The organism is Streptomyces sp. NPDC030245 (assembly GCF_055572995.1).
Window position 1 is genome coordinate 57672 of record NZ_JBVICF010000016.1, and the last position, 57671, is coordinate 115342.

Here is a 57671-nt window from a genome sequence, read left to right on the forward strand (position 1 = left end):
GCGGAAGCCCACCCTGCGGTAGGCCGACCTGGCCGCGGTGTTGAAGTCGTTGACGTAGAGGCTGGCGACGGGGGCGACGTCCGCGAGGGCGTAGCGCAGGACGGCCGCCATGCCGGGGGCGGCGAGGCCGCGGCCGCGGTACTCCGGGGCCACCCACACGCCCTGGATCTGGCAGGCCTTCGCCGTGGCGGCGCCGATCTCCGCCTTGAAGACGACCTTGCCGTCCCGGTCGAGGCGGGCGAAGGAGCGGCCCGAGCCGACCAGTTCGGCGACCCGCGCCTGATAGAGGAGCCCGCCGTCGCCCGCCATCGGCGACACCCCGACCTCCTCGGTGAACATGGCGATGCACGCCGGCATGATCGTGTCCATCTCGTCCTTGCGGACACGGCGGACGTACGGATCGGGGACGACGTCGTCGGGGAGCCGGTCGGTGACCATCAGGGGCTGCCGGGCGCGGACCTCGCGGGCGGGGCCCCAGGACGGTTCGAGGAGCCGCCACAGCTGGGCCGTGGAGGCGGCGGGGCCGACGATGGACGAGCAGCGGCGGCCCGCCCGCCGGGCCCGGTCGGCGAAGCCCCGTACGGCTCGGGGGGTCGCGCAGATGGGGACGAGGTTGGCGCCCGCGTAGCACAGGGACTCCAGCATGCCGTGCTCGTACCAGCCCCACATCTCGCCGCCGAGACGCCAGGGGTCGAGGCCGGCGACCTGGACGCGAGCGGTCACGAAGGCGTTCGCGACCGGCTCGCGGTCGAGCACGGCGAGCGCGGCGTCGAGGTCACTCGGTTCGAGGACCCGGGTAGTGGTCTGAGTCAACACGTGCGGGGGCCTCACCATACGGTCTGCTGATCTCCGCACTGTACCTGGCGGGGGCGCCTTGTGCGGGGGGTGCCTTTTGTCCGCCGGGCTCTCCTGGTCCTCGGGCGGGTGCCCCCCGGCGGGGGCGGAGGCCTTTTCGCCGCTTTGCGGCGGGGGGGGGGCGTTGCTTGGCTGGCCCCGGGTGGGGGCGGGCGTCTTACCGCCGCTTCGCGGCGGAGTTTCCCACCCGCCCACCCGTTTGCCCCGCGCCGTCCCGTTGCTGTAGGGGCCGGGGAAGAGGGCGGGCGGGTGGGGAAACCGCCGCGCAGCGGCGGGCCGGGGCCGGGCGGTGCCGGGCACTGGGCATACCGGCGCGCAGCGGCGGGCCAGAGGCGGGCGGTGCCGGGTGGTCTGCATAGCGGCGCGCAGCGGCGGGCCGGGGGCGGGCGGTGCCGGGTGGCCCTCGTGTCGGCGCACAGCGGCGGGGACCGAGGGGGCCTGGTAGTGGAGGTGCCGATGCGGGACGCGAGGGAGCTTACGTCGGTGCCCGGCGCTCGGGGAGCGGCAGGGTGCCGGGGAAGAGAGGCTCGGGGCAGGGTGCCGCGGAGGAAGGCGGCGGGTGGGGCGCCCTGTGCCCTGGCGCTCGGGCCAAGCGGTGGGGCGCCCCCGGAGAGGGAGAGGCGTCAGCCGGCGATGGAGACCTTCGGTTCGCCGGAGGCCACCCCGTCCTTCTCCATCTGCTCCGCGATCTTCATCGCCTCATCGATCAGTGTCTCCACGATCTTCGACTCGGGGACGGTCTTGATGACCTCGCCCTTGACGAAGATCTGGCCCTTGCCGTTGCCGGAGGCGACGCCGAGGTCGGCCTCGCGGGCCTCGCCCGGGCCGTTCACGACGCAGCCCATCACCGCGACGCGCAGCGGGACCTCCATGCCCTCCAGGCCCGCGGTGACCTCTTCGGCGAGCTTGTAGACGTCGACCTGGGCGCGGCCGCAGGACGGGCAGGAGACGATCTCCAGGCGGCGCTGGCGGAGGTTGAGGGATTCGAGGATCTGGATGCCGACCTTGATCTCCTCGGCCGGCGGCGCCGACAGGGAGACGCGGATCGTGTCGCCGATGCCCTCCGAAAGGAGCGCGCCGAAGGCCACCGCGGACTTGATCGTGCCCTGGAAGGCGGGGCCCGCCTCGGTCACACCGAGGTGGAGGGGGTAGTCGCACTGGGCGGCGAGCTGGCGGTAGGCGTTGACCATGACCACCGGGTCGTTGTGCTTGACCGAGATCTTGATGTCGCGGAAGTCGTGCTCCTCGAAGAGCGACGCCTCCCACAGCGCCGACTCGACGAGGGCCTCGGGGGTCGCCTTGCCGTACTTCTTCAGCAGCCGCGCGTCGAGCGAGCCCGCGTTGACGCCGATGCGGATCGGCGTGCCCGCGTCCTTGGCGGCCCGCGCGATCTCCTTGACCTTGTCGTCGAACTGCTTGATGTTGCCCGGGTTGACGCGGACCGCGGCACAGCCGGCGTCGATCGCGGCGAAGACGTACTTCGGCTGGAAGTGGATGTCGGCGATCACCGGGATCTGCGACTTGCGCGCGATCGTGGCGAGCGCGTCCGCGTCGTCCTGCGTGGGGCAGGCGACGCGCACGATCTGGCAGCCGGAGGCCGTCAGCTCGGCGATCTGCTGGAGCGTGGCGCCGATGTCGGAGGTACGCGTCGTCGTCATGGACTGCACCGAGACCGGGGCGTCGCCGCCCACGGCCACCGTGCCGACCTGGATCTTCCGGCTGACCCTCCGGTCGGCGAGCTTGGTCGGAACGGACGGGATTCCGAGCGATACGGCAGTCATCTGGCGAGCATCCCCAAGAGTGTGGATCACAAGGCGTGGATCACAAGGTGTGAGTCCGGGTCACAAGGTGTGAGTCCGGGTCCCGGCATCGACGGGCTCCGGGCTTCGAGATTACGGCACCCTGCCGGGCCCGGGCACATCCCCTCCGTAAGTCCACTCAATGGTGGGCGGCCCGACACATTTGGTGCCGGGCCGCCGCAAACTTCTCTTAATCCGGAAATTCGTCAGGAGATCCTGACGGGGTTCACCACGTCCGCGATGAGGACCAGGATCGTGAAGCAGATGAAGATCCCCGCCACCACGTAGGCGACCGGCATCAGCTTCGCGACGTCGAACGGGCCCGGGTCGGGGCGGCGCAGGACCCGCGCGGCCTTGCGGCGCACGGACTCCCACAGGGCGCCCGCGATGTGCCCGCCGTCGAGCGGGAGCAGCGGCAGCATGTTGAACAGGAAGAGGGAGAGGTTGAAGCCCGCGATGAGGAACAGCATCATCGCGATCTGGTTCTCCGGCGGGATGTCCAGGGTGAACACGTCGCCGCCCACCCGGGCCGCGCCGACCACGCCCATCGGGGAGTCCTGCTTGCGCTCGGCGTCACCGAACGCCGCGTTCCACAGGTCGGGGACCTTGGACGGCAGGGCGATGATCGACTCGACGCCGCTCTCCATCATGTCGCCCATGCGGTCGACGGAGTCGCCGAAGGACTGCTGCACGATGCCGGTGGCGGGGGTGAAGCCGAGGAAGCCCGCGTAGACGTACTTGCCCTCCACGTAGGCGCCGTCACCGTCGGTCTTGGTGACCTGGTTCTTGATCAGGTTCGCGTGCAGGTCGATCCGCTTGCCGTCGCGCTCGACCGTGATGGTGGCCGGGCCGATGGTCTCGCGGATCTTCGACTGGAGCGTGGACCAGTCGTCGACGGGCTGGTTCTGGAACGCGACGATCTTGTCGCCCGGCTTGAGGCCGGCCGCCTTGGCGGGCGCGGCCTTGTCGCCCTTCTCGCACTTGGCGCGGTTCTCGCTCTGCTGGATGACGCAGTCGGAGACCTTGCCGACCTGGGTCGTCTGGCTGCTTATGCCGAACGTCATCATCACGCCGAGGAAGATCGCCACGGCGAGGATCAGGTTCATGAACGGTCCGGCGAACATCACGATCACGCGCTTCCAGGGCTTGCGCGTGTAGAAGAGGCGGGTCTCGTCGCCGGGCCTCAGCTCCTCGAAGGCCGCCGAGCGGGCGTCCTCGATCATGCCGCGCCAGGGAGACGTCGACCGTGCCTCTATGCGGCCGTCGGCGCCCGGCGGGAACATGCCGATCATGCGGATGTAGCCGCCGAGGGGGATGGCCTTGATGCCGTACTCGGTGTCGCCCTTCTTGCGCGAGAAGAGGGTCGGGCCGAAGCCGACCATGTACTGCGGCACGCGGATGCCGAACATCTTGGCGGTCGACAGGTGCCCCAGCTCGTGCCAGGCGATCGAGAAGAGCAGCCCGATCACGAAGACGACTATCCCGAGGATCATCATCAAGGTCGTCATGCACGAGCCTCCGCGGTCGTCTTTGCTGCCAGTTCGCGTGCCCGAGCACGCGCCCAGGTCTCCGCCTCGAGGACGTCGGCGACGGTCAGGGAGGTTCCCGACGCACCGTTGGCGGGGACGCCGTGTTCCTGAACGGTCCGCGTCACGGTCTCCATGATGCCGTTGAAGGGCAGCGCGCCCTTCAGGAACGCGTCGACGCACTCCTCGTTGGCGGCATTGAACACCGCCGGGGCCGTGCCCGCGAGCTCCCCGACGTGCCGGGCGAGGCCGACCGACGGGAAGGCGTCGTTGTCGAGGGGGAAGAACTCCCAGCTCGACGCCTTGGTCCAGTCGAAGGCGGGCGCCGCGTCGGGCACTCGTTCGGGCCAGCCGATGCCGATGGCGATCGGACCGCGCATGTCGGGCGGCGTGGCCTGGGCGAGGGTCGAGCCGTCGGTGAACTCCACCATGGAGTGCACGTACGACTGCGGGTGGACGACGACCTCGATGCGGTCGAAGGGGATGTCGTAGAGGAGGTGCGCCTCGATGACCTCCAGGCCCTTGTTGACCAGCGTGGCGGAGTTGACCGTGATGACCGGGCCCATGGCCCAGGTGGGGTGCGCCAGCGCGTCCTCGGGGGTGACGTGTGCGAGATCGGCCTTCGTACGTCCCCGGAAGGGACCTCCGGAGGCGGTGACGACGAGTTTGCGTACGTCCGCGCGCGTGCCCGCGGCCAGCGCCTGGAAGAGCGCCGCGTGCTCGGAGTCGACCGGGATGATCTGGCCGGGCTTGGCGATCGCCTTCACCAGGGGGCCGCCGACGATGAGGGATTCCTTGTTGGCGAGCGCCAGGGTGCGGCCCGCTTCGAGGGCGGCGAGCGTCGGGGCGAGGCCGATGGAGCCGGTGATGCCGTTGAGGACCGTGTGGCAGTCGGAGGCGGCGAGCTGGGTGGCCGCGTCGGGTCCGGCCAGGATCTCGGGGAGCGGTTCCCCCCCGGCGTACTGCCCCCGCAGGGCTTCGCGCAGCGCCGGTACGGCGTCCTCGCGGGCGACCGCGACGGTCCGCACCCGCAGCTGCCTGGCCTGCTCGGCGAGGAGGCCGACACGGCCGCCGGCGGCGGAGAGCGCCGTGACGCGGAAGCGGTCGGGGTTGCGCAGGACGAGGTCGATGGCCTGGGTGCCGATCGAGCCCGTGGAGCCGAGGATGACGATGTCCCGCGGTCCGGCCCCGTCCGCGCTGGAGACGGGGTCGAAGACGAGATGCGGGTCGGCGAGGGGGGATGGGCTGTCGCTCATCCCCCTATTGTGTCCGCAACCCGCTCCCCGCCCGACAGGGCGTGCCCGGTTGGCGCGGATCCGGCGCGGCCGTGCACCGCTCGGCGGGCCGCCGAGCGGTGCGCGTGCGGGCTCAGTTCTCCTTGATCACCCGTCGTACGTCCGGGCGTGGGGTGTCCGGCAGTTTGGTGTCCGCGATCCACGGCCCGTCGCCGGACGGGTCGACGACGCCGGACTCCAGCCAGGTGTACGTCCCCGAGAGGACGCCCTTGACCACCTTGCGGTCCAGGTCGTCGGTGTTGGTCCACAGCCGGTCGAAGAGCTCGTCGGCCCGGATGCGGGCCTGGCGGCAGAAGACGTCGGCCAGTTGGTACGCCTCGCGGCCGTGGTCCTCGGTGGTGCGCAGGAGCTCGGCGCGCACGCACGCCGCGCTCATCGCGAAGAGTTCGGCCCCGATGTCGACGACGCGGCCGAGGAAGCCCTGTTTGGTCTCCATCTTCCCCTGCCACCGTGACATGGCGTAGAAGGTGGAGCGGGCCAGCTTGCGGGCGCCGCGCTCGACGTAGCGCAGGTGGCCGGAGAGGTCGGCGTGGCCCGCCGGGTGGAACTCGGCGTACGAGCGCGGGAGCTGCCCCGGTCCCGTGACCAGCTTCGGCAGCCAGCGGGCGTAGAAGCCGCCCGCCCGCGCGCCCGCCCTTGCCTTGTCGGACAGCGTCTTGTCGGGGTCGATGAGGTCGCCCGCGACCTTCAGGTGGGCGTCGACGGCCTCGCGGGCGATGAGCAGGTGCATGATCTCGGTGGAGCCCTCGAAGATGCGGTTGATGCGCAGGTCGCGCAGGACCTGCTCGGCGGGGACGGCGCGTTCACCGCGGGCCGCGAGGGACTCGGCGGTCTCGAAGCCGCGGCCGCCGCGGATCTGGACGAGCTCGTCGGCCATCAGCCAGGCCATCTCCGAGCCGTACAGCTTGGCGAGGGCGGCCTCGATGCGGATGTCGTTGCGGTCCTCGTCGGCCATCTGCGAGGAGAGGTCGAGTACGGCTTCGAGGGCGAACGTCGTCGCGGCGATGAAGGAGATCTTCGAGCCGACCGCCTCGTGGAACGCCACGGGCTTGCCCCACTGCTCCCGCGCCGCCGACCACTCGCGGGCGATCTTCAGGCACCACTTCCCCGCCCCGACGCACATCGCGGGCAGGGAGAGCCGGCCGGTGTTGAGGGTGGTGAGGGCGATCTTCAGGCCCGCGCCCTCCTGGCCGATGCGGTTGGCGGCCGGTACGCGGACCCGGTGGAAGCGGGTCACGCCGTTCTCCAGGCCGCGCAGGCCCATGAACGCGTTGCGGTTCTCGACGGTGACGCCCTCGGACGCGGCCTCGACGACGAACGCCGTGATGCCGCCCTTGTGGCCCTCCGACTTCGGCACCCGCGCCATGACGACGAGCAGGTCGGCGACGACGCCGTTGGTGGTCCACAGCTTCACGCCGTCCAGCACGTACTCGTCGCCGTCCGGCACGGCCGCCATCGCCATCCGCGCCGGGTCGGAGCCGACGTCCGGCTCGGTGAGCAGGAACGCGGTGATGTCGGTGCGGGCGCACCGCGGCAGGAAGGTGTCCTTCTGCTCCTGCGTGCCGAAGATCTTCAGGGGCTGCGGCACGCCGATCGACTGGTGGGCGGAGAGCAGCGCGCCGATCGCCGGGTTCGCGGAGCCGGCGAGGGCCAGGGCCTTGTTGTAGTAGACCTGCGTGAGGCCGAGCCCGCCGTACTTCGTGTCGATCTTCATGCCGAGCGCGCCGAGCTCCTTGAGGCCGTTGAGCACCTCGTCGGGGATCTTCGCCTCGCGCTCGATGCGGGCCGAGTCGATCTTCGTCTCGCAGAAGTCGCGGAGTTTGGCCAGGAACTCCTCGCCGCGCTGCGCGTCCTCGTCGGGCGGCATCGGGTGCGGGTGGATCAGGTCGAGCCGGAAGCGGCCGAGGAAGAGTTCCTTGGCGAAACTGGGCTTGCGCCAGTCCTGCTCGCGCGCGGCCTCGGCGACCTGCCGGGCCTCGCGTTCACTCACGGACGGTTTGGGGGTTGGTGCGGACATGAGGAGCTCACCTCGCCGCGAAGTGGGGCCGCCGCGCCGTTCGGCCCGGCCGTGCCCGGTCGGTTACTGACTGGTGCTACTGGATCGTTGGTACCCGATTCGTCCCGGCCCCACCAGTCCTCGCGCGTCGTTCGGCGCATACCGTCGCGTACGAGAACGGCCGGAGCCCCCGCACAGTGGGCTCCGGCCGTCGTCCTTTGCGGGACGTGGTCCTACAGGGCGAGGCCCGTCAGGACCATGACGCGCTCGTAGGTGTAGTCGTCCATCGCGAAGCGGACGCCCTCGCGGCCCACGCCGGACTGCTTGACGCCGCCGTACGGCATCTGGTCGGCGCGGTAGGAGGGGGCGTCGCCGATGACGACGCCGCCGACCTCGAGCTCGCGGTGCGCGCGGAAGGCGGCCTGGAGGTCGTGCGTGAAGACGCCCGCCTGGAGGCCGTACTTGGAGTCGTTGACGGCGGCGAACGCCTCCGCCTCGCCGTCCACCTTCTTCAGGGTGAGGACGGGGCCGAAGACCTCCTCGCAGGCGATCGTCACGTCGGCCGGTACGTCGGCGAGCACGGTCGGGGCGTAGGTGGCGCCGTCCCGCTTGCCGCCGGTGAGCACCTTGGCGCCCGCCTTCGCCGCCTCGTCGACCCAGGACTCCACGCGCTTGGCGGCGTCCTCGTTGACCAGCGGGCCGACCTCGGTGGCCGGGTCGGACGGGTCGCCGGTGACCTGGGCCTCGACGGCCTTGATCACGCGCGGCACCAGGCGGTCGTACACGGACGCGTCCGCGATGACCCGCTGCACGGAGATGCAGGACTGGCCGCCCTGGTAGTTGGAGAACGTCGCGATGCGCGAGGCGGCCCAGTCGAGGTCCTCGTCGGAGGAGTAGTCGGCGAGGACGACGGCCGCGCCGTTGCCGCCGAGCTCCAGGGTGCAGTGCTTGCGCGGCACCGAGTCCATGATCGCGTAGCCGACCTTGTCGGAGCCGGTGAAGGAGATGACCGGCATCCGCTCGTCCTGGACGAGGGCGGGCATCTTGTCGTTGGCGACCGGCAGCACGGACCAGGAGCCCGCGGGCAGCTCGGTCTCGGCGAGCAGCTCGCCGAGGATCAGGCCGGAGAGCGGGGTCGCGGGGGCGGGCTTCAGGATGATCGGCGCGCCGACGGCGATGGCCGGGGCGATCTTGTGCGCGCAGAGGTTCAGCGGGAAGTTGAACGGCGCGATGCCGAGGACGACGCCCTTGGGGAAGCGGCGGGTGAGGGCGAGACGGCCCTGGCCGCCGGCGTCGGTGTCCAGGCGCTGGGCCTCGCCGCCGTTGAAGCGGCGGGCCTCCTCGGCGGCGAACCGGAAGACGGAGACCGCGCGGCCGACCTCGCCGCGGGCCCACTTGATGGGCTTGCCGTTCTCGCCGGAGATCAGCTGGGCGATCTCCTCGGTGCGCTCGACGAGCCTGCGGCTCACGTGGTCGAGGGCGGCGGCGCGGACGTGGGCCGGGGTGGCGGCGAACTCGTCGCGCACGGCGTACGCGGCGGCGACGGCCTCCTCGACCTGGGCGTCGGTCGGGACGGCGGCCTTGCCGACGAGCCGCCCGTCCCAGGGCGAGGTGACGTCGAGGGTGGTCTCGCCGGTGGTCTGGCGACCGGCGAGCCAGAAGGCGTGGATGGAAGTCATGTCGATTCCCGGCCCTTCCGCGGTGGTGTGTCTGGGGGTACGTCCCTCACCGTAGGGGCAGGTGAACGCGGTGACGTTTGTCCGACGCGGAGTACTGGCCGGGGGGCCCGCACCGGTTTGTACGGGGCGGGGTCTTCGGCCGTCCGTCTCCCCGTGCGGGTGCGTTGTGGCTGGTCGCGCAGTTCCCCGCGCCCCTGGGCCATCCGGCGGGCCCGGCGACGTTCTCGTACCGCGGTCAGTCCGAGCCCATCGATGTTGCCTTGAGGGAGAGCCACAGCTCCATGCGGACGTCCGGGTCGTCCAGGGAGCGGCCGAGGATTTCCTCGACTCTGCGCATGCGGTACCGGAGGGTGTGGCGGTGGACGCCGAGGTCGGCCGCCGCCGCGTCCCACTGGCCGTGCCGGGAGAGCCACGCACGGAGTGAGGCGACGAGGTCGCCGCGGCCGGTCGCGTCGTGCTCGTGCAGCGCCCGCAGCAGGCCGTCCGCGAAGGCCCGCACCGCGTCGTCCGCGAGGAGGGGGAGGACCGACCCCGCGGCCAGTTCCTCGTGCTCGACGAGGGTGCGGCCGCGCCGCCGCGCGACGGACAGCGCCTGCTCGGACTGCTTGTAGGCGGTGGCGGCGGCGATCGGCCCGGCCGGTGCGGAGAGCCCCATCACCAGCTCGGCCTCCTCGCCGGAAGCCGCGGCCTCGCGCCCCGCGGCGCCCCGGCCCGCCTCCAGCGCGGCCGCGTACTCCGCACAGGCCCGCGCCCCCGCGCCACCGTCCCGCACGAGCAGCACGAGCCGTTCCCCGTACGGGACGACGAGCAGCGCCTCGCCGGAGCGCGCGGCCGCGGCCTCGACGACGTCGACGAGTCCGGCGAGCTGGTCGCCGCCGCCCGAGGCGTCGGCCACCGCGGCGAGGACGGCGGCGGAGGCGGTGCCCGGCGTGGCTTCCGTGCCGCCGCCGTCAGCGGCCTCCGCGGCGCCCGCCCGCACCCGCGCCGCCGACGCGGACGCCACCTCCGCGACGACGAGGCGGAACGGCGCGTCCAGGAGCCCGCCGTACAGGTCGCCCGCGACGGTCCGCGCGTGGTCGGGCTCCCCGGCGAGCAGCATGCGCAGCACGGCCGCGCCGATCCGCTGCTCGGCGGCGTGCAGCGAGCGGGACCGTTCCGTGGTGAGGGTGAGGAGCGCGATGGCGGAGTGCACCGCGTACCGCTCGGCGGTGCCGAGGGTCGACGCCGTGCCGACGGCGAGCGCGGCGCGCGGCCTGCGTCCCGTGCCGAGGGAGTGGAGCTCGATGCGGTCCTCGGCGCCCGCGACGACGGAGCTCGCGGGCGCCGGGCGCTCCCGCAGGCGTTCGACGTCGGCGGTGAGCCGGGCGGCGCGGCGCGCGGCCCACTCGGGTGCGGCGGCGACGACGGCGCCGGACGCGTCGTACAGCGCGGCCCAGCCGTCGACCTGTCCGGCGAGCGAGAGGAGCAGCCCTTCGGGGCCGTCGCTCAGCGCCTGCCTGGTCAGCTCGCGCTGGGCGGCGAAGCCCGCCGTCACGGCGCGGTACTGCTCGGCGGCGATGGCCGCGGAGACGGCCTTGCTGATGGCGATGAAGGGGGTGCGCCGCGGCACCTCGATGAGCGGAAGCCCCGCGTCGGTCGCGGCGTCGACGAGGGCCGCGGGGATGTCGGGGTAGTGCACGCCGACGGCGAAGCCGAGGCCGACGACGCCCGCGCCGGCGAGCCGCTTCACGTAGCGCCGCATGGCCTCCGGGTCCTCCGCGTCCAGCTTCAGCGCGGTGATCAGGAGGAGCTCGCCGCCCTCCATATAAGGGACGGGGTCGGCGAGTTCGCTGGCGTGCGCCCAGCGCACGGGGGCGTCCAGGCGTTCCTCGCCCGCGCGCACGGTCAGCTTGAGCGCGGAGTGGTGGACGAGCGAGGCGAGCGTGGGCGGCATGGGACCTTCAGGTCTGCGGCAGGGATGTGGATCTTTTGGCCGGTCCGTATGAACGACCTGTGTCGATTCTGCCTCACTGTACGGTGCGGTCGAGACCGATCACTTCGTACGCGCGGGTCCGCCGGGGGTCGCCGGTGCCGGGCTCTCCGGGTGCCCCGTCCAGGCCGTTTCAGGCCCGCTCCGCACGGGCTCGGGGCACCCTTCCCGCCGCCTCAGGAGCGCAGGTCCACCAGGAGCGGGGGCGCGTACTCACCGCGTACGTCGGTCAGCGACAGCACCGCGTGTCCCGGCGGCACCCCGTGTGCCAGCTCGGACGCCGACCAGCGCTCGCGCTCGACCTGCCGGACGGTGACGGCGTCCCTCGTCACCGCCTTGCCGGTCACCAGTTTGCGCAGGGCGTGCAGCGCGCGGGTCATCGGCTGGTCCGCGAAGACCGCGTGCTCGGCGACCTCGCGCGTCTCGACCCACTGCTTGCCCCAGGCCTCCGCAAAGCGTCTACCGTCCCAGGTCGAGACGCCCGAGAACGCCATACGGCAGCCGACGGTCGCGTACAGCGGCCCCTGGAGCGCCTCCGGTACGTCGCTCACGGTGCGCAGTGCCAGCACCACGCCCGCGTTCGCCGAGCGCAGGCGCTGGACGCCGCGGATCGTCTCGTTGGTCACGGTGCGGGTGGCGTCGTCGAGGACCAGGCAGATGAAGTGCTCGCGGTCGTCACGGGTGTGCGCCACGGCGTTGAACTGGGCGAGGACGAGGCGTGCGAGCAGCCGGGACGCCTCCGCGTGGCCCCGCTCGGGCAGGTCGACGCGGACCCGCATGGGGTGGTGCACGACGGCGCGCAGCGAGAAGGGGCTCTCGGTGCCCGCGCCGAAGAACCCGGCGAACGCGGGCCGGTCGAGGAGGGCGAGCCGGTCGGCGAGGGCCGGGCCGGGGTCGGTGGGGCCGCCCTGCTGGCGCACGCGCGCGTCGAGTTCGCGCCGCATCACGGCGTGCTCGTCGGCGGCGAGTGCGGTGCGCAGCTCCGCCACCGCCGCGGGCACGCCTTCGAGCAGCTCGCGCAGCACGGCCACGGAGGGGAAGCGGCCGTACGCGGTCCAGTAGGGGCCGAGCACCTGCGCCAGCGTCGTCGCGGCGCGTCGGCTGTCCACCGTTTCGAGGTCGCCGACGAGCCCTTCGGCCAGGAAGGAGGCGGCTTCATCGGGGTCCGTGGCGCCGGCGTAGAGGTCGAAGTCGTGCGTCGATGCGGGGTCGCCGAGCTTGACGACGACGTCGTACCCGTCGTCGGCGCCGAGCGGCGCGCCCGCGGGGCACACCACGACGACCGCGCAGCGGCCGGTGAGCGCTTGCAGGGCCAGGGACTCCACGACGGGCCTGACCAGGCGTTCGGTCTTGCCGGACCCGGACGGGCCGACCGCCAGGAGCGAGGTGCCGAGCACCGCTGTCTCCAGGGCGATGCCCGCGCCGCGGCTCGCCCACGGGTTGCGGTCCTCGGGCACGCACCGGCCGATGCGCACCTGCCCGACGAGCAGGTCGTGGGGCGCGGTGCGGGCCGGCAGGTCCCGGGCCCCGGAGGGGTGCGTCCAGGCGGCCGCGCCGCTCCGCAGCACGGTCTCGGTGAAGGAGGCGAGCAGCGCGGGGTCGCGCTGCGCCTCGCGCCAGGCCCGGCGCACCCGGACGCAGTCGACGTCGTTCATCCGCCCGGCGAGGACCTCGGCGGAGAGCACGTCGGCCGCCCGGTCCTGGCCGGCCCCGCGCAGCTCGGGCCATTGGGAGCGGGGCGCCACGGGGGCGGGCCCCGCCGGACGCGGCGGCAGCTGCGGGTTCCGCCTCGGCCGGGCCGTCCGGTCGCGCACGACGCCCCACCAGTCACCGAGCCGCGCGAAGGGCCAGAGGACCGCCGCGGTGATCACCGCGTACAGACCGTAGGTGACGCTTTCGGCCTCGAAGACCTGGTAGCCGCCCGTGAGGAGCGCGGTCAGGGACATCACGGGGGTGGCGATCGGCAGCGCGTCCCAGGAGACGCCGGGGAAGGCGTCGGGCCAGACGAACATCAGCACGATGAGGGCGCCGAGCACCGAGCGGATGAGCCGGACGGGCTGTTCCCTGCGGGCGATGAGGTGCTTGAACGCCTCGCTCCAGTTGCCGAGGCGGCCGATGCCGTACACCACGAGGCCGAAGAAGACCCCGTCGACGACCGTCAGGTATTCGTCGCCCTGCCAGTGCTCCTCCCTGGGTTCGAGGGTTCCCATGTAGAACCACTCGTCCGGAATGAACAGTTTGATGAGTGTCGCCTGATAGGGCAGGGCGCCCCGCCGCCACACGGACCAGACGAACAGGCCGAGGACCAGCGAGATCACCAGACCGGCCACCAGGGCCCGGTCCATCCGGCGCCCGTCCTGTCCCTCCGGGGGCGGCGGCACGTGCCGGAACCGCCAGATGCCGAGGCCGGCCTTCGGGCGCGGCGCGCTCAGCCAGTCGCCGATGTCCGAGTGGTGCGAGGGCGGGCGGCGCGGCACCGGCGGCTGGGTGGGGGCCGGCGGCTGGGCGGGGGCCGGCGGCTGGACCGGGGCCGGGGGCGGCGTCGGCGGTGGGGCCGGCGGGCCCGCGGGCAGGCGCGGCGAGCTCTCCGCCGGGCGCGGCACGGGAGTGGCATGCGTGCCCCGTGCGTCCTGCGTGCCGTCGGAATCCATGATTCTTGCCCCCTGGCCTGCCGCTCTCCTGGTTCGCGGGCCAATCTAGTGCCCGTACAAGGGGAGTTCACCGGATACGCGCCCGAGATCGCCGGGAGCGCGGCAGCTCAGGCCGGGCCGGGGGCGGCGCGGGGGCAAAACCGCCGCTGTGTCCACCGCGGCGCACTGCCTATGTCCACTGCGGACAACCGCCGCGCCGAACGACTCCCGTGTGGAGCATGCCCGCCCCCTGGTGCCGCCCCTAACCTGCGAAGAAAGCAGGAGAGCGTCCGTAACGTCGCCCCACCCCCGTCAGCAACAGGAGCCCCTCATGACTGCCCTTCCGCAGGAGCGCCGCGTCGTCACCGCCATTCCCGGCCCGAAGTCGCAGGAGCTTCAGGCCCGCCGCACCGCCGTGGTCGCCGGTGGCGTGGGCTCCGTGCTGCCCGTCTTCACCGCCCGCGCGGGCGGCGGCATCATCGAGGACGTCGACGGCAACCGTCTGATCGACTTCGGCTCCGGCATCGCCGTGACGTCCGTGGGCGCCTCCGCCGAGGCCGTCGTGCGCCGGGCCTCCGCCCAGCTCCAGGACTTCACCCACACCTGTTTCATGGTCACGCCGTACGAGGGCTACGTCGCCGTCGCCGAGGCGCTGGCGGAGCTCACGCCGGGTGACCACGAGAAGAAGTCGGCGCTGTTCAACTCCGGCGCCGAGGCCGTCGAGAACGCCGTCAAGATCGCCCGCGCGTACACCAAGCGCCAGGCCGTCGTCGTCTTCGACCACGGCTACCACGGCCGCACCAACCTCACGATGGCGCTGACCGCCAAGAACATGCCGTACAAGCACGGCTTCGGTCCGTTCGCCCCCGAGGTCTACCGCGTCCCGGTGGCGTACGGCTACCGCTGGCCCACGGGTGCCGAGAACGCCGGTCCCGAGGCCGCCAAGCAGGCCATCGACCAGATCACCAAGCAGGTCGGCGCCGAGAACGTCGCCGCGATCATCATCGAGCCGGTGCTCGGCGAGGGTGGCTTCATCGAGCCCGCGAAGGGTTTCCTGCCCGAGATCGTGAAGTTCGCCAACGACAACGGCATCGTCTTCGTCGCGGACGAGATCCAGTCCGGCTTCTGCCGCACCGGCCAGTGGTTCGCCTGCGAGGACGAGGGCATCGTCCCCGACCTGATCACCACGGCCAAGGGCATCGCGGGCGGTCTGCCGCTCGCCGCCGTCACGGGCCGCGCCGAGATCATGGACGCCCCGCACGCGGGCGGCCTCGGCGGCACCTACGGCGGCAACCCGGTGGCCTGCGCCGGTGCGCTCGGCGCCATCGAGACGATGAAGGAGCTCGACCTCAACGCCAAGGCGAAGAACATCGAGTCGGTCATGAAGGCCCGGCTCTCCGCCATGGCCGAGAAGTTCGACATCATCGGCGACATCCGCGGCCGCGGCGCGATGATCGCCATCGAGCTCGTCAAGGACCGTACGACCAAGGAGCCGAACCCCGAGGCGACCGCCGCCCTGGCCAAGGCCTGCCACGCGGAGGGCCTGCTCGTGCTGACCTGCGGCACGTACGGCAACGTCCTGCGCTTCCTGCCGCCGCTGGTCATCGGCGACGACCTGCTGAACGAGGGTCTGGACATCATCGAGGGCGCGTTCGCCCGCGTCTGAGCATCCCGGTACGCGGCGTCACCTTCGGCCCCCCACCGTCGGGGCGTGTGAAGAAGGTGTGCGGGCCCCATGACGGGTTGCCGAACCGTCTGTCGGCCCGCGACCGCCTGCCGTACGGTTTCTGCAGTTGAGAGAGACACCCGCCCACAGGGGACTGTGGGCGACACCACGGCGGAGCCTCCCCAGCCCCGCCCTGGTCGTGCCCAGCGCACACCCCGGAGCCGCTGGCTCCGGAACTCCTCACCGATCGGACGGCCGCTCGCCCCAAACCCCCCGGGGCGCGCGGTCCACCGATCCGGTGGGCCGTCTCGGAGACTCCCCCCGACGGGCCCGCGCGAGCAGGCCCCCTCGGACCGTCCGGACCGGCCGACCGAACGAAGGGCCGGCGCGCTCCCCCCCCCTGCGCCGGCCCTTCGACATTTCCTTGGCTCATCCGGGCACTCGGCCCCGCGGGCCGCGCCCCTCAGCCGGGACCGCGGCCGGTTCTGCGCCCCTGCGCGTCGAGCAGGACCCCCGCACGCTTCACCGTCCGCAGCGTGACGCAGCGGTCCGCGATCCGCACGCCCTCCAGGCCGTCCTCGATCTGCGCCTCAAGGCGCGTGACGTCGGCCAGCTCCCGCAGCCAGACGCACACCGCCAGGTTGTACGTGCCGACGACGGAGACCACCAGACGCGCCTCCTCCAGGCGCGCGAGCCGCGCGGCGACGCCCGCGAGCCGCCGGGCCGACACCCGCAGGAAGAACCAGGCCTGCACCGAGCGTCCCGACCTGCCGCGGGCGACGTCCGTCCACAGCACCACCCGCTGCTCGAACAGCAGACGGTGCACCGCCTCCCGCGCCCGGCGCACCGGAAGGCCCGTGCGGGCCGCGATCTCGGTGGCGGGCATGCGCCCGTCCTCGTGCAGGGCCGCGAGCACCGCGCGCTCCGGCTCGGAGAGGGCCGCGAGGAGTGCCGGTTCACGGGAGGGGTGGTCGGTGAACCGTTCGCTCTGGTCCGGGGAGAGCTCCCTAAGCTGCCAGTCGCCGGACTCCCTGACGAACGAGGTGATGAGCTGGGTCCGCACGGCCCGGATCTGCGGCCCGGTGCCGAGCCGCGTCAGGAGATAGTCGGCGAGCGCCACCTCGTCGGCCGCGCCCACGCCGATCAGCAGGTCGCGGCCGCCCGACGCGATGTCGAGCGTGCGGCACTCCAGGTCGTGGACGAGCGTCCCCGCCACCTCCAGGGGGTTGCCCGCGCACTCCACCTCGACGATCGCCATCCGGCCCGAGCCGGGCCCCGGTTCGTACGCCGTCACCCAGGCGAGCCCCGCGGCCCGCAGCCGGTGCCACCGGCGGGAGACCGTCACGGCGTCCACGCCGAGCACCGCGCCGACCTTCGCCCACGAAGCCCGCGGCTCGATCTGGAGGGCGTTGACGATCTGGAGGTCCAAGCGGTCGAGGCGCTGATCGGCGACGAGCGGCTCGGCTGCCCGGCCGGTCGGCGCATCGGTGCTCACCGCCCCTGTATAACGCGCCTTCCTGCACGAGGCAGCCGGTTTTCGGCGCGATGCTGCAAGGCACTCCCTGCCGCCCGGCGCCGCCGTGAAGATCACGAAGCGTGCCCACCCTGTCCACAGTCCGTCGCACCAACAGGCCACCGCGGGAGAACAGTTGACCATCAGCCACATGTCGCGCCGCCGCTTCTTGCAGACGACGACGGCCGCCGGTGCCGCGGCGACGACCGGCGCGCTCGCCGGCACCGGCGCCGGGGCCGCCCACGCCGCCGCGCCGGAGACCGCCGCGCTGCGCTTCACCGCCACCACCAACGGCGCCGCGTCCCTCGCGGGCGACCGGCTGATCGCCGAGGTGCAGGGCGTGCTGTGGTCCCTGCCGCGCACCGGCGGCGAAGCCGTGCCGCTCACCCCCGCGGAGCTGGAACCGACGCGCCCGGCGCACTCCCCCGACGGGCGGCTCATCGCGGTCTGCGCCTACCGTTCGGGCCGCTTCCACATCTGGACGCTGAAGCCGGACGGCTCCGAGCTGACGCAGCGCACCGAGGGCCCCTGGGACGACCGCGGTCCGGCCTGGTCGCCCGACGGCAAGCGGATCGCCTTCGCCTCCGAGCGCGGCGGCGACCCCGTGGCGGGCGCCCCGTACCGCATCTGGGTCCTGGAGCTGGCCACCGGTGAACTGACCCGGCTCACCGGGAGGCCCGACCAGTCCGGGCCCGTCCAGGACGGCGCGTGGGAGGACTTCGACCCGGTCTGGTCGCCGGACGGCAAGCGGGTGCTGTTCGTCCGCGCCGCGGTCAAGGGCGGCGCGCTCGACGCCCGCACCGTCGCGTCCGTGGCCGCCGACGGCAGCGGGGCGGTGACCGTGGAGCACACCGACCCCACCACCGCGCAGCTCCTCGTGCCCGCCGTCTCCCCGAACGGCACCCTGGCGTATCTGCGGACGACCCCCGCGCCGAACGCCTCCTGCGCCCTCGTCGTGGCGGGCGAGCCGGTCGCGGTGGGCGGCGACATCGCGCCCGTGCCGCCCCGCTGGATCTCGTCGAAGGAGCTGCTCCTGACGGTCGACGGCCACTTCACCGTCGTACGTCCCGACGCGCCGGGAACCCGCGAGGACATTCCCTTCACCGCGCCGCTCCCCGTCGACCGGCCGCGGTACGGCGTCAAGACGTTCGACCTGGACGGCACCGCGAGCCGCCCCGTGCGGGCGTTCGAGCTGCCGGTGCTCTCCCCCGACGGCAGGCGGGTCGCCTTCACCGCGCTCAACTCCCTCTGGGTCGGCGAGGTCTCGGGCGGCCGGGCGCCGCGCCGGGTGACGCGGGCCAAGGCCACCGGGTACGTGTACGCGGCCGCGTGGACGCCCGACGGCAAGGCGCTGCTCTACTCCGACGACCGCGACGGGCTGCCCGGCATCCGCAGACGGGAGCTGGACTCCGGCGAGGAGACGGTCCTCGCGTCCGGCGGGCGGATCCAGCCCGCCCTCTCCCCCGACGGCCACCGCCTCGCCTGCTTCGACCTCGCGACGAACCTGCTGCTGCGCGACCTGCGCACGGGCGAGGAGAAGGTCCTCGCCGCCAGTCCGCCGGGCGGCGAGGTCTCCGGCCGGCCCAGCTGGTCCCCCGACGGACGGTACGTCGCGGTCAGCTTCCGCAACCGGATCAACCAGCGCTTCCGCGAGGGCTACAACCTCATCCGCGTGATCGACACCGCTGACGGCTCCGCGCGGACCCACGCGGTGGCGCCGCACGTCTCGATCTCCGACCGCAGCAGCAACGGCCCGGTCTGGTCCCCCGACGGACGGCACATGGCCGTCGTCGTCGAGTCGGCGCTCTGGCTGCTGCCGGTGCGCCCCGACGGTACCCCCGACGGCAAGCCCCGCACCTTCCCCGGCGAGGCCGCCGACCACCCCACCTGGTCGGGCGACAGCAGCCGGGTCCTCTACCTCTCCGCGGGACGGCTGAGGCTCCTCGACGTCGCCGACGGCAGCGTCCGTACGGTCAAGGTGCCGCTCGACCACCGGCGGCCCGCCACCGAGGACACCGTCATCCACGCCGGCCGCTTCTGGGACGGCTCCGGAGGCGACGACACCGTCCGCGAGAACGTCGACCTCACCATCCGCGGCGGCCGCGTCGCCGCCGTCGGACCGCACCGGTCCGGCCGTGCGGCGGCCCGCCGTGTCGACGCCTCCGAGCGGACCGTGATCCCCGGCCTGTGGGACGCGCACATCCACCCGCAGCCGGGCGTCTACGGCGGCAGACAGGCCTCCCTGTTCCTCTCCTACGGCGTCACCAGCACCGTCTCGATGGGCGGCACCGCCTACGAGGCGGTCAGGCTGCGCGAGGCCACCGCCTCCGGCGAGCTGGCGGGGCCCCGGCTCGTGACCTCCAGCGAAGTCCTCGACGGCACCCGCGTCGCGTGGGACAACCGCGTCCACGCGACCCGCGAGGGCCTGCGGCGGACCCTGTCCCGCGGCAAGGCCCTGGACTGGGACTTCGTCAAGACCTACGTCCGCGCACCGGGCTGGATCATGGAGGAGGCCGCCCGCTACGCGCACGAGGAGCTGGGCGTGCGCTGCGGCAGCCACAACCTCTCCCCCGGCATCCAGCTCGGCCAGGACCTGACGACGCACCTCCAGGCCACCCAGCGCGCCGAGTTCGGTCACGCGACCACGGCGGGCGAGCTCGCGTACCAGGACGTGACGGAGATCTACACCGCCACGGGCGACTTCCACCTCATCGCCACCCCCTTCTCCGCGGCCCCGCTGATCGGGGCGGCACCGGGCCTCGCCGACGACGAGCGGGTGACGCGGCTGATGCCGCCGTGGGAGACCGCCCAGGTGCGCGGCCTGGCCGAGCGGCCGCCCATCGAGGCCGAACTGGCCACGCTGAAGCGCGAGATCGACATCTACCGCAGGATCACCGCCGCCGGCGGACTGCTCGCCGTCGGCACGGACTCGCCGGGCATCCCGACCGGCCTGGGCGTCCACATCGCCCTGCGCGCCCTGCGCCGCGGCGGCCTCACGGTCTCCGAGACGCTGCGCACGGCGACCTCCGCGCCCGCCCGGATCTTCGGCCTCGACCGCGACCTCGGCACGCTGGAGGTCGGCAAGCTCGCCGACCTCGCCGTGATCGACGGCGACCCCTTCAGCGACTTCGACGCGCTGGTGCGGACGGTGTCGGTCATGCGGGGCGGGGTGCCGTACGAGGTGAGCGACCTGGTCTCGGCCGTGCCCGCGGCGACGGCGACGGCGGCGAAGGACCGGGCGCGCTGGGCCAGGACGGGCGAGCGGCTGCGGAACAAGTGCTGCGACCACGGGCAGTGAGACAGTCAGCCTGTGTGAGGTCGTGAGTCAGTGAGACAGTCAGCCGGTGCGAGGTCGTGAGGCAGTAAGGCAGGAAGGCAGCCAGTAAGGCTGTGCGGCTGTGACGCGCCGGGGTGCTTCCTGTAAGGCTGTGCCCCATGCACGCACCATCCGTCCCGCGGCGGCCGGCCCTCTCGCTCTCGCTGTGCGCTCTGCTCTTCGCGCTCGTCACCTGGCCGGTGGCCGCCGGAGGGCCGCTGCGGCGCGCCGACGAGCGGGCCGGACGCGCGCTGGCCGGCAGCCGCTTCCCCGGCCGTGCGGCGGAGTTCCTCGCCGACCTCGGCAACGTCACGGTCGCCGTGCCGGTCCTCGTCGCCGTCCTCGCGTACACCGCCTGGCGCGGCCGCCGTGCCGGTGTGTTCCGCTGGTGGCTGCCCGCCGTGGCCGCCGCCGTCGCCATGGCCGCGGTGCCCGCGCTCGTCGCCCCGCTCAAGGCGGTGATCGACCGCCCGGGGCCGCCCGGCTCGGACGGCCACGGCGGCTACTTCCCCTCGGGCCACACGGCGACGGCCGCGGTCGCCTACGGGGCGGCGGTCCTGCTTCTGCTGCCGCTGCTGCGGGGCGCGTACGGCCGTCGCGAACTGGTGATCGGGGGCGTGCTGCTCAACGTGGGCGTCGGGTTCGGGCTGGTGCGGCGCGGTTACCACTGGCCGCTGGACGTGGTGGCGAGCTGGTGCCTGTCCGCGCTGCTGTTGCAGGCCATGGTGCTGGTGATCAGCCGAAGTACGCGTCGAAGTTCTTCGAGAACTCCCAGTTGTTGAAGCGGTCCCAGTTGATGGACCACGTCATCAGGCCGCGCAGGTCCGGCCGGACCCCGTGGGGCTTGTACGAGCCGCAGTCGGTGCCCTTGGTCAGGCAGTTCAGGGCCTTGTTGACCTCTCCGGTGGACACGTGGCCGTTGCCCGCGTGGACGGAGGCGGGCATGCCGATGGCGACCTTCCGGGGCGGCAGGGGCGGGAAGACGTTGTTCTTGTCGCCCGCCACGGGGAAGCCGGTGAGCAGCATGTCGGTCATCGCGATGTGGAAGTCCGCGCCGCCCATGAAGTGGTACTGGTTGTCCAGGCCCATGATCGGCCCGGAGTTGTAGTCCTGGACGTGCAGCAGGGTGAGGTCGTCGCGCAGGGCGTGGATGACCGGCAGGTAGGCGCCCGCGCGCGGGTCCTGGCCACCCCATTTGCCGGTGCCGTAGAACTGGTACCCGAGCTGCACGAAGAAGGTCTCGGGCGCCATGGTGAGCGTGAAGCCGCTGCCGTACTTCGCCTTGAGGGTCTTCACCGCCGAGATCAGGTTGACGATCGTGGGCGTCTTCGGGTTCTTGAAGTCCGTGTCGGTGGCGTCGAGGGAGAGCGAGTGGCCCTCGAAGTCGATGTCGAGGCCGTCGAGGCCGTACTCGTCGATGATCGCCGAGACGGACGAGACGAAGGTGTCGCGGGCCTGCGCGGTCTTCAGCTGCACCTGGCCGTTCTGGCCGCCGATGGAGATCAGGACCTTCTTGCCCGCGGCCTGCTTCGCCCTGATCGCGGCCTTGAACTCCTCCTTGGTCTCGACGTTCGGGCACTCGGCCCTGGGGCAGAGGCTGAAGCGGATGTCGCCCGAGGTCACCGAGGTGGGTTCGCCGAAGGCGAGGTCGATGATGTCCCAGCTGTCGGGGGTGTCCGCGAGCCGGGTGTAGCCGGAGCCGTTGGCGAAGCTGGTGTGCAGGTAGCCGACGAGGGTGTGGTCCGCGGTGGCCTGCGGGGCGGAGGCGGCGGCGTCGGCGGAGTGAGCGGTCGCCGAGGTCACCGCGGGTGCGGCGAGCGCGAGGGCCGCGGCCATGGCAAGGAGCGTACGTCTGCGTCGGCTTGTCGGTGAGCGGTCCACAACTGCCTCCGGACATGGGGGGATTGGAGGGTGGCGCGGCGCCCAACTTGGTCCAGACCAATCGAGTTGTCAAGGTCTCCGGCAGCTCACCCCTGCCCCTCGTCGTCCTCCTGCGCCAGCCGCGCCGCCGCCTCGTGCATCGCGAGTTCGAGCAGCGCCGGATCGTTCAGCGTGCCGGAGCCGTCGGGCGCCACCAGCCAGCGGACGCCGCCCGCGGCCCGCCCCGGGTGGGGCACGACGATCCAGGTGCCGCGGCCCGCGCCGCGCACGCCCGTGCCGAGCCAGCGGGAGACCGTGCCCGCCGGCACGAAGAACCCCATGCGCGCGTCGCCGAAGTCGGCGAGCACGGGGCCGGGGCGGTCGACGCAGCGGGTCAGCACGTCGAGCGTGGGGTGGCCGAGACCGCCGGGCAGGATCAGCACGTCCCAGCGGCGCCCGGCGGGCAGGAGCGTGACGCCGAGGGGGTTGCGCTCCCAGTCCCAGCGGCAGGCCTCCGGATTCGGTGCCACCGACACCAGCCACTCGACCGCCGACTTCGCTCCCGAACCACCCGAGCCAGTCATACCGGACCTTCCTTTCGTGTGCGACAACGGTGCGCGTCACAGGTGAGAGGGGTCCGGGGGCCGGGCATTACGCGGGTTCCCACCACCGGCCGGTGGTGAGGGGTGCACTGGGGGTGAAGGGAGCAGAGGTGGCCGGCGGGGCGTGCGCCGGTTGATCACGCCCCGCTCAGCCGGTCGGCCGCGGCTCGGCCCATCGGCCGCGGCCCCATCGGTCGGCCGCGGTCCAGCCGGTCCGCAGGGAGGCGGGGGCTCAGCTGTCGAAGCCCAGGCCCAGCCTGTCCATCGTCTTGAGCCAGAGGTTCCGCTTGCCGCCGTTGGCGTCGGACCTGGCCAGCGACCACTTGGTCAGCGCGACCCCGGTCCACGCGAACGGCTCCGGCGGGAACGGCAGCGGCTTCGTGCGGACCATCTCAAGGTCCGTACGCTCCGTCCGCTCGCCGGCGAGCAGGTCCAGCATGACGTCGGCGCCGAACCGGGTGGCCCCGACACCGAGGCCCGTGTAGCCCGCCGCGTACGCGACGCGGCCCTTGTGCGCCGTGCCGAAGAACGCCGAGAAGCGCGAGCACGTGTCGATCGCGCCGCCCCACGCGTGCGTGAACCGCACCCCCTCCAGCTGCGGGAAGCAGGTGAAGAAGTGCCCGGCGAGCTTCGCGTACGTCTCGGGCCTGTCGTCGTACTCGGCCCGCACCTTCCCGCCGAACGGGTAGATCGCGTCGTAACCGCCCCACAGGATGCGGTTGTCGGCGGAGAGCCGGAAGTAGTGGAACTGGTTGGCGCTGTCGCCGAGGCCCTGGCGGTTCTTCCAGCCGATGGACGTCAGCTGGTCGTCCGTCAGCGGCTCGGTCATCAGCGCGTAGTCGTAGACCGGGACGGTGTACGGGCGCAGGCGCTTGACCAGCGAGGGGAAGATGTTCGTGGCGAGCGCGACCTGACGGGCGAAGACCCTGCCGTACGGCGTGCGGATCGCCATTCCCCCACCTGTCGGGGCCAGTTCGAGGGCAGGGGTGTGCTCGTAGAACCGGACGCCCTTCTCCAGGCAGACCCGCTTCAGGCCCCACGCCAGCTTCGCCGGGTGCAGCATGGCGACTCCGTCGCGGTCCCAGAGGCCGCCGAGGAACGTGGGCGAGTCGACCTGTGCGCGCAGCGCGTCCGCGTCGAGGAGCTCGGCGCCGCCCGCCAGGCCGTGCTCGGCCATCTCCTCGTACATCTCGCGGAGTTCGAGCAGCTGGTGCGGCTCGGTGGCGACGTCGATCTCGCCGGTGCGCTCGAAGTCGCAGTCGATGGAGTAGCGCTTGACGGCCGCCTCGAACTCGTCGAGATTGCGGGCGCCCAGTTCCTCCAGCTTCGCGATCTCGCCGGGCCAGCGGGACAGGCCGTTGCCGATGCCGTGCGTGAGGGAGGCGGCGCAGAAGCCGCCGTTGCGGCCGGAGGCGGCCCAGCCCGCCTCGCGGCCCTCGACGAGGACGACGTCGCGGCCCGGGTCGCGCTCCTTGGCGATGAGCGCGGTCCACAGGCCGCTGTAGCCGCCGCCGACGACGAGGAGGTCGCAGTGGTCGTCGCCGGTGAGGGCGGGCTTCGGGGCGGGCCTGTCGGGGTCGTCCAGCCAGAAGGACACCGGCCGGGCGTCGGAGAGGGACTTGGTGAAACGGGTCATGGCACCAGGGGCCATGATTTCCACTCCTTCAGAAATTGCGGGATTACTCGGAGATGGCAGGGATTACCGGGGCTGCTTGTTGCGGCGCTTGCCGACCAGCATTCCGGCGAGCACGAGAAGCACGGCGACGAGGAACATCGCCGTACCGATCACATTGATCTGAACGGGCGTGCCGCGCTGCGCGGATCCCCAGACGAACATGGGGAACGTCACAGTCGAGCCCGCGTTGAAATTCGTGATGATGAAGTCGTCGAAGGAGAGCGCGAAGGCGAGCAGCGCGCCCGCCGCGATGCCCGGCGCCGCGATGGGCAGCGTGACTCTCAGGAACGTCTGCACGGGACCGGCGTAAAGGTCCTGCGCGGCCTGTTCCAGGCGCGGGTCCATCGACATGACGCGCGCCTTGACGGCGGTCACCACGAAGCTGAGGCAGAACATGATGTGGGCGATGAGGACGGTCCAGAAGCCGAGCTGCGCGCCCATGTTGAGGAAGAGCGTGAGCAGCGAGGCGGCCATGACGACCTCGGGCATCGCCATCGGCAGGAAGATCAGCGAGTTGATGGCGCCGCGCGCGCGGAACCGGTAGCGCACGAGGGCGAAGGCGATCATCGTGCCGAGCACGGTCGCGCCGATCGTCGCCCAGGCGGCGATCTTCAGGCTCAGGGAGAGCGATCCGCACATGTCGGCGACGCCGCACGGATCCTTCCACGCGTCGAGCGAGAATTCCTGCCAGGAGTAATTGAAGCGCCCCTTCGGTTTGTTGAAGGAGAACACCGTCACGACGACGTTCGGAAGGAGCAGGTACGCGAGCGTCAGCAGGCCCGCGATGACGACGACATTGCGCCGGAGCCAGCGGAAGAAGGCGGCCATCAGACGAGATCCTCCGTCCCCGACTTGCGGATGTAGAACGTCACCATGAACAGGATGGCGGCCATGAGAATGAAGGAGAGCGCCGCGGCCGTCGGGTAGTCCAGAATGCGCAGGAACTGCGTCTGGATGACGTTTCCGACCATGCGGGTGTCGGTGGATCCGAGGAGGTCCGCGTTGACGTAGTCGCCCGCCGCGGGGATGAAGGTGAGCAGCGTCCCGGAGACGACGCCCGGCATGGAGAGCGGGAACGTCACCTTGCGGAAGGTGGTGGACGGCTTGGCGTAGAGGTCGCCCGCGGCCTCGTGCAGCCGGCCGTCGATGCGCTCCAGCGAGGTGTAGAGAGGCAGGATCATGAACGGCAGGAAGTTGTACGTGAGTCCGCAGATCACCGCGAGGGGTGTGGCGAGGACCCGGTCGCCCGCCGTGATGCCCAGCCAGCTGGTGACGTCGAGGACGTGCAGGGAGTTGAGTGCGCCCACCACCGGGCCGCCGTCGGCGAGGATCGTCTTCCACGCCAGCGTACGGATGAGGAAGCTGGTGAAGAACGGCGCGATGACCAGGACGAGGATGACGTTGCGCCAGCGGCCCGCGCGGAACGCGATGAGGTAGGCGAGCGGATAGCCGAGCAGCAGGCACAGGACCGTGGCGGCGCCCGCGTAGAGCACCGAGCGCAGGAACTGCGGCCAGTAGTCGGAGAGCGCGTCCCAGTAGGTCGCGAAGTGCCAGGTGACCTTGAAGCCCTCTTCGAGGGAGCCGGTCTGCACGGAGGTCGACGCCTGGTAGACGAGCGGCAGGGCGAAGAAGACGATCAGCCAGAGGATGCCGGGGAGCAGCAGCCAGTAGGGGACGAGCCGCCCGCGCTGACGCGGTTTCCGTGCGGGTGGCTCCTCCGGAGCGGGCGCTGTCGGCGGTGGTGCGTCGGTCACGGTCGTCATGCGGAGGCGTCCTCCTCGACCTTCTCGACGCCCGCCGAGCCCGTTGTCCCAGCAAGCAGGGACTGGGCGGCGTCGAGGCCGAAGGTGTGGGCGGGGTTCCAGTGCAGGACGACCTCGGCGCCGGGGGCGAGACGGCTGTCGCGCTCGATGTTCTGCGCGTACACCTCGAAGGACGGGCAGACCGGGCTCTGGACGACGTACTGCGTCGATACGCCGATGAAGCTGCTGTCGGCGATGCGTCCGGTGATGCGGTTGCGGCCCTCGGGGATCCGCCCCGCGTCGTCGGCGTGCGTGAGGGAGATCTTCTCGGGCCGTACGCCGACGAGGAGCTTGCCGCCGGTGGTGGTGGGGCCGGTACATCGGGCGGCGGGCAGCGTCAGCTTGCAGTCGCCCGCCTTGACGACCAGGTCGTCGCCGCTCCTGCCGTCGATGTCGGCCTCGATGAAGTTCGAGGTGCCGAGGAAGTTGGCGACGAACGTGGTCCGCGGGTTCTCGTAGAGGTCGGCGGGGGCGCCGAGCTGCTCGACGCGGCCGCCGTTCATCACGGCCACGGTGTCGGCCATGGTCATGGCCTCCTCCTGGTCGTGGGTGACGTGCACGAAGGTGATGCCGACCTCGGTCTGGATGCGCTTGAGCTCCAGCTGCATCTGGCGGCGCAGCTTGAGGTCGAGGGCGCCGAGGGGCTCGTCGAGGAGGAGCACCTTGGGGTGGTTGATGAGCGCGCGGGCGACGGCGACGCGCTGCTGCTGGCCGCCGGAGAGCTGGTGCGGCTTCTTGCGGGCCTGCTCGCCGAGCTGCACCAGGTCGAGCATCTCGCCGACCTGGTTCTTCACCGACTTGATGCCGCGTCGGCGCAGTCCGAAGGCGACGTTCTCGAAGATGTCGAGGTGCGGGAAGAGGGCGTACGACTGGAAGACGGTGTTCACGGGCCGCTTGTACGGCGGCAGGGCCGTGACGTCCTGGTCGCCGAGGCGGACCGTGCCGGAGCTCGGCTCCTCCAGGCCCGCGATCATGCGGAGCGTGGTGGTCTTGCCGCAGCCGGACGCACCGAGCAGCGCGAAGAACGAGCCCTGCGGCACGGTGAGGTCGAGGGGGTGCACGGCGGTGAAGGAGCCGTAGGTCTTGCTGATCCCGGTGAGACGGACGTCGCCGCCGGCTTCTTGAGCAGAGGTCATGGTGGGTCCAGGGGAAGTCGAGAGGGGGAACAGGGGGGCGCCCCTTCAGGGGCGCGGGGAACTGCGCGAGCAACCACGACGGAGCCGCAGACGAATCCACGGCGCAGTCGCCTACGCCCCCGTCAGCTTCGCGAACTTCTGTTCGTACGCGGTCTCTTCCTTCGGCGTCAGCGACCGGAACGCCCGCGACTTCTCCTTCATCTCCCGGTCGGGGATGATCAGCGGATTCGAGGCGGCGTCCGCGTCGATCTTCGCGAGAGCGTCCCGCACACCGTCGACCGGACAGACGTAGTTGATGTACGCCGCGAGGCGGGCCGCGGGCTCGGGCTCGTAGTAGTAGTCGATGAGCCGCTCGGCGTTCTTCTTGTGCCGTGCCTTGTTCGGGACGAGGAGGTTGTCCGTGGACGTGATGTAGCCCTGGTCGGGGATGTGGAAGTCGACGTCCGGGTTGTCGGCCTGGAGCTGCACGATGTCGCCGGCCCAGCCGAGGCAGGCGGCCATGTCGCCCTTGGCGAGGTCCGAGGTGTAGTCGTTGCCCGTGAAGCGGCGGATCTGCTTCTTGTCGACGGCCTTCTGGAGGCGGGCGATGGCCGCGTCGAAGTCGTCGTCGGTGAAGTCCCCGGGGTCCTTGTCCAGGTCGAGGAGTGTCATGCCGACGGTGTCGCGCATCTCGGAGAGGAACCCGACGCGCCCCTTCAGCTTGGGGTCGTCGAGCAGTTGCGAGACCGAGGTGACCTTCTTCCCGCCGGTCGCCTTCTTGTTGTACGCGATGACCGTGGAGATGCCGGTCCAGGGGTACGAGTAGGCGCGCCCGGGGTCCCAGTCGGGGTTGCGGAACTGGGCGGACAGGTTGGCGTACGCGTGGGGCAGGTTGGCCGGGTCCAGTTTCTGGACCCACCCGAAGCGGATGAGCCTGGCCGCCAGCCAGTCCGTGACGCAGATGAGGTCGCGTCCGGTCTCCTGGCCCGCCGCGAGCTGCGGTTTGAGCTTCCCGAAGAACTCGACGTTGTCGTTGATGTCCTCGGTGTACTTGACCTCGATCCCGGTGCGTTCCGTGAACGCGGCGAGGGTGGGCCGCCGGTTCTTGTCCTTCTCGTCGACGTCCATGTACTCGGTCCAGTTGGAGAAGGCGATCCTCTTCTCCTGTGCCGAGTGGTCCTCGGACGAGACCTCACCCTGGCCCTTGCCCGCAGCGGGGATCCCGCAGGCGCTCAGCGCCCCGAGTCCGCCGACGGCGAGCGCGCCGCCCGTGGCGGCGCGCAGCACGCCGCGGCGGGTCAGGGAGGCCCTGCCGTTCCTGAGGCTGCGCTGCATGGCGGCCGCCTGGGCCGGGGTGAAGGGGTCGGGCTCGTACTGCTCCATGCGCGTGGTTGCCCTTTCGGGAGGAAGGCGGCCGTTGGTCGTGCGGCCTGTGGTGAGTGGTGGCGTGACTACCGGTCCCCGAAGATCGTGCGGTGCCAGTCCTTGCGGACCACCGCGGTGTTGTCGAACATGACGTGCTTGATTTGCGTGTATTCCTCGAACGAGTACGCGGACATGTCCTTGCCGTAGCCGGATGCCTTGTAGCCGCCGTGCGGCATCTCGCTGAGGATCGGGATGTGGTCGTTGACCCATACGCAGCCGGCCTTGATCTCGCGGGTCGCGCGGCCCGCGCGGTACACGTCGCGGCTCCAGGCGGAGGCGGCGAGGCCGTACGGGGTGTCGTTGGCGAGCCGGATGCCCTCGTCGTCGCTGTCGAAGGGGAGCACGACGAGCACGGGCCCGAAGATCTCCGACTGCACGATCTCGCTGTCCTGCGCGGCGTCGGCGATGAGCGTGGGCTTGTAGAACGCGCCGGGGTGCTGGAGCGCCTCGCCGCCGGTGACCACGCGCGCGTAGGACCGGGCCCGGTCGACGAAGCCGGCGACGCGGTCGCGGTGCACGTGCGAGATGAGGGGCCCCATGTCGGTGCTGGGGTCGAACGGATCGCCGAGCCGCACGCTCTCCATGAGGTCGGCGACGCCCTGGACGAAGGCTTCGTAGAGCGGCCGCTGCACGTACGCGCGCGTGGCGGCCGTGCAGTCCTGCCCGGAGTTGATGAGGGCGCCGGCGACCGCGCCGTGCACGGCGGCGTCGAGATCGGCGTCGTCGAACACCACGAAGGGCGCCTTTCCGCCCAGCTCCAGGTGGAGCCGCTTGACGGTGGCGGTGGCGATCTCGGCGACGCGCTTGCCGACGCCGGTGGACCCGGTGAAGGAGGTCATGGCGACGTCGGGGTGCCCGACGAGGTGCTCACCGGCGTCCTTGCCGGCGCCCGTGACGATGTTGACGACACCGTCGGGGATGCCGGCCTCGGTGGCGGCCTGCGCGAAGAGGAGCGAGGTGAAGGGGGTGAGCTCGGCGGGCTTGAGGACGATGGTGTTGCCCGCCGCGATCGCCGGGAGCACCTTCCAGGCGGCCATCTGGAGCGGGTAGTTCCAGGGCGCGATGGACCCGACGACGCCGATCGGCTCGCGGCGTACGTACGAGGTGTGGTCGCCGGTGTACTCACCGGCCGACTGGCCCTGGAGGTGCCGGGCCGCGCCCGCGAAGAAGGCGGTGTTGTCGACGGTCCCCGGGACGTCGAACTCCCGGCTCAGCTTGATCGGCTTGCCGCACTGCAACGACTCGGCCTGCGCGAATTCCTCGGCCCGTTCGGCCAGTACGCCCGCGAAGCGGTGCATGGCTTCCGAGCGCTCACCCGGCGTGGCACCCGCCCAGCCGGGGAACGCCTCGGCGGCCGCGGCGACGGCGGCGTCCACGTCGTCACTTCCGGCGAGCTCGTACGTGTAGACCTCGTCGGCGGTGGCGGGGTCCACGACCGCGTGGGTCCGGCCCGACGTGCCCTTGGTCAGCCGCCCGGCGATGTACTGCGCACCGTCCGCGAAGTGGTCCCGCGCCTGGAAGTTGTGCATGACGCTCTCCTCCGCCGCCCTCCCCGTCCCGCGGGGGTCGGCGTAGCTCCAGATCGATTTGAGTGCCGATCCTGACAGAGCGGCAATAGTCCAACAAGTGATTCCGTTGTTGCCTTTTGGTTACGCGACGGAATCTGTCGACCAGGTGTCGAGTCGGCCCGGAAAACCAGGGACGGAGTGTCAGTGGTGCGTGCCAGACTCGCGTGCATGACGGAGATCGACTCGGTCCGCTCGACGGAAGCGCTGGTCGGCGCGGTGCGAGCGGGCGAGAAGGTGAAGTACCTGCACTTCTGGGGCCACACCCCGCGCCGGGACGGCTCACTGGGCCCGAGCTGCCTCAGCCAGTGGTGGCCCTCCCCCTTCACGGTGGACGGCGTGGAGTACGCGACGGCGGAGCACTGGATGATGGCGGCCAAGGCCCGCCTCTTCGCCGACGCGGACGCGGAGCGGGCGGTCCTCACGGCCCGGACGCCCGCCGAGGCGAAGCACGCGGGGCGGCTCGTGCGGGGCTTCGACGAGGCGATATGGGCGCGCGAGCGGTTCGCCGTCGTGGTCGCGGGCAACACGCACAAGTTCGCCTCGGACCCCGCGCTCCGGGATTTCCTCGCCGGGACGGGCCGGCGTGTGCTGGTCGAGGCGAGCCCTCTGGACCGCGTCTGGGGCATCGGCCTGGCGGCCGACGACCCGCGGGCACAGGACCCCACGAAGTGGCGGGGGCCCAATCTGCTGGGCTTCGCGCTGATGGAGGCGCGATCGCGGCTCTGACCGGCCAGGCGTCGCGGGCTCCGGCCGGGGAGGGCCCTCAGGCGTTATGGGGCGCGACGGCGCGGCCGGCCGCGGGGCTCCGCCGGACCAGCCGCTTCCGTACGAGCCGGCTCTGCGCCGCCACCGTCACGATCACGCCCGCGCCGAGGACCGGCCAGGCGAGCGGGCCCGCCGCGATGACGGCGGTGACCAGGAGCGGGCCGCCGCTGCGCTGGGCCGACGAGGAGAGGCCGTGCACCCCGAGGTAGGCACCCTGGGCGTCGTCGGGGGCGAGCGCGATCGAGAGCTCCCAGGAGGCGATGGCGTGCAGTATCTCCGCGAAGGTGAGGGCGACGGCGGCGAGGGTGAGGGCGGCGACGGCGAGCCACGTGCCGCCGAGCGTGGAGGCGGTCAGGGCGGCGCACCCGACGACGAAGCAGCCCGCGAGGGGGACGAGAAGGGCGCGGGCCCGCTCCGGTGTGCTGCCGAACCGGGACAGCGGCACCTGGCAGCAGACGACCAGCACGCAGTTGAGCACCATGAGGAGTGGCGCGAGACCGTGCGGGGCGTCCGTGGCGACGATCCACAGGGGGATGCCGACCTGGAGCACCGCGTCGTCGAGGAAGAGGGCCGCCTCGGTCAGCGTGAAGAGCAGATAGGAGCGGTCGCGCCAGGGGTTGGACGGTGGGGTGACGGGTGCGGTCGCCGTGGAGCCGGTGACCAGGCGGGACGGTGACGGCGGTTCGGCGCAGCGCAGGGTGAGGGCGGCGGCGACGAGGAAGCTGAGCACGTTGCCGAGGAGCAGCGCCCGGTAGGCGTGGGTGGTGCCGACGGCCAGGGCGAGCGCTCCGGCGAGGCCGCCGATGGCCCAGCCGGCGTTGGAGACGGTGCGCTGCACCGCTTGGTACCTGGTGCGGTCCGGGCCCGCGATCCGGGCCGCGTACAGCTTGGTGAGCACGTTGGCCCCGCGGTCGGCGAGGCTGTTGACGGCCGAGTACAGCAGGAGCAGCGCGAGGTTGTCCGTCGTGAGCAGCGCCAACAGCGCGACGGCTTGCTGGAGTTGGGCGCCGATGATGATGCGGGTGACCGGGAAGCGGTCGGCGAGGTGGCCCGCGAGCGGCGCGCCCGCGATGCCGACGGCGCCCGAGACACCTAAGAGCAGGCCGACCTCGGCGACGGAGAGGCCGGTGACCAGAGTGAAGTAGAGAGCGGCCGCCCCCATCCAGAGGCCGGTTCCCGCCTTGTTGATCAGGGCGATCCAGAGCATGCGGCGGCCGTCGGCACCCCCTGGTATGCGTGCGTACAGCGCGGACCGTCGACGGCTGAGGCTCACCCATCCCCCTAGGCTCGACCACTTGACCAGTATTTTGTACCGGTACATAATGTTCTATGTGGCAGCACAATATGGGATCAGTGGCTCGACCGCCAAGGGCATTACCGCGTCGGTCGAACAGGCCGTGACCGACGGCGGTTTGGCGCCGGGCGCCGCGCTGCCTCCGGTGCGGAGGCTCGCCGAAGAGCTGGGCGTCAGCGCCGGCACGGTGGCGACGGCCTACAAGGAGCTGCGGCAGCGCGGCATCGTGGTGACGCGCGGCCGGGGCGGCACGGTCGTGGCGCAGACCCCGGCCGTCGGCAACCGGAGACCGCCCAGAGCCCCCGGCGGGGTGCGCGACCTGGCGGGCGGACACCCGGACCCGTCCCTGCTGCCGATGCTGCGCCCGCCCGCCCTGGTGGAGCCGGTCAGCGGTTCGCACCGGGCGTCGCCGCGCCTCGCGGGGCTGGAGGAAGTGGCCAGGGAGTGGTTCGCGCGGGACGGGGTGCCCGAGGGCCGGGTGACCTTCGCGCACGGCGCCCTCGACTGCATGGCCCGGCTCCTCTCGGTGGAGCTGAAGCCGGGCGACACGGTGGCCGTGGAGGACCCGGGCTTCCACCATCTCCTCGACCTCGTACCGGCGTTGGGGCTCCGCATGGCGCCGGTGGCCGTGGACGACGAGGGCATCGGGCCGGAAGCGCTGCGCGGAGCACTGCGGGCGGGCGCCAGGGCCCTGGTGTGCAGCCCCCGGGGGCAGAACCCGATGGGCGGCCGCTTCACGGCGGCGCGGCGCGAGGCGCTGCTCGCCGTTCTCGGCGACTACCCGGACGTACTCGTCGTCGAGGACGACCACAACGCGGAGGTGGCGGGGGCGGCACTGCACTCCCTGGCGACCGGCGGACTCGCCCGCTGGGCGCAGGTGCGCACCGTCTCCAAACACCTGAGCGTCGACCTGCGGTGGGCCGCCCTCGCGTGCGACGCCACCACACTCGCCAGGCACGAGGGGCGGATGCTGCTCACCTCGGGGTGGGTCAGTCACGTACTGCAGGAGACGGTCGAGCGGACGATGACCGACCCCGCGGCGCGCGAGGTGGTGGGCCGGGCCGAGCGCGCCTACACGCAGCGGCGCGAAGCCCTGATCCGGGAGCTCGCGGGGCACGGCATCGCGGCGCGGGGGGCGAGCGGGCTGAACGTATGGGTGCCCGTGCGGGACGAGTCCGCGGTCGTCAACGGGCTGCGCTCGCGCGGGTGGTGGGTGGCCGCGGGGGCCCGCTTCCGCATCGCCGCGCCCACCGCCGTGCGCATCACCACGTCCGCACTGGAGCCGGCGGACGCGGCGCGCCTCGCGGCGGACTTCTCCGCCGTACTCGACGAGTCCGAGGCCACGTACGGGGGCTGAGCGGGGAGTGCGCGACGGGGCGGGCGAGGCCTACACCAAGAGCAGGATCACGATCAGCGTGACACCCAAGGCGATACCCACCGACCCGCAGATGATCCCGGCGAGGGCCTGACCCCCGTTCGTCGCCTCGCCTCGCCGCGCCTTCCCGCGCCCCAACGCGCCGAAGATCACCGCGAGGATGCCGAGGACGATCGCCAGCGGCCACAGGCAGAAGCCGACGGCCGCGATGATCCCGAGGACGAGCCCCGCCACACCCATGCCGTTCGCGGGCGCCATCGGCATGCCGGGCCAGCCGTATCCGGGCCCGCCCTGACCGCCGGGGTGGCCCGGATAACCGGGATAGCCCGGGTAACCGGGGTGGCCCGGATAGCCCGGATAGCCCGGGTGACCGGGGTGGCCCGCCTGGCCGGGAGGGACCGCATAGCCGGGCTGCCCCGCATAGCCGGGCTGTCCCGGGTAGCCCCCGTACCCCGGATAAGCCGGCTGCTGTCCCGGCCCGTCCGGGGAGATCGGCGGTGGCGGCACGGGCTCGCCGGGCGCCGCGAAGGGTCCGGTGACTCCCGGCTGCGGGGACGGAGGCGCAGGCGGAGGCTGGACCGCTCCCGGCATCGGGGCGCCCGTCCACCGGCCGTGGTCCGGCGGCGGCACCGCGTCCTCCGGCGGCGGCGCCCACGGATCGCGCTCCCCCGGCGCGTCCGGCGCACCCGCGCCGGGCACTGCGTCGTCCTCGGACTTCGCGGACATGACGGGTCACCTCTTTCGTACGTTCCGTCATGCTACGGCCCACGCTTTGGCCCGCACCGACCACCGTCACCGACCGCCGCCCCCGGCCGTCGTCGCCGACCCGCCGCCTACGATGAGCCCCGACCCATCGATCAGCCGATCAAACCCATTCCTGGGGAGGAAACCGTGACCGAGCAGCAGACCGCAGCCCCCACGACAGCCGACGACCCGCAGGTGTTCCCGCACGCCTTCATCGCCGGACTGCCCAAGGCGGAACTGCACGTCCACCACGTCGGCTCGGCCTCCCCGCGCATCGTCTCCGAGCTGGCAGCCCGGCACCCCGACTCCGCGGTGCCGACCGACCCCGAGGCGCTCGCCGACTACTTCACGTTCACGGACTTCGCGCACTTCATCCAGGTCTACCTGTCCGTCGTGGACCTGATCCGCACCGCGGACGACGTGCGCCTGCTCACCTACGAGGTGGCCCGCGACATGGCCCGGCAGAACGTGCGATACGCCGAGCTGACCATCACCCCGTACTCCTCCGTCCGCCGCGGCATCGACGACCGCGCCTTCATGGACGCCATCGAGGACGCCCGCAAGGCCGCCGAGCGCGAGTTCGGCACCGTACTGCGCTGGTGCTTCGACATTCCCGGCGAGGCCGGGCTCGTCTCGGCCGAGGAGACGCTCCGGCTGGCCGTCACCGACGAGCTGCGCCCCGAGGGCCTGGTCTCCTTCGGGCTCGGCGGGCCCGAGATCGGAGTGCCGCGCCCGCAGTTCAAGCCGTACTTCGACCGGGCGATCGAGGCGGGCCTGCACTCGGTGCCGCACGCCGGGGAGACCACGGGCCCCGAGACCATCTGGGACGCCCTCACCCACCTGCGGGCCGAGCGCATCGGCCACGGCACCACCGCCGCGCAGGACCCGAAGCTCCTCGCCCACCTCGCCGAGCACCGCATCCCGCTGGAGGTCTGCCCGACCTCGAACATCGCGACGCGCGCGGTCCGCACCCTCGACGAGCACCCGATCAGGCAGTTCGTGGACGCCGGCGTGCTCGTCACGGTCAACTCCGACGACCCGCCGATGTTCGGCACCGACCTGAACTCCGAGTACGCCGTCGCCGCGCGCCTCCTCGACCTCGACGAGCGCGGCATCGCGGCCCTCGCGAAGAACGCCGTCGAGGCGTCCTTCCTGGACCCGGCGGGCAAGGCGCGGATCGCCGCCGAGATCGACACGTACACGGAGACGTGGCTCGCGCCCTGATCCCGTGACCACAATGGGCCCATGCGCACCGTGACTGCTGTGGCCCACCGAGGCGATCCCTACCGCGTCCGCGAGAACACCGTCCCGTCCCTGCGCTCCGCGATCGAACGGGGCGCGGACGCGGTGGAGATCGACGTCCGAGTGAGCGGCGACGGCGTACCCGTCCTGCTGCACGACGCGACGCTCAAGCGTCTGTGGGGGTACGAACGGCCGTGCGCCGCCCTGTCGTCGGCCGAGCTCGCCGGTCTCACCGAGGGCGGCGTTCCCACGCTCGCGGCGGCCATCGCGGCGACCGAGGGGCACCGGTTGATGATCGACCTGCCGGGCGCGACGTACGACGCGGTGCGCACCGTCGTCGGGGTCGTCGCGGAGTGCGGCGCGTCGGACCGCGTGTACTACTGCGCGGGCGGGCGGACGATGCTCGCCGTGCGGGAGGCCGATCCGGGCGCGGAGATCGCCCTGACCTGGACGACCCTGGCGCCGCCCCGCCCCGTGCTCCTGGAGGCGGTGCGGCCGCGCTGGCTCAACTACCGCTTCCCGCTGGTCGACCGCGACCTGGTGGTCCAGGTGCACCGCCAGGGCCTGCTCGTCTCGGCCTGGACACCGGACACCCGCCGCTCGATGCGCCGCCTCCTCGACGCGGGCGTCGACTCGATCACCACGAACCGCATCGACGTCCTGCACTCCCTGCGCACCCCCGCCTGAGACCCACCACCCCGCGCCACCCCCGGCGCCGGCCCCACCTCAGACGGCGCCGAGGGGCGGCAGCATCGCCTGCGCGTCCGCCCCCTCCCCCACCCAGAGGCCGATCACCAGCGCCGCCGTCGCCTCCAGCAGCCCGGCCCGTCCGAGGCCACCGGCGGCGAGCGGCCGGCAGCCGATGTCCGCCACCAACGCGCGTACGACACTCAGCGCGCCCTCGTCGTCCCCGCAGACCGGCACCGCCAGCGGGCGCCCGTCGAACACAGGCGGGTCCATCCGCCACACGTCCACGTGGCAGAGGTTGAACGCCTTCACCACGTGCGCGCCCGGCGCCGCGGCGGCGAGGCGACGGGCCGCCGAAGGACCGCCGTCCGCCTCCGTGAGCAGGACGAAGCCGGGACCCACCGGGTTGGCACAGTCGATCAGCACCCGCCCCCGGAGCTCGGCTGCCAGCCCTGCCGCCACCGGGGCCCCGGCCGCGTACGGCAGGGCGAGCAGCACCGCGTCGCCGAACTCCGCCGCCGCCCGGAGCGCGCCGTGCCGCGCGGCACCGATCCGTGCGGCGAGCGCCGCCGCCGCGTTCTCGTCGCGCCCGCCGACCATGACCTCGTGGCCCGCCCGCACCCACCGGGTGCCGAGCGCGTCCGCCATGCCACCCGTGCCGATGATGCCGATCCGCATGCCGTTTCCCCTCGTCGTCCGGCCCGGTCGCCGGAATCAAGGACGACAGTAGGAAGCCGCTCGGGCACCATTCGGTAAGTGACCACCGAACAGGACCTGCTCGCCGACTGCCGCGCCCGCCTCGCCTTCGATCTGCTCGCCAACACCTGGAACGCCGTGGTGCTGTGGTCCCTGCGGCACGGCCCGCGCCGCCCGCGCGAACTGCGCGAGCGCATCGGCGGCATCAGCCCCAAGATCCTCACGGAGACGCTGCGCCGCCTCGAGTACAACGGCCTGGTGGCCAGGGAGTCGTACGCCGAGTCGCCGCCCCGCGTCGAGTACGAACTGACCTCGCTCGGGCGGACGTTGCTCGGACCCATCGAGGGCTTCGGGGCGTGGGCGTACGCGTACGGGGACGCGGTCATGGCGGCGCAGGAGCGGGCCGACGGCGATTGCGAGCGGATCCCCTAGGGGTGATCCCGGCCAACTCCCCTGGTTGCGGGGGCCGTGGTCCCCCGACAGTCCCCAGGGGCCGTCCCCTCCCTGTCGACGATCCGCCCCGCCCTCCGCGGCCAGCAGGATGGCGTCAGTCCACCACGACGCCCCAGGAGTCACCGTGATGTCACCCGCCCGTGCCGCTCTCGCCGCCGCCCTCGTCCTCAGCCTGACCGGCGCCGCGGCCGCCCCCGCGCTCGCGCACCCAGCGCACACCTCGTCCTCCGCCACGGCCGACGCCCTGTCGGACAGACCCGACGGCAAGGCGCTGCGCGAGGCGATCAAGGGGTTGCCGAACGCCGACGCGACCGCCGCGCTCGTCCGGGTCGGCGGCACGGACGGAACCTGGCGGGGCAGTTCGGGCGTGCACGACCTGGTCACGCACCGCAAGGCCGACCCTCACGGCCGGTTCCGTGCCGGGTCGACGACGAAGATCGTGACGGCGGCCGTCGTGCTGCAACTGGCCGCCGAGGGCCGGATCGACCTCGACAGGCCCGTTCAGGACTACCTGCCGGGCCTGTTCACGAAGAAGTTCAAGGCCATCCCCGTACGCAGCCTCCTCAACTACACCAGCGGCCTCAAGGCGGGCGACGGCTTCGACGACGAATTCGCCCACCGCTACGACACGCTGGACCCGCGGACCGTCGTCGCCTCCGCCATCGCCAAGGGCCCGGCGCACGACCCCGGTGACGAGCAGCACTACCTCAACATCCACTACACCGTGCTCGGCCTGCTGATCGAGAAGGTCACCGGTGACTCGTACGCCCACCAGGCCGCCCAGCGGATCTTCCGGCCGCTCCAGCTGCGGGACACGTACTTCCCCGGTACCGATCCCCACATCCGCGGCCCGCACAACCGCGGCTACCAGAAGAGGGAGCAGGCGGACGGCACCACGCGGCTCGTCGACGTCACCGAGTGGAACCAGTACGACCGTTTCGCGGCCGGCGACATGATCTCCTCGACGGCCGACCTGGAGAAGTTCACGCAGGCGCTGTTCGCGGGGAAGGTCGTGCCGCGGCCGCAGCTCAAGGAGATGTTCACGCTGCCCCGCCTCGCCCCGGGCGCCCCCGAACCCACCTTCGCGGCAGGCCTGCAACGCACGAAGGTCGGCGAGAAGGTGCTGTGGTTCAAGACCGGCTCCCGCTACGGCTACACGAACATCATCGCCTCCACGGAGAACGGCTCCCGTACCCTCGTCTACTCGGTCAACGCGACCGACGCGAAGGGCAAGGACACCCACCCGGTGGCCCAGCGCATCGTCGAGGCCGCACTCCGCTGAGGCCGCGCTCCGCCGACTCGGCGCTCCGGGTGACGAACGAACAGAGGTCGAAGGTCGGACATGGCGTGCTCGTGGGACTGGGAGAGCGGCGAAGGGCTGCTGGGCATCGACGATCCGGCGGACTGGGACGCGGCCTTCCGGCGCGGCGACCCGCATCTCGGTACGGCGGTCATCGGTCTCGCCCTCAACTGCACGCTGGCCGAGGCCTCACCGCGCATCGTCAAGGCGATGCGCCTCGCGGACCGCGGCCAGCGCGGGTTCGCGTTCACCGCGGCGGGTCACGCGGCACGCCTCAACGGTGAACTGACCCCGGAGCTGTACGCCGCCCTGCGGGCGGAGGGGCACGGCGGCCCGGCCGAGACGGCCGTCGACGACACGCTGACGTTCGTGCCCTTCCGTCGGCTGCCGCCATGGTTCAAGTGGCGGACGGTCGCGTCGGCGGTGGCGGACAAGCTGGCGGTCTGGCGACTGCACGTCACGTACGCGGCCGAGGACGTCCGGAAGGCCTTGCACTTCAAGGCGGTTATTCAAGAAACGTCCAAGAGATCTACACGGCCCCTCGGTGAAGGTGATGACCGACCGGAACGACGACGAAGATGAGGGGAATTGCCGTGAAGCGCAAGAGCACATGGAAAGCAGCGTCGGCCGTCGCAGGCCTGTCCCTGGTCGGGACTCTGTTGGGGGCCGGCGGCGCGGTGGCCGCGTCGAACGGTGGCGACGGGGCGCAGGCGTCCTGCGTGACCAGCACGCGCAACTGGGGCGGCAACATCCAGGGCCAGTACGGCTGCACGGAGTACGACCTGCCCAACGGGGAGCAGCAGGTCTTCGGCATCGGCACGGACGGGGCGATCTGGACGCGCTGGTCGCGGACCAACGGCTCGCTCAGCTCTTGGACGTCGATGGGCGGGCAGGGCCGCAGCACGGTCTACGCCTCGGGGTACGGCTGGGCCATCACGCTGAAGGTGCGCGGCACCGACGGAGCCTGGTGGTACAACAACCGCGGCGGAACGTCGAGCGGCGGCTGGAGCGGCTGGCACCGCTGAGCCCGGCTCAGTGAGCGGGACCAGGAGCGGGGGGTTCCCGGTCTGAGGGGCCGCTCCTCGTGCTGAGTCGTACGGCACGAGGAGCGGCCGGTCCGTCCCGGCACTCACAACCCCGCCGGCGCGTTCCACCGCACTCACAACCCCGCCAGCGCGTTCCACCGCTTCGCGAACTCCGTGCGCTCCTTCGACGTGATGTCGCGCGCGATGACGAGCCGCTCGCGCATCGCGTCGTCGGGGAAGATCAGGGGGTCCTCGGCGAGGGCGGCGAGTTCCTTGTCCTTGGCGGAGGCGAGGACGTCACGGGCGGCCGGGACCGGGCAGACGTAGTTGACCCAGGCGGCGAGCTCCGCGGCGACCTCGGGGTCGTAGTAGTGGTCGATGAGCCGTTCGGCGTTCCGCTTGTGGCGGGCCAGGTTGGGGATCATCAGGGACTCGGCCCACAGCTCCGCGCCCTCCTCGGGGACGACGAACTCGATGTCCGGGTCGTCCGCCTGGAGCTGGATGACGTCGCCGCTGTAGGCCTGGCAGGCCAGGACGTCGCCGCTGGAGAGGTCCTTGATGTAGTCGTTGCCGGTGAAGCGGCGGATGTGGCGGCTGTCCACCATCTTCTCGACCTTGTCGCACATCCGGTGGAAGTCGTCGGCCGTCCACTTCCTGATGTCGACGCCGTCGCCCTGGAGCAGCAGTGCGAACGCCTCGTCGAGGCCGGAGAGGAGGGTGACCCGGCCCTTGAGGTCGTCCGCCCACAGGTCGGAGACCTGCTTGATCTCCCGGCCGACCTTCCGCTTGTTGTACGCGATGCCCGTGATGCCCGACTGCCAGGGCACGGTGAACTTCCGCCCCGGGTCGAAGTGCGGTGAACGCAGCAGCGGGTCCAGGTACTTGGTGACGTTCGGCTGTGCGGCGCGGTCCATCTCCTGCACCCAGCCGAGCCGTACGAAGCGCGCGCACATCCAGTCGCTGATGACGATGAGGTCGCGGCCGGTCTCCTGGTGGTTCATCAGGGACGGGCTGATCTTGCCGAAGAACTCGTCGTTGTCGTTGATCTCCTCCGTGTAGCGGACGTCTATCCCGGTCCGCTTCTCGAAGGCGTCCAGCGAGGGCCGCTTCGTCTTGTCCTTGTCGTCGGTGTCTATGTAGAGCGGCCAGTTGGCGAAGGCCAGCTTCTTGTCCCGGCGGGAGCGGTCGTCCGCGGCCCGCTCCCCCGGCTCGATGTACGCGGCGGGCACCCCGCACCCCGCGAGCACGCCGGCGGCCGCACCGCCGCCCAGGGCGCGCAGCAGGGAACGGCGGCGCAGGGGGCGGCGGTGCATCGGACGGGCTGAGGAGGCTCTGGGGTTCGCTCGCACCCCGGCAGCATGCGCCTCGGCGCGCGGGCGCGGCAATGGACGCAGCGTCGAGCTCCGCCGCGTGGAGCCGACACCTTGTCGATCACCACACATCAATGCCGATCACCGTCGATCGCCGCCGATCACCCGGCGCGCATCACCAGGCGTACGTCACGCGGGCTCCAGCCAGGCCGCCAGATCGCCCGCGGTGATCCGCTCCAGGGGCGCGGCGTCGACCGGCCCGGGGTACAGGCGGTACGCCGTGCCGGATGCGGCGTCCTGCGCGCCGGGCAGGTCGCCGTGCAGCAGCGCGAGCAGGGCGGCACGGCCCGTCAACTCCGGTTCCGCGCACAGGGAGTCGGGCTCCCAGCCGTCCCGTATGCGCAGCGCGAAGTCGGCGCGCGGCTCGTCCGCGGCGCGGCGGTAGCCCCACAGGACGTGGCCGCGGCCGCGCACGTACACGTCGCCGTCGGTGCGGGCCGCCGCCGTCCAGCAGGCGAGGTCCCACAGGGTGGCCCGGCCGCGCGGCTGGAAGGTGTCGAGCAGGTCGTTGCCCATGCGGCCGATCTGCTTGCGGTAGCGCCACACGTCGTGGCCGGTGCCCGTGGTGGCGAGGGTGACATCCGCCCACCAGGCGCGCCGCGTCCGCAGGTCGACGATCATCGGCACGCGGAGCTTCGCGTCGCCCCCGAGGTCGAAGCGCTGCCGCACGGTCCGCGGGTCGTAGACGGCGCGCTCCTTGCCCTCGACCGCCATGAACCCGGCGAACGCGTCGGGCAGTTCGTCGAAGGGGACGTCGTTGTACGCCATGACCGCGGGCACGACGAACCGCACCCCGGTGCTCGCGAGCCGCGGCAGGTCGAGGTCCAGGTACTCGGTGGCGCCGTGCGGCGCGGGCGCGGAGGTCAGGTCGCCGGAGTGCCGGGCGGCGCCGCCCGCGTGCTCCAGCTGCGTGTAGTCGCAGAGGCCGACGAAGCGCCACAGGTCGTCGTAGAGCGCGACGGACAGGTCGAGGTCGACGCGCGTGCCCTTGGGCTGGGTCCAGTGCAGGAAGAGCCGCACGGTCTCGCTGTCCGCGGGCATGGGCAGGGAGCTGCCGCGCGGCACGGCGACGAGCGAGGCGGCGGACGCGCGCTCGGCGAACGGCACGGGCAGGTCGGCGAGCGTGGCGTCGAGGACGGCCACGTCGTACCGCTCGCCCTCGCGCGCGGCGAGGCGCCGGACGGCCTCCGCCTCGATGAGCTCGCCGGCGCGGCCCGCGACGCGGGAGGGCAGCGGCGGCCGGTGGTCCTCGACCGCGTACGCCTTGGTGACGCGGCCGCGCGGGAAGAAGACGCGGCGGTGCCCCGGCACGGCACGGATCTTCATGCGGCCGTACGCGCCGAGCAGTGGCCCGGGGGCGGAGCGCGGCAGGGCGTCGGCGAGCGCGTCTCCGACGGTGTCGGGGAGCGTCACCGAGCCGGAGCGGGCGAGGAGCAGGTCGAGGCGGCGCAGGAGCTCACCGGGGCGCTCGCGCAGGAGTCGCACCGCCGCTTCGACGTCCCAGTGCGCGAGGGCCTCTTCGACGCGCGCCTGCCAGGTGACGACGCGCAGCCGGTCGCCGGTGAGGCGGACGGTGTCGTGCCGGGCGGCCTCGGCGAGCAGTACCTCGCCGAGCGCGCCGTCGCGCACGCGGGTTCCGCGCAGGGCGGCGAAGGCGAGCGCCACGCGCGCGTGCCGGTGGGCCCGCTCGAAGGGGTGCAGTATCTCGCCGACCCGCTGCCATGCGCGCGGGTGGCGGGCCATGTCCTCGGCGAGGCGCCGGAAGTCGAAGCCGTCGAGGAGGGCGAGGAGTTCGCGGCGTACGGGCCGGGGAAGGCCGCGCAGGCGCGGGAGTTCGAGCAGGCCGGGGTCGCCCCCGGAGCGTACGGCGAGCAGGCGCAGCACGTCGGTGGCCGTGTCCGCGTACCGCGCGATCAGGGGGCGCGCTGCGGGGAGGTCGAGCAGCGGCGCGAGGGCGAGGGCCTTGCTCTCGCGCAGCGGTATGGCGGCCGGGAGCCACTCCGCCGCGGCTGCCGGGTCCAGGTGGCCGAGGAGCAGGACGAGGTCGTCGTGGTCCTGCGGGTTCAGGGGCGTGCGGCGGGCGAGCAGCGCGGCGAGCTCGGCGGCGGCGTCGCCGGGGGCGCCGAGGCGCAGGGCGCGCAGCACGGGGCCGCCGTCACCGCCGCGGCCCGCGCCGGTGTCGAGCCAGGGGTCGGTGGGGCCCTCGGTCTCGTAGCGCCGCTCGCAGATCGGGCAGGTGTACCACTCGCAGCACTGGTCGCAGCAGTACCAGACGTCCCGCTTCGCGCCGAGGCAGGCGTCGCACAGCAGGTGGGCACAGGGGTCGAGCGCGCGCACGCGCGCCTTGGTGCCCGCGCAGTTCATGCAGGGCTGGTGCGGCTGGGCCGCGAGGTACTGAGCGACGACGGTGGTGTAGCGGTCGTACGCGGGCCGGTACGCGGTCTCTGCGGGGAAGCGGGCGAAGAGCGGGGCGTGGCGCCGGTCGGAGCCCATCAGCGCGTCGACGTCGGCGAGCAGCTTGCGCCCGGTCGCGGCGAGGTCGTCCACGGAGAGCGCGGTCAGGGCGCGGCGCAGCGGGGCGGTCAGCAGGTGTCCGCGGTCGGCGAGTTCGGCTTCGAGGACGACGACCCCGGCGTCGGTCGCGGCGGACCGCCCGGCGCCTTCGGGGACGTACACGCTCTGCCGGCGCCGCAGCAGCAGCCCCGCGACATCGTCGGTCGTCGTCTTCAGCATCAGGTCGCACCCCCGTCGTACACGAACGCGGGGGCGGGGAGTGGGTGCGCTACGGATCTTTTGCAGAGAAGAAAAAAGAAGGAAGCACACCACGGAGCCGCCCCCGCGTACGCAACGGTACGCGGGGGCGGAATGCGAGTCACACGATTATCGCCGGGCCAGAACCCGGCACACGGACTAGCCCTCGATGGACGTCATCACGTGCTTGATGCGCGTGTAGTCGTCGAATCCGTACGCCGACAGGTCCTTGCCGTACCCGGACTTCTTGAACCCACCATGCGGCATCTCCGCGACGAGCGGAATGTGCGTGTTGATCCAGACGCAGCCGAAGTCGAGGACCTTGGACATGCGCATCGCGCGCGCGTGGTCCTTGGTCCACACCGAGGACGCGAGCGCGTACTCCACGCCGTTCGCGTACTCGACGGCCTGCGCCTCGTCCGTGAAGGACTGGACGGTGATGACGGGGCCGAAGACCTCGTTCTGGATGATCTCGTCGTCCTGCTTGAGGCCGGAGACGACGGTCGGCGCGAAGAAGTAGCCCTTCTCGCCGACCCGCTGGCCACCGGCCTCCACGCGCGCGTGCGCGGGCAGCCGGTCGATGAAGCCGGAGACCTGCTTCAGCTGGTTGGCGTTGTTCAGCGGGCCGTAGAGCACGTCCTCGTCGTCCGGCTGGCCGGTCTTCGTGTCGGCGGCGGCCTTGGCGAGCGCCGTGACGAACTCGTCGTGGATGGACTCGTGGACGAGCACGCGCGTGGCAGCCGTACAGTCCTGGCCCGCGTTGAAGAAGCCCGCCATCGAGATGTCCTCGACGGCCTTGGCGATGTCGGTGTCCTCGAAGACCACGACCGGCGCCTTGCCGCCGAGCTCCAGGTGGACGCGCTTGAGGTCCTTGGACGCGGACTCGGCGACCTGCATGCCGGCGCGCACGGAGCCGGTGATGGAGGCCATCGCCGGAATCTTGTGCTCGACCATCAGGCGACCGGTGTCGCGGTCGCCCGTCACGACGTTGAAGACGCCGGGCGGCACGATGGAGCCGATGATCTCGGCCATCAGGACGGTCGACGCGGGGGTGGTGTCGGACGGCTTCAGGACGACCGTGTTGCCGGCCGCGAGCGCCGGGGCGAACTTCCACACGCCCATCATCATCGGGTAGTTCCACGGCGCGACCTGCGCGCAGACACCGATCGGCTCGCGGCGGACGATGGAGGTCAGGCCCTCCATGTACTCGCCCGCGGCGCGCCCCTCCAGCATCCGGGCCGCGCCCGCGAAGAAGCGGATCTGGTCGACCATGGGCGGGATCTCCTCGGACCGGGTGAGTCCGATCGGCTTGCCCGTGTTCTCGACCTCGGCGGCGATGAGTTCCTCGGCCCGCTCCTCGAACGCGTCGGCGATCTTGAGCAGGACCCTCTGGCGCTCGGCGGGCGTCTGGTCCCGCCAGGCGGGGAACGCGTCGGCGGCGGCCTTCATGGCGGCGTCCACGTCGGCCTGGCCGGACAGCGGCGCGGTCGCGTACGCCTCGCCGGTCGCCGGATTGATGACCTCGGTGGTCCGTCCGTCGGCCGCGTCCCGGAATTCTCCGTTGATGTAGTTGCGCAGACGGCGCAGCTCGGTGGTCACTTCCGCGGCCCTCCAAGTCAGATGTCCAGTGGATGAGACACCCACCCTAGTCGCTGTACCGACGCTTTCAACATACCCAGCGGCCCAGAACTGCGGAATCCGTGAGGATCAGACTCGCAGACAACGAATTTCATCGATCTGGCCTTGCGGAAGTGACGAGACGTCGTGCACAGTGAGGTCGTGGCAAGTCGCAGCGCAGACCCCAGCAGCCCTCGCGGCTCACGCACCGGCAATCCGGGCGGGAGCGGCAGTGGGAACGGCACCCCGCCCGTGGACGCCGTCTCTCTGGCGATCATCGAACAGCTCCAGGAGGACGGACGCCGTCCGTACGCCGCCATCGGCAAGGCCGTGGGCCTCTCCGAGGCGGCCGTGCGCCAGCGCGTCCAGAAGCTGCTCGACCAGGGCGTGATGCAGATCGTCGCCGTCACGGACCCGCTCACCGTGGGCTTCCGCAGGCAGGCGATGGTCGGCATCGACGTCGAGGGCGATGTCGACCCGGTCGCGGACGCCGTGGCCGCCATGCCGGAGGCGGAGTACGTGGTGATGACCGCGGGCTCGCACGACCTCCTCGTGGAGATCGTCTGCGAAGACGACGACCACCTGCTCGAAGTCATCAACAAGCGCATCCGCGCCCTCCCCGGCGTGCGCTCCACCGAGAGCTTCGTCTACCTCAAGCTCAAGAAGCAGACCTATATGTGGGGAACCCGATAGCCGTGAGCAAGGACCTCAGCCAGACCGCCTACGACCACCTGTGGATGCACTTCACCCGCATGTCGTCGTACGAGAACGCGCCCGTCCCCACCATCGTGCGTGGCGAGGGCACCTACATCTACGACGACAAGGGCAAGAAGTACCTGGACGGCCTCTCCGGCCTCTTCGTCGTCAACGCGGGCCACGGCCGTCACGAGCTCGCCGAGACCGCCTACAAGCAGGCCCAGGAGCTGGCCTTCTTCCCGGTGTGGAGCTACGCCCACCCGAAGGCCGTCGAGCTCGCCGAGCGCCTCGCGCACTACGCGCCGGGCGACCTCAACAAGGTCTTCTTCACCACCGGCGGCGGCGAGGCCGTCGAGACCGCGTGGAAGCTGGCGAAGCAGTACCACAAGCTCACCGGCAACCACACGAAGTACAAGGTCATATCCCGCGCGGTCGCCTACCACGGCACCCCGCAGGGCGCCCTGTCCATCACCGGTCTGCCGGCCCTGAAGGCCCCCTTCGAGCCGCTGGTCCCCGGCGCGCACAAGGTGCCCAACACCAACATCTACCGTGCCCCGATCCACGGCGACGACCCCGAGGCCTTCGGCCGCTGGGCCGCCGACCAGATCGAGCAGGAGATCCTCTTCGAGGGCCCGGAGACGGTCGCGGCCGTCTTCCTGGAGCCGGTGCAGAACGCGGGCGGCTGCTTCCCGCCCCCGCCCGGCTACTTCCAGCGCGTGCGCGAGATCTGCGACAAGTACGACGTGCTCCTCGTCTCCGACGAGGTCATCTGCGCCTTCGGCCGCCTCGGCACGATGTTCGCCTGCGACAAGTTCGGCTACGTACCGGACATGATCACCTGCGCCAAGGGCATGACCTCGGGCTACTCCCCGATCGGCGCCTGCATCATCTCGGACAAGCTCGCCGAGCCGTTCTACAAGGGCGACAACACCTTCCTGCACGGCTACACCTTCGGCGGCCACCCCGTCTCCGCCGCGGTCGGCCTCGCCAACCTCGACATCTTCGAGAAGGAGGGTCTCAACCAGCACGTCCTCGACAACGAGGACGCGTTCTACCAGACCCTCCGCAAGCTCCTCGACCTGCCGATCGTCGGCGACGTCCGCGGCAACGGCTTCTTCTACGGCATCGAGCTGGTGAAGGACAAGGACACCAAGGAGTCGTTCAACGACGAGGAGACCGAGCGCGTCCTGTACGGCTTCCTCTCCAAGGCGCTCTACGACAACGGCCTGTACTGCCGTGCCGACGACCGCGGCGACCCGGTCGTCCAGCTCGCCCCGCCGCTGATCTCCACCCAGGAGACCTTCGACGAGATCGAGGGCATCCTGCGCCAGGTCCTCACGGAGGCGTGGACGAAGCTCTGATCATACGTTCGACCCGTCGTATGATCGAGTGATCAACACCGGCCCCGGGGGCGCCCGTTCGAGTGAGAACGGGCGCCCCCGGGCCGCGTCCTTTCCGGGCAAGTCCACCGGAATCCCTAGCGTGCCCTGTGACCGATCGGCCCCGCCTTCGTTCCCCCGTACGGGGGAGGCAAACTGATCTGAACCGAGGTGTACGCCATGGTGGCCCCGCCGGACAACGACGTGCTGTGGGCACGCGCACTGCACGTCACACACAACGGCTCCCCCGCCCTCACCGGCGTCTCGCTCGGTGTCCGCGAGGGTGAGATCCTCGCCGTCAACGGCCCGCGCGGCTGCGGCAAGACGACGCTCCTTCAGTGTCTGTCCGGGCAGCTGCTCCCGCAGCAGGGTGAAGTGTGGTTCAACAGCACCCCCGTCCACACGATGCGCACACTCGCGCGTGAACGGCTGCGCCGCGACCGCTTCGGCTGGATCGACCCCGCGCCGCGCCTCGTCCCCGAACTCACCGCCTGGGAGAACGTCGCCCTGCCGCTGATGCTGCGCGGCACCTCCCGCCGGACCGCCAAGTCCACCGCCCACGAGTGGCTGGACCGCCTCGACATCGGCGCGTGCGCCCGCAAGCGCCCGCACGCCCTGCTCCAGGCCGAGCGCCAGCGCGTCGCCATCGCCCGCGCCCTGGTCACCACGCCGGCCGTGCTCTTCGCCGACGAACCGACCGCTCCCCTGCACCGCGCCGACCGCGCGCACGCGCTGCGCACCCTGACGACGGCGGCCCGCTCGCACGGCATCACCGTCGTCCTCGCCACCCACGACGCGGAGGTCGCCGCCCTCGCCGACCGGACCGTCGAGCTGCTCGACGGCCGGCGCGTGCACACGGTCCATCTGCCGGCCACGGCCACGGCCACGGATCGGGCGGCCGCGGGCACGGTCCCGGGTTCGCCCGAGACCGAAGCCGAGCCCGAGACCGAGCCTGAGACGGAGAAGAAGACGGAGAAGGAGAAGGAGACGGAGATCGGGGCCGAGGCCGAGGCGCCCGTCGAGGCGCCCGTCGAGGCGCCGGTCGAGGTGAGCACGGCGCGCGCAGTGGAGGCGCCGAGCACGGCGAGTACCCCAAGTACCCCAAGTACCGCGAGCACCCCAAGTACCGCGAGCACCCCAAGTACCGTGAGCGCCCCGAGCACCGACAGCACCACGAGCGTCCTCGGTGCCACCGGCGCGGTCAGCGCCCCCTCCGTCGTCGACGCGGAAGGCCGGGCCGCGTGCTCGCTCTCCGTCTAGCCCGCAGCGCCCACCCGCTCGTCCAGCTGCGGCGCCTCCTCGTCGCCGCCGCGTCCGCCGGCACCGGCTTCCTGCTGCTGTGCACCCTGGCGTACGCGCTGGAGCACCCCGGCGCCGAAGCCGTGCTGCGCCTCGTGTGGTGCGTCGCCCCGATCACCGCCACCGTGTACTTCGCCGTCGCCGTGGCCCGCACCGACCCCGGCACCCGGCCGCGCAGCGGACTCTCCGCGGTGGGCCTCGGCCCCACCCGGCTGATGCTGCTCGCCACCATCTCCACGGCCGTGGCCTGCATGCTCGGCTCCACGGTGGCGCTGCTCTTCTTCCTGCACCTGCGCGGCGACGTCTCGGGGCTCCCCTTCGACGGGGCCGCGGCCGAACTGCTCGCCGCCGAGCAGCCCCTGCCGCTCGCCGGGGCGCTCACCCTGCTCGCCGTGGTCCCGATCACCGCGTCGGCCGCGAGCGCCCTCGCGCTGCGGCCGCGCCCCGTGAAGGCCACCGGGAAGGAGCCCGGCTCCGACCCCGCGGGCGACACCGACCCGGACGCCCCGGCCCCGCCGCCGAGCGGCCTCCCCTGGGGCGTCGCGCTCCTCGCGGCGGGCCTCGCCGTGGAGACGTACGCGAGCGGCTCCGGCGGCGGGCCGGGCTCCGGCATCCCCATGCCGGGCGTCGGCGCCGACGGCAGCCCCGTGGGCGTCCTCGTGGGCTGGGCGCTGACCGCGCTCGGCCTCATGCTCGCCGGTCCGGGCATCACCCACCTCTGCGGGCGGCTCCTTCAGTCGGCGCGGCCCGGCGCGATGCGTCTGCTCGCCGGGCGGGTCCTCCAGGAGGAGGCGCGGCGCGTGGGACGGCCGCTCGGTGTGCTGTGCGCGGTGGCCTCCGCCGCGTACGCCTCGATCGTGCTGTACGCGGGGCCGCGCCCCGAGGTCGGCCCGCTCACCGCGCTCGGCGGGCTGCTCGTCGCCGGATGCGCCGTGCTGACGCTGGCCACGGCCGCCGTCGAGGCCAGGCAGGCCCGCTCGGAGACCACGGCCGCCCTGCTGCGGCTCGGGGCCCCCGCGACGGTGCTGCGCGGTTCCGCGGCGCTCCGCGCGGGCGCGCTGTTCGCGGTCTTCGCCCCGCTGACCTGGCTCGTCGCCGAGCTGGCGGCGCTGCCGCTGGCGCGCTGAGGGCCCCTTCGCGGGGCTCAAGAAGCGGTTTTCCTCGCGGCGTTCGAAAACGCGTGGGAAAAAAGTTCACGACGGACGATGAGTTCTGTGTGGGGCCGACGTCTAACCTCCCGTAAGGCACACGCACCCACTGGGGAGAGACACTCATGTACCAGCAGATGATCTTCGTGAACCTGGCCGTGTCCGACGTCGCCGCGACGAAGAAGTTCTTCACCGAGCTCGGCTTCACGCTCAACGCGCAGTTCTCGACCGACGACTGCGCGTCCGTGGTCATCAGCGACACCATCGTCGCGATGATGCTGAGCAAGGAGCACTACGCGAACTTCACGGAGAAGGAGATCGCGGACTCCAGGAAGACCAGCGAGGCGCTGATCTGTCTGAGCGCCGAGAGCCGCGAGAAGGTCGACGAGCTCGTCGACAAGGCGATCGCCGCCGGCGCCACCGCCGGCAAGGTCCAGGACTACGGCACGATGTACGGCCGCGGCTTCGACGACCTGGACGGCCACAGCTGGGAGATCATGTGGATGGACCCCTCCGAGGTCCAGGGCTGAACCGGCCCCCGGCGGGTGCCCTGCCTAGCATGGGCGGATGCAGCCGACTCCCGAACGCGCGTCCGCCCGGCAACTCCCCGGCGAGGGCCATGAGATCGACCGTGGGACCGATCGTGAGATCGAGACCCTCACCGAGTTCGACGCGGCCCTCGACCGCGGGACCCTCGCGGGCCGCCGCGTCCAGGCCATAGACCTGACGGAGCGCACCCCCGCGCTCCTCGCCGCCGACGTGGCGGGCACCGTCTTCCTCGGCTGCCCGATGCGGGAGGACGCGGCGGCGAAGGTGCGGGCCGGTGGCGCGCTGGTCTTCCCGCCGGTCCCCGGCCTGCCGTTCAATCCGTACCGCGGGCTGCTGTACACCCCCGAGGACCTGTTCCAGGGCCTCGCCGACGGTGGGTACGAGGCCACGCCGGACGCCCACGCGTACGCCTGGTTCCAGGAGACCAAGGCCGACGGCGACGTCCTCTCGTCGATGCTGCGCGCCATCCACGACGACTCCATCTCCGACGCCCTCGACGAACACCTCGCCGGGGCGCGCGTGGTGGGCGTCATGGGCGGCCACGCGATGGCCCGCGGCACGGAGTCCTACGCGGGCGCGGCGCGGCTCGGCCGCGCGCTGGCCCGCGCGGGCTTCACGGTCGCGACGGGCGGCGGCCCCGGCGCGATGGAGGCGGCCAATCTCGGCGCCTACGCCGCCCCCTACGACGACGAAATGCTCGCCGAGTCCCTCGAACTCCTCGCCAAGGCCCCCTCCTTCGCGCCCTCGGTCACCGAATGGGCGCGGGCGGCCTTCGCGGTCCGTGAGCGCTGGCCGGACGGCGGCGCCTCGGTGGGCATCCCGACCTGGTTCTACGGCCACGAGCCGCCGAACGCGTTCGCCTCGCAACTGGCCAAGTACTTCGCCAACGCCACCCGCGAGGACGGCCTGCTCGCCCGGTCGAACGCGGGCGTCGTCTTCCTCCCGGGCGCCGCGGGCACGGTCCAGGAGGTCTTCGACAACGCCACCCCCAACTACTACGAGTCGCGCGGCGAACCCACCCCCATGGTCCTCGTCGACCGCGCCCACTGGACCGAGCACCTCCCGGTGTGGCCCCTCCTCCAGTCCCTGGCGCACGGCAGGCCGATGGAGTCGCGGATCGCCCTGGTGGACCGGGTGGACGAGGCCCCGGCCGCACTGCGGAGCCTGGGAGCGCCGGTCACGTAGGCCGCACGGCCATGCCCGCCGCGGCCACCCTCGCTCGCGTCACCCGAACGACGCCCGCTCCAGCCAGAACTCCAGCAGCGCCCGCTCGCCCAGGACCTCCACGCGCCCGCTGTCCAGGGACCGTCGGCGGTAGAAGGCGAGCAGCACCTCCGTGAGCGGGCCGCGCAGCGCGACCGTCGTCTTCGCGTGACCGCGCCGCCAGGTGAAGCCCTCGTCGCCGAAGTCGATGAGCCACTCGGCGTCGAGGCCGTCCGGGGCGTCGGTCGCGTGCAGGTGGATGCTGCGCCCCGCGCCCTTGAGCTCCGCCGCGCCGTCCTGCGGATCCATGCGCTGCGCGAGCGCGACGAGGTCCAGCCACTCGTCGATCGCGTCGGCGGCGACGTCCGGCTCGACCTCGTACGCGACACCGGCGGCGATGGCCGCGTCCGCGCGGTGGATCACCAGCTCGTGCGTCATGCGCCGGGCCCAGAACCCGGCGCGGTGGTCGCCGGACCACGACCACACCGCGGCGTCGGCGCCCGCGGCGCGGAAGGTGTGCGCGCCGAGCTCGGCGGTGCGGGCCAGCCAGCCGTCGAGGGCGGCCGGGTCGTCACCCGCGGGGCCGCCCAGCTCCGGTATCTCCTCCTCCGGAATGTCCTTCTCGGCCCGCGTCGCGACCAGGCGCTCGCTCCAGCGCACGGCGCCGCCCGTGTGCCGCACGAGCTCGGCCAGTGTCCAGTCGGGGCAGGTCGGCACGGTGACCGACAGGTCCGCGCCGGTGAGTGTGGTTCTCAAGAGGTCGAGCTGCCGGGCGACTTCGTCGCAGTACCGCTCATGGCCGAGTGTCGTCATGGCCGAACAGTAGATCGACAGCGCGGGGTCGGCATCTGCATTTCACCCCCGGGCTGCCGGCCTCCAGCCCTCCGACCTCTCAGCCGAGCACCACCACGTCCTCCGCGTCGAACGCCACCCCCACGGTCTCCCCCACCTCCGGCGCCCGGCGCAGCGCGCACGCCGCCTCCAGGCGCGGCCCCTCCTTCGGCTGGAGGTGCACGGCGACGTGGGTGCCGCGGAAGGTGCGCGCCGTCACCGCGCACGGCAGCCCTTCGGCGGCGGGGACGAGCCGCACTCCGGCGGGCCGCACCAGCACCTTCCGCTGCCCGGCCGGGGCGCCCTCGGGGACGGGGATCTTGCCCCACACCGTGTCGGCGGCCCCGCCCGCCACCGCCCCACGGACGATGTTGTCGAAGCCGAGGAAGCGCGCCACGAACTCGTCCGCCGGGTGCCGCCACACCTCAAGGGGCGTGCCGGACTGGGCGATCCGCCCCTCCCGCATGACGACGACGCGGTCGGCGAGCGCGAAGGCCTCTCCCTGGTCGTGCGTGACGGCGAGCACCGTCGTGCCCAACTCGTCGAAGAGCTCCCGCAGTTCGACGACGAGGCGCTCCCGCAGCGAGCGGTCGAGCTGCCCGAGCGGCTCGTCCAGCATGAGCAGGCTCGGGCGGGGCGCCAGCGCACGCGCCAGCGCGACCCGCTGCTGCTCGCCGCCGGAGAGCGCGGCCACCGCGCGCCGCTGCGCCTTCGGCAGGCCCACGAGCTCCAGCAACTCGGCGACCCGGTCGGCCTGTTCACCGCGCGAGGCGCCGTGCATACGGAGGCCGAAGGCCACGTTGCCCGCCACGTCGCGCTGCGGGAAGAGCTGGTGGTCCTGGAACATCAGGCCGACGCCCCGCTTGTGCGCGGGCACCCCGCGCTGGTCGCGCCCGCCGAGGAGCACCTGCCCCGCGTCGAGCCCCTGTAGCCCGGCCACCGCCCGCAGCAGCGTCGACTTGCCGCTGCCGCTCGGTCCGAGCACACAGACGATCTCGTGCTCGCCGACGTCGAGGTCGACGGCGTCGAGCACCGCCCGCGCCCCGAAGCGGACCGTCACGTCCCGCAGACTCAGCAAGGGGTTCGTCGGGCTCGGCGAGGGGTTCGTCATCAGAACTCCCCCGTGGTCCGCTCGGTCCGGATGCGTTCCAGAAGCAGCAGGGACACCGCGCACACCACCATGAGGATCGTCGAGAGGGCCATCGCCTGCCCGTAGTTGAGGTCACCGGCCCGGCCGAGCAGCCGCGCGACGGCGACCGGCAGCGTCGGGTTGTCGGGCCGCGCGATGAAGACGGTCGCCCCGAACTCGCCGAGCGACACGGCGAAGGCGAACCCCGCGGCGATGAGCAGCGCCCGCCGCACCATCGGCAGGTCCACCTCCCGCCAGGCCCGCAGCGGCGACGCCCCGAGCACGGCCGCCGCCTCGCGGAGCCGTCCGTCCACCGCGCGCAGGACGGGCAGCATCGTACGTACGACGAAGGGCACGCCGACCAGCGCCTGGGCGAGCGGCACCAGGAACCAGGACGACCGCAGGTCGAGCGGCGGCTCGTCGAGGGTGATCAGGAAGCCGAAGCCGACGGTCACCGCCGAGACGCCGAGCGGCAGCATGAGCAGCGCGTCGAAGCCGCGGACGAGACGGCCCGCACGGCGGGTGAGCGCGGCGGCGGCGAGACCGCCGATGACGACGGCGATGGCCGTGGCCACGACCGCGTACCGCAGCGAGTTCCAGACCGCCTCGATCGGCGGCACGAGGAAGGCGCCGCCGTCGGCTGAGGTCAGCTCCCGGTAGTACGCGAAGCCGTAACCGCCGGGGCCGTCGAACGACCGCTGGATCAGCACCCCGAGCGGCAGCAGTATCAGCAGGGCCACGGTCGCCATGACGAGGCCGAGCAGCGTCCACTGGCCGGCCCCGCGCGGCCGCCGCGCCACGCTCGCCGCGTCGACGAGCTTCAGCGCGCTCTCGCGCCGCCGCACCGCCCACGCGTGGACGGCGAGGATCAGCCCGACCGCGGCGAACTGCACGAGGGTGAGGACCGCGGCCGTCGGCAGGTCGAGCAGTTGCGCGGTCTGCCGGTAGACCTCCACTTCGAGGGTGGAGTACGCGGGTCCGCCGAGGATCTGCACGATCCCGAAGGAGGTGAAGGTGAAGAGGAAGACCATGAGCGCGGCGGCGGCCACCGCCGGGCCGAGCGCCGGCAGCGTCACGGTCCGCCAGGCCGTCCAGCGGGAGGCGCCGAGCATCCGCGCGGCCTCCTCCTGCCGCGGGTCGAGCTGCGACCAGAGGCCGCCGACGGTCCGTACGACGACCGCGTAGTTGAAGAAGACGTGCGCGAGCAGGATCGCCCACACGGTGGTGTCGAGGCGTACGCCCCACAGCTCGTCGAAGAGCCCGCCCCGGCCGATGAGCGCAAGGAAGGCCGTCCCGACGACGACGGTGGGCAGCACGAACGGCACGGTGACGACGGCCCGCAGCAGCCCCTTGCCGGGGAAGTCGAAGCGCGCGAAGACGTACGCGGCGGGGAGCGCGATCAGCAGCGTGAGCGCGGTCGACGCGAGCGCCTGCCAGGTGGTGAACCACAGCACGTGCCGGATGTCGGACTGCCCGAGCACGTCCGTGATCCGCCCGAACTGCCAGGCGCCGTCGACGTGCAGCCCGCGCGCGACGATCGCCGAGACCGGGTAGGCGAAGAAGAGCGCGAAGAACGCGACGGGCAGGGCCATCAGACCGATCCGCGCCGCGCTCCCGCGACCGGCCCCCGCGCGGGAGCGGGACTCGGCGCCGTCGGCTACTTCCGTACGAGCGAGGTCCACGACTTGATCCACGGCTCGCGGTTGTCGGCGATCTTCTTCGGGTCCATGGTCTGCGGCGCGTCGACCGTCACACCGTGCTCGGTGAACAGCTTCGGCAGCTCGACACCCTCGCGCACCGGGTTCACGAACATGGTGAGCGGCATGTCCTCCTGGAACTCCTTGCCCGCGAGGAAGTCGAGGAGCGCCTTGCCGCCCTTCGTGTTCTTCGCGTTGCTCAGCAGGCCCGCGTACTCGACCTGGCGGAAGCAGGTGCCGGTCGCGACGCCGGTCGGCGCCTGCTTCGGCCGCGGCTCGCCGTAGAGCACCTCGACGGGCGGCGAGGAGGCGTAGGAGACGACGAGCGGCCGGTCGCCCTTGGCCTTCTTGCCGCCGGCGGACCCGGAGAACTCCTCGTTGTAGGCCTGCTCCCAGCCGTCGACGACCTTCACGCCGTTGGCCTGAAGCTTCTTCCAGTAGCCCTCCCAGCCCTTGTCGCCGTACTTGGCGGCGGTGCCGAGCAGGAAGCCGAGGCCGGGGGACGAGGTGGCGGCGTTCTCGGTGACGAGCAGGTTCTTGTATGCGGGCTTGACCAGATCCTCGAAGGACTTAGGCGGCGCCAGCTTCTTGTCGGCGAAGTACTTCTTGTCGTAGTTCACGCAGATGTCGCCGCTGTCGACGGGCGTCACCCGGTGCTTGTCCCCGTCGGCCCGGAACTCCGGCTTGATCTTCTCCGCGCCCTTGGCCTCGTACGACTGGAAGATCCCGTTGTCGAGCGCCCGCGACAGGAGCGTGTTGTCGACGCCGAAGAAGACGTCGCCCTGCGGGTTGTCCTTGGAGAGGATCGCCTTGTTCACGGCGGCGCCCGCGTCACCGTCCTTGAGGACCTTGACCCGGTAGCCGGACCGCTTCTCGAAGTCCTTCAGTACGTCCTTGGAGACATTGAAGGAGTCGTGGCTGACGAGCGTCACGCTCTTCGAGTCGGACCCTCCCGAACCACTGTCGGAGCCGCACGCGGTGACCGCGACGAGCCCGACGCCCACCGCCACGGCGGTGAGCGAAACCTTCTTGGTGGTGCCCCTGGTGCTCACTGGTTTTCCTCCTGGGTGACCAGGAAGAGACGCGGCCCCGCCCGCGGGCCGGTGGCACGCGGGCAGGGCGCTACAGCTTGAGTGATGCCCGAACTTCCTACCCAGAATGACCTGGGCGAGGTTCAGAGGGTCTGCGGCCCACCTGTCCAAGGTGCCGCACTCTCAGCGCTGTGGCGCTCCCCTGTCGGAATATGCAGATGTCTGCACCCCCTCCTACGAGGGAGTACGTCCGTCAGACTACCTCTCGGCCGCGGCGAGCTGGCCGCACGCTCCGTCGATCTCCTGACCCCGGGTGTCCCGAATCGTGACCGGCACACCATGGGCGGCGATGGCCTCCACGAACGCCTTCTCGTCCTCGGGCCGCGAGGCCGTCCACTTGGAGCCCGGCGTCGGGTTCAGCGGAATCAGGTTCACGTGCACCGGCTTGCCCTTGAGCAGGCGGCCGAGCCGGTCACCACGCCATGCCTGGTCGTTGATGTCCCGGATCAGCGCGTACTCGATGGAGAGGCGGCGCCCGGACTTCGCGGCGTACTCCCAACCGGCGTCGAGCACCTCACGCACCTTCCAGCGCGTGTTGACCGGCACGAGGGTGTCGCGCAGCTCGTCGTCCGGCGCGTGCAGCGAGATCGCGAGACGGCACTTGAAGCCCTCGTCCGAGAACCGGTGGATGGCGGGCACGAGGCCCACCGTCGACACCGTGATCCCGCGCTGCGAGAGCCCGAGGCCGTCCGGCTCGGGGTCGGTGAGGCGGCGGATGGCGCCGGTCACGCGCTTGTAGTTGGCGAGCGGCTCGCCCATGCCCATGAAGACGATGTTCGAAAGGCGGGCGGGCCCGCCCGGGATCTCACCATCTCGAAGAGCGCGCATGCCGTCGACGATCTGATGCACGATCTCGCCCGTCGACAGGTTCCGGTCGAGGCCGGCCTGTCCGGTGGCGCAGAACGGGCAGTTCATGCCGCACCCGGCCTGCGAACTGATGCACATGGTGACCCGGTCCGGGTACCGCATCAGGACCGACTCGACGAGCGTCCCGTCGAAGAGCCGCCACAGCGTCTTGCGGGTCATGTCGTCGTCACAG

General features: G+C 72.0%; 44 protein-coding genes and 1 pseudogene (2 of these 45 cut by a window edge). 17 read left to right on the forward strand and 28 right to left on the reverse strand.

Annotated elements, in window-relative coordinates; genetic code table 11:
- From ACZ4Z4_RS34325 to ACZ4Z4_RS34360, 8 genes are all read right to left on the reverse strand, one after another.
- Window positions 1-816 carry the 5' portion of a GNAT family N-acetyltransferase gene (locus tag ACZ4Z4_RS34325; RefSeq protein WP_468336391.1) on the reverse strand. The gene continues 33 nt to the left of window position 1, outside the view, so 816 of the gene's 849 nt are visible here — the first part of the coding sequence; its start codon is at window positions 814-816; its stop codon lies off the left edge, out of view.
- Window positions 817-1478: 662 nt separating this feature from the next.
- Entirely contained in the window at window positions 1479-2636 is a 1158-nt protein-coding gene (gene ispG / locus ACZ4Z4_RS34330; protein ID WP_468336394.1) for a flavodoxin-dependent (E)-4-hydroxy-3-methylbut-2-enyl-diphosphate synthase, read from the reverse strand.
- A gap of 224 nt (window positions 2637-2860) precedes the next feature.
- Window positions 2861-4162, reverse strand: coding sequence for a M50 family metallopeptidase (locus ACZ4Z4_RS34335; RefSeq protein ID WP_468336397.1), 1302 nt, complete (start codon window positions 4160-4162; stop codon window positions 2861-2863).
- Entirely contained in the window at window positions 4159-5436 is a 1278-nt protein-coding gene (gene dxr / locus ACZ4Z4_RS34340; RefSeq protein ID WP_468336400.1) for a 1-deoxy-D-xylulose-5-phosphate reductoisomerase, read from the reverse strand. Before dxr ends, ACZ4Z4_RS34335 begins: the two co-directional genes overlap by 4 nt.
- A gap of 112 nt (window positions 5437-5548) precedes the next feature.
- A complete protein-coding gene (locus ACZ4Z4_RS34345; protein WP_468336403.1) occupies window positions 5549-7492 on the reverse strand; it encodes an acyl-CoA dehydrogenase family protein in 1944 nt (647 codons plus the stop codon).
- A 212-nt stretch (window positions 7493-7704) separates the two neighbouring features.
- Window positions 7705-9150 (reverse strand): aldehyde dehydrogenase family protein, encoded by a 1446-nt coding sequence (locus tag ACZ4Z4_RS34350; protein ID WP_468336406.1) that lies wholly within the window; start codon window positions 9148-9150, stop codon window positions 7705-7707.
- A 235-nt stretch (window positions 9151-9385) separates the two neighbouring features.
- Complete coding sequence (locus ACZ4Z4_RS34355) at window positions 9386-11083, reverse strand: PucR family transcriptional regulator (protein ID WP_468336409.1); 1698 nt, start codon at window positions 11081-11083, stop codon at window positions 9386-9388.
- Between the two features lie 212 nt (window positions 11084-11295).
- Window positions 11296-13770, reverse strand: a complete 2475-nt coding sequence (locus ACZ4Z4_RS34360; protein WP_468336412.1) for a type IV secretory system conjugative DNA transfer family protein — start codon at window positions 13768-13770, stop codon at window positions 11296-11298.
- A gap of 310 nt (window positions 13771-14080) precedes the next feature.
- Between ACZ4Z4_RS34360 and gabT the strand changes: the two genes are divergently transcribed.
- Complete coding sequence (gene gabT, locus ACZ4Z4_RS34365) at window positions 14081-15415, forward strand: 4-aminobutyrate--2-oxoglutarate transaminase (protein ID WP_468336415.1); 1335 nt, start codon at window positions 14081-14083, stop codon at window positions 15413-15415.
- A 463-nt stretch (window positions 15416-15878) separates the two neighbouring features.
- Here the strand turns inward: gabT and ACZ4Z4_RS34370 are convergent, their stop codons facing one another.
- On the reverse strand, window positions 15879-16910 hold the full coding sequence (locus ACZ4Z4_RS34370; protein ID WP_468336418.1) for an Lrp/AsnC family transcriptional regulator: 1032 nt from the start codon (window positions 16908-16910) through the stop codon (window positions 15879-15881).
- Between the two features lie 169 nt (window positions 16911-17079).
- Between ACZ4Z4_RS34370 and ACZ4Z4_RS34375 the strand changes: the two genes are divergently transcribed.
- Both ACZ4Z4_RS34375 and ACZ4Z4_RS34380 read left to right on the forward strand, forming a co-directional pair.
- Complete coding sequence (locus tag ACZ4Z4_RS34375) at window positions 17080-20226, forward strand: amidohydrolase family protein (protein ID WP_468336692.1); 3147 nt, start codon at window positions 17080-17082, stop codon at window positions 20224-20226.
- A 137-nt stretch (window positions 20227-20363) separates the two neighbouring features.
- Complete coding sequence (locus ACZ4Z4_RS34380) at window positions 20364-21026, forward strand: phosphatase PAP2 family protein (protein ID WP_468336421.1); 663 nt, start codon at window positions 20364-20366, stop codon at window positions 21024-21026.
- Here ACZ4Z4_RS34380 and ACZ4Z4_RS34385 read toward each other — a convergent pair.
- The 8 genes from ACZ4Z4_RS34385 to ACZ4Z4_RS34420 form a co-directional block, all read right to left on the reverse strand.
- Entirely contained in the window at window positions 20980-22080 is a 1101-nt protein-coding gene (locus ACZ4Z4_RS34385; protein WP_468336424.1) for a chitinase, read from the reverse strand. The genes ACZ4Z4_RS34380 and ACZ4Z4_RS34385 overlap by 47 nt on opposite strands.
- A 131-nt stretch (window positions 22081-22211) precedes the next feature.
- The gene (locus ACZ4Z4_RS34390) at window positions 22212-22688 is read right to left on the reverse strand and encodes a hypothetical protein (protein ID WP_468336427.1); all 477 of its coding nucleotides are present in this window, start codon (window positions 22686-22688) and stop codon (window positions 22212-22214) included.
- Between the two features lie 250 nt (window positions 22689-22938).
- Window positions 22939-24357: an NAD(P)/FAD-dependent oxidoreductase gene (locus ACZ4Z4_RS34395; protein WP_468336430.1), complete on the reverse strand. Its 1419-nt coding sequence runs from the start codon at window positions 24355-24357 to the stop codon at window positions 22939-22941.
- Window positions 24358-24405: 48 nt separating this feature from the next.
- Window positions 24406-25209, reverse strand: a complete 804-nt coding sequence (locus ACZ4Z4_RS34400; protein ID WP_468336433.1) for an ABC transporter permease — start codon at window positions 25207-25209, stop codon at window positions 24406-24408.
- The gene (locus tag ACZ4Z4_RS34405) at window positions 25209-26144 is read right to left on the reverse strand and encodes an ABC transporter permease (RefSeq protein WP_468336436.1); all 936 of its coding nucleotides are present in this window, start codon (window positions 26142-26144) and stop codon (window positions 25209-25211) included. The genes ACZ4Z4_RS34400 and ACZ4Z4_RS34405 overlap by 1 nt, the downstream gene beginning before the upstream one ends.
- Window positions 26141-27319, reverse strand: a complete 1179-nt coding sequence (locus ACZ4Z4_RS34410; protein ID WP_468336439.1) for an ABC transporter ATP-binding protein — start codon at window positions 27317-27319, stop codon at window positions 26141-26143. The genes ACZ4Z4_RS34405 and ACZ4Z4_RS34410 overlap by 4 nt, the downstream gene beginning before the upstream one ends.
- A gap of 111 nt (window positions 27320-27430) precedes the next feature.
- A complete protein-coding gene (locus ACZ4Z4_RS34415) occupies window positions 27431-28681 on the reverse strand; it encodes a polyamine ABC transporter substrate-binding protein (RefSeq protein ID WP_468336442.1) in 1251 nt (416 codons plus the stop codon).
- A 68-nt stretch (window positions 28682-28749) separates the two neighbouring features.
- A complete protein-coding gene (locus ACZ4Z4_RS34420) occupies window positions 28750-30252 on the reverse strand; it encodes a gamma-aminobutyraldehyde dehydrogenase (RefSeq protein ID WP_468336445.1) in 1503 nt (500 codons plus the stop codon).
- A 207-nt stretch (window positions 30253-30459) separates the two neighbouring features.
- Here ACZ4Z4_RS34420 and ACZ4Z4_RS34425 point away from each other — a divergent pair, with 207 nt between their 5' ends.
- A complete protein-coding gene (locus tag ACZ4Z4_RS34425; RefSeq protein ID WP_468336448.1) occupies window positions 30460-31017 on the forward strand; it encodes an NADAR family protein in 558 nt (185 codons plus the stop codon).
- A 37-nt stretch (window positions 31018-31054) separates the two neighbouring features.
- Here ACZ4Z4_RS34425 and ACZ4Z4_RS34430 read toward each other — a convergent pair whose 3' ends face one another.
- Complete coding sequence (locus tag ACZ4Z4_RS34430; protein ID WP_468336451.1) at window positions 31055-32329, reverse strand: MFS transporter; 1275 nt, start codon at window positions 32327-32329, stop codon at window positions 31055-31057.
- 58 nt (window positions 32330-32387) lie between these two features.
- Here ACZ4Z4_RS34430 and ACZ4Z4_RS34435 point away from each other — a divergent pair, with 58 nt between their 5' ends.
- Window positions 32388-33707 carry an aminotransferase class I/II-fold pyridoxal phosphate-dependent enzyme gene (locus ACZ4Z4_RS34435; RefSeq protein ID WP_468336454.1) on the forward strand — a complete coding sequence of 440 codons (1320 nt, stop codon included), beginning with the start codon at window positions 32388-32390 and terminating at the stop codon, window positions 33705-33707.
- A gap of 30 nt (window positions 33708-33737) precedes the next feature.
- Here ACZ4Z4_RS34435 and ACZ4Z4_RS34440 read toward each other — a convergent pair whose 3' ends face one another.
- Window positions 33738-34451, reverse strand: a complete 714-nt coding sequence (locus ACZ4Z4_RS34440; RefSeq protein WP_468336457.1) for a DUF4190 domain-containing protein — start codon at window positions 34449-34451, stop codon at window positions 33738-33740.
- Window positions 34452-34577: 126 nt separating this feature from the next.
- On the opposite strand from ACZ4Z4_RS34440, the gene ACZ4Z4_RS34445 reads away from it, so the two are divergent.
- On the forward strand, window positions 34578-35693 hold the full coding sequence (locus ACZ4Z4_RS34445) for an adenosine deaminase (RefSeq protein ID WP_468336695.1): 1116 nt from the start codon (window positions 34578-34580) through the stop codon (window positions 35691-35693).
- Between the two features lie 21 nt (window positions 35694-35714).
- Window positions 35715-36398: a glycerophosphodiester phosphodiesterase gene (locus ACZ4Z4_RS34450; RefSeq protein WP_468336460.1), complete on the forward strand. Its 684-nt coding sequence runs from the start codon at window positions 35715-35717 to the stop codon at window positions 36396-36398.
- Between the two features lie 39 nt (window positions 36399-36437).
- Here the strand turns inward: ACZ4Z4_RS34450 and ACZ4Z4_RS34455 are convergent, their stop codons facing one another.
- Entirely contained in the window at window positions 36438-37076 is a 639-nt protein-coding gene (locus ACZ4Z4_RS34455; RefSeq protein WP_468336463.1) for an NADPH-dependent F420 reductase, read from the reverse strand.
- A 78-nt stretch (window positions 37077-37154) separates the two neighbouring features.
- Here ACZ4Z4_RS34455 and ACZ4Z4_RS34460 point away from each other — a divergent pair, with 78 nt between their 5' ends.
- The 4 genes from ACZ4Z4_RS34460 to ACZ4Z4_RS34475 all read left to right on the forward strand — a co-directional run bounded on the left by ACZ4Z4_RS34460 (window position 37155) and on the right by ACZ4Z4_RS34475 (window position 39872).
- A complete protein-coding gene (locus tag ACZ4Z4_RS34460) occupies window positions 37155-37526 on the forward strand; it encodes a winged helix-turn-helix transcriptional regulator (protein ID WP_468336466.1) in 372 nt (123 codons plus the stop codon).
- A 148-nt stretch (window positions 37527-37674) separates the two neighbouring features.
- Window positions 37675-38829: a serine hydrolase domain-containing protein gene (locus tag ACZ4Z4_RS34465; protein WP_468336469.1), complete on the forward strand. Its 1155-nt coding sequence runs from the start codon at window positions 37675-37677 to the stop codon at window positions 38827-38829.
- A gap of 60 nt (window positions 38830-38889) precedes the next feature.
- Window positions 38890-39429, forward strand: coding sequence for a hypothetical protein (locus tag ACZ4Z4_RS34470; protein ID WP_468336472.1), 540 nt, complete (start codon window positions 38890-38892; stop codon window positions 39427-39429).
- 11 nt (window positions 39430-39440) lie between these two features.
- Window positions 39441-39872: a DUF8189 domain-containing protein gene (locus tag ACZ4Z4_RS34475; RefSeq protein ID WP_468336475.1), complete on the forward strand. Its 432-nt coding sequence runs from the start codon at window positions 39441-39443 to the stop codon at window positions 39870-39872.
- 134 nt (window positions 39873-40006) lie between these two features.
- Here ACZ4Z4_RS34475 and ACZ4Z4_RS34480 read toward each other — a convergent pair whose 3' ends face one another.
- From ACZ4Z4_RS34480 to ACZ4Z4_RS34490, 3 genes are all read right to left on the reverse strand, one after another.
- A complete protein-coding gene (locus tag ACZ4Z4_RS34480) occupies window positions 40007-41170 on the reverse strand; it encodes a polyamine ABC transporter substrate-binding protein (protein WP_468336698.1) in 1164 nt (387 codons plus the stop codon).
- A gap of 201 nt (window positions 41171-41371) precedes the next feature.
- Window positions 41372-43975, reverse strand: coding sequence for an MXAN_6230/SCO0854 family RING domain-containing protein (locus ACZ4Z4_RS34485; RefSeq protein ID WP_468336478.1), 2604 nt, complete (start codon window positions 43973-43975; stop codon window positions 41372-41374).
- A gap of 177 nt (window positions 43976-44152) precedes the next feature.
- Window positions 44153-45592 carry a gamma-aminobutyraldehyde dehydrogenase gene (locus ACZ4Z4_RS34490; RefSeq protein WP_468336481.1) on the reverse strand — a complete coding sequence of 480 codons (1440 nt, stop codon included), beginning with the start codon at window positions 45590-45592 and terminating at the stop codon, window positions 44153-44155.
- A gap of 165 nt (window positions 45593-45757) precedes the next feature.
- On the opposite strand from ACZ4Z4_RS34490, the gene ACZ4Z4_RS34495 reads away from it, so the two are divergent.
- The 6 genes and pseudogenes from ACZ4Z4_RS34495 (at window position 45758) to ACZ4Z4_RS34520 (ending at window position 51866) form a co-directional block, all read left to right on the forward strand.
- The gene (locus ACZ4Z4_RS34495; protein WP_398308633.1) at window positions 45758-46303 is read left to right on the forward strand and encodes an Lrp/AsnC family transcriptional regulator; all 546 of its coding nucleotides are present in this window, start codon (window positions 45758-45760) and stop codon (window positions 46301-46303) included.
- A complete protein-coding gene (locus tag ACZ4Z4_RS34500) occupies window positions 46288-47667 on the forward strand; it encodes an aspartate aminotransferase family protein (RefSeq protein ID WP_468336484.1) in 1380 nt (459 codons plus the stop codon). The genes ACZ4Z4_RS34495 and ACZ4Z4_RS34500 overlap by 16 nt, the downstream gene beginning before the upstream one ends.
- 198 nt (window positions 47668-47865) lie before the next feature.
- Window positions 47866-48588 (forward strand): annotated as a pseudogene (locus ACZ4Z4_RS34505) (ABC transporter ATP-binding protein); the annotation flags it as partial.
- 338 nt (window positions 48589-48926) lie between these two features.
- Complete coding sequence (locus ACZ4Z4_RS34510; protein ID WP_468336487.1) at window positions 48927-50111, forward strand: hypothetical protein; 1185 nt, start codon at window positions 48927-48929, stop codon at window positions 50109-50111.
- 146 nt (window positions 50112-50257) lie between these two features.
- Window positions 50258-50662, forward strand: coding sequence for a VOC family protein (locus ACZ4Z4_RS34515; protein ID WP_468336490.1), 405 nt, complete (start codon window positions 50258-50260; stop codon window positions 50660-50662).
- A gap of 37 nt (window positions 50663-50699) precedes the next feature.
- A complete protein-coding gene (locus tag ACZ4Z4_RS34520) occupies window positions 50700-51866 on the forward strand; it encodes an LOG family protein (protein WP_468336493.1) in 1167 nt (388 codons plus the stop codon).
- Between the two features lie 39 nt (window positions 51867-51905).
- On the opposite strand, the gene ACZ4Z4_RS34525 is transcribed toward ACZ4Z4_RS34520, so the two are convergent.
- The 5 genes from ACZ4Z4_RS34525 to rlmN all read right to left on the reverse strand — a co-directional run.
- Entirely contained in the window at window positions 51906-52697 is a 792-nt protein-coding gene (locus ACZ4Z4_RS34525; RefSeq protein WP_468336495.1) for a maleylpyruvate isomerase family mycothiol-dependent enzyme, read from the reverse strand.
- 79 nt (window positions 52698-52776) lie between these two features.
- Window positions 52777-53826 carry an ABC transporter ATP-binding protein gene (locus tag ACZ4Z4_RS34530; protein ID WP_468336497.1) on the reverse strand — a complete coding sequence of 350 codons (1050 nt, stop codon included), beginning with the start codon at window positions 53824-53826 and terminating at the stop codon, window positions 52777-52779.
- Entirely contained in the window at window positions 53826-55526 is a 1701-nt protein-coding gene (locus tag ACZ4Z4_RS34535; protein WP_468336500.1) for an ABC transporter permease, read from the reverse strand. The genes ACZ4Z4_RS34530 and ACZ4Z4_RS34535 overlap by 1 nt, the downstream gene beginning before the upstream one ends.
- Window positions 55502-56593 carry a thiamine ABC transporter substrate-binding protein gene (locus ACZ4Z4_RS34540; RefSeq protein ID WP_468336503.1) on the reverse strand — a complete coding sequence of 364 codons (1092 nt, stop codon included), beginning with the start codon at window positions 56591-56593 and terminating at the stop codon, window positions 55502-55504. The genes ACZ4Z4_RS34535 and ACZ4Z4_RS34540 overlap by 25 nt, the downstream gene beginning before the upstream one ends.
- A 237-nt stretch (window positions 56594-56830) precedes the next feature.
- On the reverse strand, window positions 56831-57671 hold the 3' portion of the coding sequence (rlmN, locus tag ACZ4Z4_RS34545; RefSeq protein WP_468336506.1) for a dual-specificity RNA methyltransferase RlmN. It continues 266 nt past the right edge of the window; 841 of the gene's 1107 nt are visible here — the last part of the coding sequence; the start codon falls outside the window, past its right edge; it ends in the stop codon at window positions 56831-56833.

Bases quoted from the DNA above. Each gene is read 5' to 3' on its own strand.
- gabT (WP_468336415.1), top strand. From the start codon at position 14,081: ATGACTGCCCTTCCGCAGGAGCGCCGCGTCGTCACCGCCATTCCCGGC.
- ACZ4Z4_RS34465 (WP_468336469.1), top strand. From the start codon at position 37,675: ATGTCACCCGCCCGTGCCGCTCTCGCCGCCGCCCTCGTCCTCAGCCTG.
- ACZ4Z4_RS34450 (WP_468336460.1), top strand. From the start codon at position 35,715: ATGCGCACCGTGACTGCTGTGGCCCACCGAGGCGATCCCTACCGCGTC.
- ACZ4Z4_RS34390 (WP_468336427.1), bottom strand. From the start codon at position 22,688: ATGACTGGCTCGGGTGGTTCGGGAGCGAAGTCGGCGGTCGAGTGGCTG.
- ACZ4Z4_RS34515 (WP_468336490.1), top strand. From the start codon at position 50,258: ATGTACCAGCAGATGATCTTCGTGAACCTGGCCGTGTCCGACGTCGCC.
- ACZ4Z4_RS34385 (WP_468336424.1), bottom strand. From the start codon at position 22,080: ATGGCCGCGGCCCTCGCGCTCGCCGCACCCGCGGTGACCTCGGCGACC.
- ACZ4Z4_RS34345 (WP_468336403.1), bottom strand. From the start codon at position 7,492: ATGTCCGCACCAACCCCCAAACCGTCCGTGAGTGAACGCGAGGCCCGG.
- ACZ4Z4_RS34420 (WP_468336445.1), bottom strand. From the start codon at position 30,252: ATGCACAACTTCCAGGCGCGGGACCACTTCGCGGACGGTGCGCAGTAC.
- ACZ4Z4_RS34335 (WP_468336397.1), bottom strand. From the start codon at position 4,162: ATGACGACCTTGATGATGATCCTCGGGATAGTCGTCTTCGTGATCGGG.
- ACZ4Z4_RS34400 (WP_468336433.1), bottom strand. From the start codon at position 25,209: ATGGCCGCCTTCTTCCGCTGGCTCCGGCGCAATGTCGTCGTCATCGCG.
- ACZ4Z4_RS34355 (WP_468336409.1), bottom strand. From the start codon at position 11,083: ATGCCGCCCACGCTCGCCTCGCTCGTCCACCACTCCGCGCTCAAGCTG.
- ACZ4Z4_RS34520 (WP_468336493.1), top strand. From the start codon at position 50,700: ATGCAGCCGACTCCCGAACGCGCGTCCGCCCGGCAACTCCCCGGCGAG.
- ACZ4Z4_RS34530 (WP_468336497.1), bottom strand. From the start codon at position 53,826: ATGACGAACCCCTCGCCGAGCCCGACGAACCCCTTGCTGAGTCTGCGG.
- ACZ4Z4_RS34375 (WP_468336692.1), top strand. From the start codon at position 17,080: ATGTCGCGCCGCCGCTTCTTGCAGACGACGACGGCCGCCGGTGCCGCG.
- ACZ4Z4_RS34525 (WP_468336495.1), bottom strand. From the start codon at position 52,697: ATGACGACACTCGGCCATGAGCGGTACTGCGACGAAGTCGCCCGGCAG.
- ACZ4Z4_RS34485 (WP_468336478.1), bottom strand. From the start codon at position 43,975: ATGCTGAAGACGACGACCGACGATGTCGCGGGGCTGCTGCTGCGGCGC.
- ACZ4Z4_RS34470 (WP_468336472.1), top strand. From the start codon at position 38,890: ATGGCGTGCTCGTGGGACTGGGAGAGCGGCGAAGGGCTGCTGGGCATC.
- ACZ4Z4_RS34405 (WP_468336436.1), bottom strand. From the start codon at position 26,144: ATGACGACCGTGACCGACGCACCACCGCCGACAGCGCCCGCTCCGGAG.
- ACZ4Z4_RS34350 (WP_468336406.1), bottom strand. From the start codon at position 9,150: ATGACTTCCATCCACGCCTTCTGGCTCGCCGGTCGCCAGACCACCGGC.
- ispG (WP_468336394.1), bottom strand. From the start codon at position 2,636: ATGACTGCCGTATCGCTCGGAATCCCGTCCGTTCCGACCAAGCTCGCC.
- ACZ4Z4_RS34415 (WP_468336442.1), bottom strand. From the start codon at position 28,681: ATGGAGCAGTACGAGCCCGACCCCTTCACCCCGGCCCAGGCGGCCGCC.
- ACZ4Z4_RS34410 (WP_468336439.1), bottom strand. From the start codon at position 27,319: ATGACCTCTGCTCAAGAAGCCGGCGGCGACGTCCGTCTCACCGGGATC.
- ACZ4Z4_RS34425 (WP_468336448.1), top strand. From the start codon at position 30,460: ATGACGGAGATCGACTCGGTCCGCTCGACGGAAGCGCTGGTCGGCGCG.
- ACZ4Z4_RS34455 (WP_468336463.1), bottom strand. From the start codon at position 37,076: ATGCGGATCGGCATCATCGGCACGGGTGGCATGGCGGACGCGCTCGGC.
- ACZ4Z4_RS34440 (WP_468336457.1), bottom strand. From the start codon at position 34,451: ATGTCCGCGAAGTCCGAGGACGACGCAGTGCCCGGCGCGGGTGCGCCG.
- dxr (WP_468336400.1), bottom strand. From the start codon at position 5,436: ATGAGCGACAGCCCATCCCCCCTCGCCGACCCGCATCTCGTCTTCGAC.
- ACZ4Z4_RS34395 (WP_468336430.1), bottom strand. From the start codon at position 24,357: ATGGCCCCTGGTGCCATGACCCGTTTCACCAAGTCCCTCTCCGACGCC.
- ACZ4Z4_RS34360 (WP_468336412.1), bottom strand. From the start codon at position 13,770: ATGGATTCCGACGGCACGCAGGACGCACGGGGCACGCATGCCACTCCC.
- ACZ4Z4_RS34380 (WP_468336421.1), top strand. From the start codon at position 20,364: ATGCACGCACCATCCGTCCCGCGGCGGCCGGCCCTCTCGCTCTCGCTG.